This is a genomic window from Paenibacillus sp. NMA1017 (assembly GCF_058895805.1).
This window is the reverse complement of record NZ_JBZXYR010000014.1, coordinates 57,672-115,342: the sequence shown is the minus strand read 5'-3', so window position 1 is coordinate 115,342 and position 57,671 is coordinate 57,672. Positions and strand designations below refer to the sequence as shown.

At 47.2% G+C, this 57,671-nt stretch carries 61 protein-coding genes, 1 tRNA gene, 1 other RNA gene and 2 pseudogenes (2 of these 65 cut by a window edge); 59 read left to right on the top strand and 6 right to left on the bottom strand.

Features of this window, described 5'->3' with window-relative positions:
• From lgt to AC5ELV_RS23745, 22 genes are all read left to right on the top strand, one after another.
• On the top strand, positions 1-1,045 hold the 3' portion of the coding sequence (gene lgt, locus AC5ELV_RS23850; RefSeq protein WP_061830200.1) for a prolipoprotein diacylglyceryl transferase. It extends 11 nt beyond the left edge of the window; the window shows 1,045 of its 1,056 coding nt (coding positions 12-1,056); its start codon lies beyond the left edge, outside the window; its stop codon occupies positions 1,043-1,045.
• Positions 1,042-1,695 (top strand): pyrophosphatase PpaX, encoded by a 654-nt coding sequence (gene ppaX / locus AC5ELV_RS23845; RefSeq protein ID WP_493432167.1) that lies wholly within the window; start codon positions 1,042-1,044, stop codon positions 1,693-1,695. The genes lgt and ppaX overlap by 4 nt, the downstream gene beginning before the upstream one ends.
• The gene (locus AC5ELV_RS23840) at positions 1,692-2,186 is read left to right on the top strand and encodes an acyltransferase (protein ID WP_493432166.1); all 495 of its coding nucleotides are present in this window, start codon (positions 1,692-1,694) and stop codon (positions 2,184-2,186) included. Before ppaX ends, AC5ELV_RS23840 begins: the two co-directional genes overlap by 4 nt.
• 147 nt (positions 2,187-2,333) lie before the next feature.
• A complete protein-coding gene (locus AC5ELV_RS23835) occupies positions 2,334-3,485 on the top strand; it encodes an acyltransferase (RefSeq protein WP_493432165.1) in 1,152 nt (383 codons plus the stop codon).
• Positions 3,486-3,826: 341 nt separating this feature from the next.
• Positions 3,827-5,032, top strand: a complete 1,206-nt coding sequence (locus AC5ELV_RS23830) for an ATP phosphoribosyltransferase regulatory subunit (RefSeq protein ID WP_493432164.1) — start codon at positions 3,827-3,829, stop codon at positions 5,030-5,032.
• A complete protein-coding gene (gene hisG, locus AC5ELV_RS23825) occupies positions 5,029-5,673 on the top strand; it encodes an ATP phosphoribosyltransferase (RefSeq protein WP_493432163.1) in 645 nt (214 codons plus the stop codon). Before AC5ELV_RS23830 ends, hisG begins: the two co-directional genes overlap by 4 nt.
• 64 nt (positions 5,674-5,737) lie before the next feature.
• Positions 5,738-7,051 carry a histidinol dehydrogenase gene (gene hisD, locus AC5ELV_RS23820; RefSeq protein WP_493432162.1) on the top strand — a complete coding sequence of 438 codons (1,314 nt, stop codon included), beginning with the start codon at positions 5,738-5,740 and terminating at the stop codon, positions 7,049-7,051.
• Entirely contained in the window at positions 7,035-7,643 is a 609-nt protein-coding gene (hisB, locus tag AC5ELV_RS23815; protein WP_013308245.1) for an imidazoleglycerol-phosphate dehydratase HisB, read from the top strand. Before hisD ends, hisB begins: the two co-directional genes overlap by 17 nt.
• Before the next feature lie 3 nt (positions 7,644-7,646).
• Positions 7,647-8,276, top strand: coding sequence for an imidazole glycerol phosphate synthase subunit HisH (gene hisH, locus AC5ELV_RS23810; protein WP_493432161.1), 630 nt, complete (start codon positions 7,647-7,649; stop codon positions 8,274-8,276).
• Positions 8,277-8,371: 95 nt separating this feature from the next.
• Positions 8,372-9,103: a 1-(5-phosphoribosyl)-5-[(5-phosphoribosylamino)methylideneamino]imidazole-4-carboxamide isomerase gene (hisA, locus tag AC5ELV_RS23805; protein WP_493432160.1), complete on the top strand. Its 732-nt coding sequence runs from the start codon at positions 8,372-8,374 to the stop codon at positions 9,101-9,103.
• 11 nt (positions 9,104-9,114) lie between these two features.
• The gene (hisF, locus tag AC5ELV_RS23800; RefSeq protein ID WP_493432159.1) at positions 9,115-9,873 is read left to right on the top strand and encodes an imidazole glycerol phosphate synthase subunit HisF; all 759 of its coding nucleotides are present in this window, start codon (positions 9,115-9,117) and stop codon (positions 9,871-9,873) included.
• Positions 9,870-10,610 (top strand): bifunctional phosphoribosyl-AMP cyclohydrolase/phosphoribosyl-ATP diphosphatase HisIE, encoded by a 741-nt coding sequence (gene hisIE / locus AC5ELV_RS23795; RefSeq protein WP_493432158.1) that lies wholly within the window; start codon positions 9,870-9,872, stop codon positions 10,608-10,610. Before hisF ends, hisIE begins: the two co-directional genes overlap by 4 nt.
• Before the next feature lie 35 nt (positions 10,611-10,645).
• Entirely contained in the window at positions 10,646-11,470 is an 825-nt protein-coding gene (gene hisJ / locus AC5ELV_RS23790; RefSeq protein ID WP_493432157.1) for a histidinol-phosphatase HisJ, read from the top strand.
• A 236-nt stretch (positions 11,471-11,706) separates the two neighbouring features.
• On the top strand, positions 11,707-13,476 hold the full coding sequence (locus tag AC5ELV_RS23785; RefSeq protein WP_493432156.1) for a tetratricopeptide repeat protein: 1,770 nt from the start codon (positions 11,707-11,709) through the stop codon (positions 13,474-13,476).
• Between the two features lie 39 nt (positions 13,477-13,515).
• A complete protein-coding gene (gene trxB, locus AC5ELV_RS23780; RefSeq protein ID WP_013308252.1) occupies positions 13,516-14,469 on the top strand; it encodes a thioredoxin-disulfide reductase in 954 nt (317 codons plus the stop codon).
• Between the two features lie 292 nt (positions 14,470-14,761).
• Positions 14,762-15,712, top strand: a complete 951-nt coding sequence (locus AC5ELV_RS23775) for an ROK family glucokinase (RefSeq protein WP_493432155.1) — start codon at positions 14,762-14,764, stop codon at positions 15,710-15,712.
• Between the two features lie 66 nt (positions 15,713-15,778).
• Complete coding sequence (rapZ, locus tag AC5ELV_RS23770; RefSeq protein ID WP_013308254.1) at positions 15,779-16,678, top strand: RNase adapter RapZ; 900 nt, start codon at positions 15,779-15,781, stop codon at positions 16,676-16,678.
• A gap of 12 nt (positions 16,679-16,690) precedes the next feature.
• The gene (locus AC5ELV_RS23765; protein ID WP_023986485.1) at positions 16,691-17,677 is read left to right on the top strand and encodes a gluconeogenesis factor YvcK family protein; all 987 of its coding nucleotides are present in this window, start codon (positions 16,691-16,693) and stop codon (positions 17,675-17,677) included.
• Between the two features lie 5 nt (positions 17,678-17,682).
• Positions 17,683-18,627 (top strand): DNA-binding protein WhiA, encoded by a 945-nt coding sequence (gene whiA, locus AC5ELV_RS23760; RefSeq protein WP_013308256.1) that lies wholly within the window; start codon positions 17,683-17,685, stop codon positions 18,625-18,627.
• Between the two features lie 136 nt (positions 18,628-18,763).
• The gene (locus tag AC5ELV_RS23755) at positions 18,764-19,033 is read left to right on the top strand and encodes an HPr family phosphocarrier protein (RefSeq protein WP_013308257.1); all 270 of its coding nucleotides are present in this window, start codon (positions 18,764-18,766) and stop codon (positions 19,031-19,033) included.
• A 278-nt stretch (positions 19,034-19,311) separates the two neighbouring features.
• Positions 19,312-20,073: an SIMPL domain-containing protein gene (locus tag AC5ELV_RS23750; protein WP_493432154.1), complete on the top strand. Its 762-nt coding sequence runs from the start codon at positions 19,312-19,314 to the stop codon at positions 20,071-20,073.
• Between the two features lie 242 nt (positions 20,074-20,315).
• Positions 20,316-21,422, top strand: coding sequence for a PdaC/SigV domain-containing protein (locus AC5ELV_RS23745; RefSeq protein WP_493432153.1), 1,107 nt, complete (start codon positions 20,316-20,318; stop codon positions 21,420-21,422).
• 124 nt (positions 21,423-21,546) lie between these two features.
• On the opposite strand, the gene clpP is transcribed toward AC5ELV_RS23745, so the two are convergent.
• Positions 21,547-22,143 (bottom strand): ATP-dependent Clp endopeptidase proteolytic subunit ClpP, encoded by a 597-nt coding sequence (gene clpP, locus AC5ELV_RS23740; protein WP_013368815.1) that lies wholly within the window; start codon positions 22,141-22,143, stop codon positions 21,547-21,549.
• Between the two features lie 210 nt (positions 22,144-22,353).
• Positions 22,354-22,428, bottom strand: a tRNA-Arg gene (locus tag AC5ELV_RS23735).
• A 231-nt stretch (positions 22,429-22,659) separates the two neighbouring features.
• On the opposite strand from AC5ELV_RS23735, the gene AC5ELV_RS23730 reads away from it, so the two are divergent.
• From AC5ELV_RS23730 to ssrA, 10 genes are all read left to right on the top strand, one after another.
• Positions 22,660-23,697, top strand: a complete 1,038-nt coding sequence (locus tag AC5ELV_RS23730; RefSeq protein ID WP_341162575.1) for a sugar-binding transcriptional regulator — start codon at positions 22,660-22,662, stop codon at positions 23,695-23,697.
• A gap of 94 nt (positions 23,698-23,791) precedes the next feature.
• On the top strand, positions 23,792-24,802 hold the full coding sequence (gap, locus tag AC5ELV_RS23725) for a type I glyceraldehyde-3-phosphate dehydrogenase (RefSeq protein ID WP_013308262.1): 1,011 nt from the start codon (positions 23,792-23,794) through the stop codon (positions 24,800-24,802).
• Between the two features lie 121 nt (positions 24,803-24,923).
• A complete protein-coding gene (locus tag AC5ELV_RS23720; RefSeq protein WP_307353703.1) occupies positions 24,924-26,105 on the top strand; it encodes a phosphoglycerate kinase in 1,182 nt (393 codons plus the stop codon).
• Positions 26,106-26,164: 59 nt separating this feature from the next.
• Complete coding sequence (gene tpiA, locus AC5ELV_RS23715; RefSeq protein ID WP_013308264.1) at positions 26,165-26,917, top strand: triose-phosphate isomerase; 753 nt, start codon at positions 26,165-26,167, stop codon at positions 26,915-26,917.
• 1 nt (position 26,918) lies between these two features.
• Positions 26,919-28,463: a 2,3-bisphosphoglycerate-independent phosphoglycerate mutase gene (gpmI, locus tag AC5ELV_RS23710; RefSeq protein ID WP_493432152.1), complete on the top strand. Its 1,545-nt coding sequence runs from the start codon at positions 26,919-26,921 to the stop codon at positions 28,461-28,463.
• Between the two features lie 63 nt (positions 28,464-28,526).
• Positions 28,527-29,813, top strand: coding sequence for a phosphopyruvate hydratase (gene eno / locus AC5ELV_RS23705; protein WP_013308266.1), 1,287 nt, complete (start codon positions 28,527-28,529; stop codon positions 29,811-29,813).
• 341 nt (positions 29,814-30,154) lie between these two features.
• Entirely contained in the window at positions 30,155-30,388 is a 234-nt protein-coding gene (gene secG / locus AC5ELV_RS23700) for a preprotein translocase subunit SecG (protein ID WP_013308268.1), read from the top strand.
• Positions 30,389-30,583: 195 nt separating this feature from the next.
• Positions 30,584-33,199, top strand: coding sequence for a ribonuclease R (gene rnr / locus AC5ELV_RS23695; protein ID WP_493432151.1), 2,616 nt, complete (start codon positions 30,584-30,586; stop codon positions 33,197-33,199).
• A gap of 236 nt (positions 33,200-33,435) precedes the next feature.
• Positions 33,436-33,915, top strand: coding sequence for an SsrA-binding protein SmpB (gene smpB / locus AC5ELV_RS23690; protein WP_013308270.1), 480 nt, complete (start codon positions 33,436-33,438; stop codon positions 33,913-33,915).
• A 250-nt stretch (positions 33,916-34,165) separates the two neighbouring features.
• Positions 34,166-34,530: a transfer-messenger RNA gene (gene ssrA / locus AC5ELV_RS23685) on the top strand.
• On the opposite strand, the gene AC5ELV_RS23680 is transcribed toward ssrA, so the two are convergent.
• The 3 genes and pseudogenes from AC5ELV_RS23680 to AC5ELV_RS23670 all read right to left on the bottom strand — a co-directional run.
• The gene (locus AC5ELV_RS23680; protein ID WP_493432150.1) at positions 34,491-36,035 is read right to left on the bottom strand and encodes a recombinase family protein; all 1,545 of its coding nucleotides are present in this window, start codon (positions 36,033-36,035) and stop codon (positions 34,491-34,493) included. The genes ssrA and AC5ELV_RS23680 overlap by 40 nt on opposite strands.
• Positions 36,036-36,115: 80 nt before the next feature.
• Positions 36,116-36,589: an ImmA/IrrE family metallo-endopeptidase gene (locus AC5ELV_RS23675; RefSeq protein ID WP_493432149.1), complete on the bottom strand. Its 474-nt coding sequence runs from the start codon at positions 36,587-36,589 to the stop codon at positions 36,116-36,118.
• 1 nt (position 36,590) lies between these two features.
• Positions 36,591-36,698, bottom strand: a pseudogene (locus AC5ELV_RS23670) (helix-turn-helix domain-containing protein); the annotation flags it as partial.
• A gap of 728 nt (positions 36,699-37,426) precedes the next feature.
• Between AC5ELV_RS23670 and AC5ELV_RS23665 the strand changes: the two are divergent.
• The 12 genes from AC5ELV_RS23665 to AC5ELV_RS23610 all read left to right on the top strand — a co-directional run bounded on the left by AC5ELV_RS23665 (position 37,427) and on the right by AC5ELV_RS23610 (position 45,366).
• The gene (locus AC5ELV_RS23665; RefSeq protein WP_493432148.1) at positions 37,427-37,621 is read left to right on the top strand and encodes a helix-turn-helix domain-containing protein; all 195 of its coding nucleotides are present in this window, start codon (positions 37,427-37,429) and stop codon (positions 37,619-37,621) included.
• Entirely contained in the window at positions 37,621-37,779 is a 159-nt protein-coding gene (locus tag AC5ELV_RS23660) for a hypothetical protein (RefSeq protein ID WP_493432147.1), read from the top strand. The genes AC5ELV_RS23665 and AC5ELV_RS23660 overlap by 1 nt, the downstream gene beginning before the upstream one ends.
• 1 nt (position 37,780) lies before the next feature.
• Complete coding sequence (locus AC5ELV_RS23655) at positions 37,781-37,966, top strand: hypothetical protein (RefSeq protein WP_493432146.1); 186 nt, start codon at positions 37,781-37,783, stop codon at positions 37,964-37,966.
• Between the two features lie 60 nt (positions 37,967-38,026).
• Positions 38,027-38,323, top strand: coding sequence for an AbrB/MazE/SpoVT family DNA-binding domain-containing protein (locus AC5ELV_RS23650; protein ID WP_493432145.1), 297 nt, complete (start codon positions 38,027-38,029; stop codon positions 38,321-38,323).
• A 23-nt stretch (positions 38,324-38,346) separates the two neighbouring features.
• Entirely contained in the window at positions 38,347-38,637 is a 291-nt protein-coding gene (locus AC5ELV_RS23645) for a hypothetical protein (protein ID WP_493432144.1), read from the top strand.
• A complete protein-coding gene (locus AC5ELV_RS23640) occupies positions 38,621-39,694 on the top strand; it encodes a sigma-70 family RNA polymerase sigma factor (protein ID WP_493432143.1) in 1,074 nt (357 codons plus the stop codon). Before AC5ELV_RS23645 ends, AC5ELV_RS23640 begins: the two co-directional genes overlap by 17 nt.
• A gap of 142 nt (positions 39,695-39,836) precedes the next feature.
• Positions 39,837-40,112 (top strand): hypothetical protein, encoded by a 276-nt coding sequence (locus tag AC5ELV_RS23635; RefSeq protein WP_342419225.1) that lies wholly within the window; start codon positions 39,837-39,839, stop codon positions 40,110-40,112.
• Between the two features lie 6 nt (positions 40,113-40,118).
• Positions 40,119-40,757 (top strand): hypothetical protein, encoded by a 639-nt coding sequence (locus tag AC5ELV_RS23630; protein WP_493432142.1) that lies wholly within the window; start codon positions 40,119-40,121, stop codon positions 40,755-40,757.
• Positions 40,754-42,064, top strand: coding sequence for an AAA family ATPase (locus AC5ELV_RS23625; protein WP_493432141.1), 1,311 nt, complete (start codon positions 40,754-40,756; stop codon positions 42,062-42,064). Before AC5ELV_RS23630 ends, AC5ELV_RS23625 begins: the two co-directional genes overlap by 4 nt.
• The gene (locus AC5ELV_RS23620; RefSeq protein WP_493432140.1) at positions 42,064-43,167 is read left to right on the top strand and encodes an ATP-binding protein; all 1,104 of its coding nucleotides are present in this window, start codon (positions 42,064-42,066) and stop codon (positions 43,165-43,167) included. Before AC5ELV_RS23625 ends, AC5ELV_RS23620 begins: the two co-directional genes overlap by 1 nt.
• Positions 43,168-43,194: 27 nt before the next feature.
• Positions 43,195-43,779: a hypothetical protein gene (locus AC5ELV_RS23615; protein ID WP_493432139.1), complete on the top strand. Its 585-nt coding sequence runs from the start codon at positions 43,195-43,197 to the stop codon at positions 43,777-43,779.
• A 9-nt stretch (positions 43,780-43,788) separates the two neighbouring features.
• Positions 43,789-45,366, top strand: a complete 1,578-nt coding sequence (locus AC5ELV_RS23610; protein ID WP_493432138.1) for a DEAD/DEAH box helicase — start codon at positions 43,789-43,791, stop codon at positions 45,364-45,366.
• A gap of 19 nt (positions 45,367-45,385) precedes the next feature.
• Here AC5ELV_RS23610 and AC5ELV_RS23605 read toward each other — a convergent pair whose 3' ends face one another.
• A complete protein-coding gene (locus tag AC5ELV_RS23605; RefSeq protein ID WP_493432137.1) occupies positions 45,386-45,757 on the bottom strand; it encodes a hypothetical protein in 372 nt (123 codons plus the stop codon).
• A 437-nt stretch (positions 45,758-46,194) separates the two neighbouring features.
• On the opposite strand from AC5ELV_RS23605, the pseudogene AC5ELV_RS23600 reads away from it, so the two are divergent.
• From AC5ELV_RS23600 to AC5ELV_RS23530, 15 genes and pseudogenes are all read left to right on the top strand, one after another.
• Positions 46,195-46,371 (top strand): annotated as a pseudogene (locus AC5ELV_RS23600) (hypothetical protein); the annotation flags it as partial.
• Positions 46,314-48,572 (top strand): AAA family ATPase, encoded by a 2,259-nt coding sequence (locus AC5ELV_RS23595; RefSeq protein WP_493432136.1) that lies wholly within the window; start codon positions 46,314-46,316, stop codon positions 48,570-48,572. The pseudogene AC5ELV_RS23600 and the gene AC5ELV_RS23595, both read left to right, overlap by 58 nt.
• Before the next feature lie 270 nt (positions 48,573-48,842).
• On the top strand, positions 48,843-49,244 hold the full coding sequence (locus AC5ELV_RS23590; RefSeq protein ID WP_493432135.1) for a RusA family crossover junction endodeoxyribonuclease: 402 nt from the start codon (positions 48,843-48,845) through the stop codon (positions 49,242-49,244).
• A 3-nt stretch (positions 49,245-49,247) separates the two neighbouring features.
• Positions 49,248-49,472, top strand: a complete 225-nt coding sequence (locus AC5ELV_RS23585) for a hypothetical protein (RefSeq protein WP_493432134.1) — start codon at positions 49,248-49,250, stop codon at positions 49,470-49,472.
• 130 nt (positions 49,473-49,602) lie between these two features.
• Positions 49,603-50,118 (top strand): hypothetical protein, encoded by a 516-nt coding sequence (locus AC5ELV_RS23580; RefSeq protein ID WP_493432133.1) that lies wholly within the window; start codon positions 49,603-49,605, stop codon positions 50,116-50,118.
• Between the two features lie 262 nt (positions 50,119-50,380).
• Positions 50,381-51,046 carry a phage terminase small subunit gene (gene terS, locus AC5ELV_RS23575; protein ID WP_493432170.1) on the top strand — a complete coding sequence of 222 codons (666 nt, stop codon included), beginning with the start codon at positions 50,381-50,383 and terminating at the stop codon, positions 51,044-51,046.
• Positions 51,043-52,320, top strand: a complete 1,278-nt coding sequence (locus AC5ELV_RS23570; protein ID WP_493432132.1) for a PBSX family phage terminase large subunit — start codon at positions 51,043-51,045, stop codon at positions 52,318-52,320. Before terS ends, AC5ELV_RS23570 begins: the two co-directional genes overlap by 4 nt.
• Positions 52,321-52,333: 13 nt before the next feature.
• Positions 52,334-53,803 (top strand): phage portal protein, encoded by a 1,470-nt coding sequence (locus AC5ELV_RS23565; RefSeq protein ID WP_493432131.1) that lies wholly within the window; start codon positions 52,334-52,336, stop codon positions 53,801-53,803.
• Positions 53,748-53,960 carry a hypothetical protein gene (locus AC5ELV_RS23560; RefSeq protein ID WP_493432130.1) on the top strand — a complete coding sequence of 71 codons (213 nt, stop codon included), beginning with the start codon at positions 53,748-53,750 and terminating at the stop codon, positions 53,958-53,960. Before AC5ELV_RS23565 ends, AC5ELV_RS23560 begins: the two co-directional genes overlap by 56 nt.
• Positions 53,957-55,690 carry a minor capsid protein gene (locus AC5ELV_RS23555; RefSeq protein WP_493432129.1) on the top strand — a complete coding sequence of 578 codons (1,734 nt, stop codon included), beginning with the start codon at positions 53,957-53,959 and terminating at the stop codon, positions 55,688-55,690. Before AC5ELV_RS23560 ends, AC5ELV_RS23555 begins: the two co-directional genes overlap by 4 nt.
• Complete coding sequence (locus tag AC5ELV_RS23550; RefSeq protein WP_493432128.1) at positions 55,687-55,845, top strand: hypothetical protein; 159 nt, start codon at positions 55,687-55,689, stop codon at positions 55,843-55,845. The genes AC5ELV_RS23555 and AC5ELV_RS23550 overlap by 4 nt, the downstream gene beginning before the upstream one ends.
• Positions 55,846-55,896: 51 nt before the next feature.
• Positions 55,897-56,166 (top strand): hypothetical protein, encoded by a 270-nt coding sequence (locus AC5ELV_RS23545; protein WP_493432127.1) that lies wholly within the window; start codon positions 55,897-55,899, stop codon positions 56,164-56,166.
• Positions 56,167-56,279: 113 nt separating this feature from the next.
• On the top strand, positions 56,280-56,894 hold the full coding sequence (locus AC5ELV_RS23540; RefSeq protein ID WP_493432126.1) for a phage scaffolding protein: 615 nt from the start codon (positions 56,280-56,282) through the stop codon (positions 56,892-56,894).
• Positions 56,895-56,909: 15 nt separating this feature from the next.
• A complete protein-coding gene (locus AC5ELV_RS23535) occupies positions 56,910-57,227 on the top strand; it encodes a hypothetical protein (RefSeq protein ID WP_493432125.1) in 318 nt (105 codons plus the stop codon).
• Positions 57,228-57,253: 26 nt separating this feature from the next.
• Positions 57,254-57,671, top strand: the start of a protein-coding gene (locus tag AC5ELV_RS23530) for a major capsid protein (protein ID WP_493432124.1). It continues 605 nt past the right edge of the window; only the first 418 of its 1,023 coding nucleotides appear in the window; the start codon lies at positions 57,254-57,256; its stop codon lies beyond the right edge, outside the window.

Here is a 57,671-nt window from a genome sequence, read left to right as displayed (position 1 = left end):
AACATTACTGCTAAATCCGATCGCTTTTTCAATCGGGGCAATCAAGGTCCATTGGTATGGGCTTATTTTGGGGCTGGCGGCGCTTGTGGGTTTATATCTCGCCATTCGTGAAGGAAAAAGATTCGGTATTCCGCAGGACTTTTTTATGGATATGCTGCTTCTGGGTGTTCCATCAGCTATCATTGGAGCGCGTATTTATTATGTAGCCTTCAAATGGGAAGACTACCGAGATAATCTATGGGATGTTTTTAAAATTTGGAATGGTGGGATTGCGATATACGGTGCCTTGATCGGGGCCATTATATGTGCAGTCATTTATTTCCGGTATAAAGGGTATAACTTCTGGCGTATCGCTGATATTTGTGCACCAGGCCTACTGATCGGTCAAGCGATTGGACGCTGGGGTAATTTTGTCAATCAGGAAGCCTACGGTGGACCGACGGAAGAGACATTCTTGCGTAATCAGCTCCATCTCCCGGATTTCATTGTGAATCAGATGAACGTTAACGGGGTGTTCCATCACCCTACATTTTTATATGAATCACTGTGGAGTATTGTAGGTGTGATTTTGCTACTCGTCATTCGTCGTATGAAATTTGTGCGTGCAGGCGAAATGTTTGCGTTTTACTTCATTTGGTACTCAATTGGTCGCTTTTTCATCGAGCGTGTACGGACGGACAGTTTGGCTTTTCAGGGACCAGATTGGCTGGCTTCCTTTGTGAATGCTTTGTGGTCTCCTATGGTGTGGCTAGGGTTTGAACCAGGACATCTGGACCCGAGTTACGGTAATGTACGGATCTCGCAATTGCTGCCTATCTTTATTGTGGTAGCTGCCGTGATTTTCATTTTGGTTCGTCGCCGGAAGGGCACATCTGTTGCTCGGTATAGCGATCCGATTATCTCCAGCAAAGCAGGGATTGATCAGGTACCTGACGTGACGCCAGAACAGGTATCCCGTCCAGGACAGGACGCGGTCCCTCCAACAGCTACGGCGGATAAGCTGCCTAAGGAAGACACGGACGAGGACAAGAAGGAGCATCTATGATAAATACGATTTTGTTTGATTTAGACGGCACCATCATGGATACGAATGAGCTGATTATCAGCACATTTCTACACGTTTTGAATCATCCGAATGCTGATCCGCTGACGCGGGAGCATATTATTCCTCATATGGGTGGAACACTGGACGATCAACTCCGTACTTTTTCGGGACTAACGGATGTATCTGGGTTGGTTAAGGACTACCGTGCTTATAATCAGATTCATCATGATCAAATGGTGAAGCCATTTCCATATGTCATTGAGGTTATTCAGGAGTTGCGTGCGAGAGGAATTAAGCTGGGGGTTGTAACAACCAAAATACGACCATCCACGATACGTGTACTTAATCTGTTCAATCTGACTTCCTCTATGGACTATATTGTGACGGTCGACGATGTAGAGCATCCTAAGCCACACGCTGAGCCAGTCCTTAAGGCCTTGGCAGGCTTGAATGCTGAAGCAAAGCACACATTGATGGTCGGAGACAGTTCCTTTGATATTTTGTCAGCTCAGGCTGCAGGCGTGAAATCGGCTGGTGTAGCCTGGTCGCTCAAGGGTGAGGAAACTCTGCGTGGATATGGGCCAGACTACATGTTGCATGATATGCGGGATTTGCTGAAGCTGGAGCTTCAAGGTGTCAATGTATCGTGAGAAAGGTGAACCGCTATCCTGTAGAAGGTCCCAATGCGTTGTGGCAGATTTATCGGACGGTGAGCCGCTGGAAAGGCATTAAGAACTTTATTTTTATACAGATTGCCCGGTATTGTCCTGTGCTTTCTCTGAAAAACGTCATTTACCGCAGAGTGCTGGGGATGAAGGTGGGGCAACATGCGGCCTTCGGCCTGATGGTGATGGTGGATGTTTTTTTTCCAGAGTATATTACAATAGGGAACAATTCGGTCATTGGGTATAACACGACGATACTAGCTCATGAATACCTCATACATGAATATCGTATCGGTAAAGTGGTGATTGGGGATAATGTGCTGATCGGCGCAAACACAACCATTTTGCCGGGTGTCACCATCGGTGACGGAGCTATCGTAGCGGCCGGAGCGGTCGTGCATAAAGACGTGCCCGCAGGTGCATTTGTGGGTGGCAATCCGTTGCGTGATTTAAGACGCTCTGGTGGGAATGAGTAGTAAATAGCACAATAAGAAAGGCCCCTTATGTATTAAGGGGTCTTTCTTGTGTTGTTTTTCTGTATAATAAGTGGGGTAATGCATGTTGATTATGTTTTAAAAATTGATAAAAGACATATTTGCAAGGCGATATGGGAGCGTGTTGATTTGGTCAAAAAAGAACGTATACCAGAGCTTGATATTTACCGGGGCATATTAATTGCAGCTGTTGTTACCATTCATGCGACTTCAATGGCTTTAATTGATGCGCGTCATTCTCTATTGTTTTATCCTTTTTTATTTTTAAATATGTTTAGTAGCTTTGCAGTGCCAGTATTTATTTTTGTGAGCGGGTTTGTTTTATTTTATAATTATGTCGATAGGCCGCTTCGTGGTAAGAATATGCTTATATTTTTCCGAAAAAGACTGATGTTTATTGTGTTACCTTACGTTTTGTTTTCTCTTGTGTATTATTTGACCTTGGTAACACGCGGGTTGATGCCGCTCAGTGATCTTCCGCTCGTGCTGTTAACGGGGAAGGCGTATACGCATTTGTATTATGTCATCATCATCATCCAATTTTATTTGGTTTTCCCGCTGTTGTTGTGGGGAGTGCAGCGCTTATGTCATTGGATATCGAGCCCACGAAGAGCAGCCTTTGTCATTTTGACAGTAGGGTTAATCCTTCAATGGGGATTTGTATTGCTGAACAAATACGTTTGGCAAGAGGAAAGAGGAAGTCTTGCGATTACGTATATCAGTTATTTTGCCTTGGGCGCAGCTGTAGCGATTGGATATGAAGGGTTTAAAAAGTGGCTTTTTCCGGTGTCAGGTACAGTAATTAGACGCGGACAGCTGATCAGTTGGTGGGGCTTGTGGGTGGCGTGGCTACTCCTGGGTATAGCTTATGTACAAATATGGTTTGTAGCATACCGCAAAGCCATCTATGCAGACTCACTGATCTATGAACTGCTCCATAGTGCATATGCTCTCGTATCCGCGTTAGTGTTGTTTCAATGCTCGGTTTTATTATATCGTCATACTAACGATAGGCTGCGAATGTTAATCAGTTGGTTGGGGGCATGTTCTTTCGGTATTTATTTACTTCACCCGGCGTTACTGCGGGTGTATCGCAAGCTGGATTTGCATGGAACGCCGGTAGAATACATCTTCTCTGTTGCGGGTGGATGGTTGTTGGCGCTGTTTGGCTCATGGCTGATTGTGACGTTGTGTTTTCGATATGTACCATTTGCATGGATCGGTTTGGGCACGTTTCCGAAGTTTCCCTCCCGGAGTAAAGATGAACAGGTGAATAGCTAAATATTTTGATTTGGACTGTTAGCTTAATGCTGGCAGTCTTTTTTTAGAGTATAGAATTTATAAATTCTCAGTGGAGCTGAACAACTCTATATGCACAAGAAAAATTAACGTAAGCGCGGTCTTGCTCCGTGAAAATACGTGGATAGATGTTTTTCATATAGGATTCATGTATTTTGCATTGGATAAAATATAGAGAGGGGCAGCAGCTTGGCGAATCTGTAAAAAAGGGCTGCGTCGTTTGGTTGACGTTCACAAGTAGAGCATGATAATATATCGAATATACTTTAGTTTGTTAGCACTTTACCATGATAAAGATATTGTGAAATCATGAGGTGATAGAGATGTCTAAGCCAAAAGGATTCGAGATCCCTGTAGGGGTTCGAGATTATCTTCCGCGTGCAGTGTCGAAGCTGCGGGCCATTGAACTGAATGTACTCGAATGCATGGAGCGCTGGGGTTACCGCCAGATTATGACGCCTACGATGGAATACTACGATACGGTGGGAGTGGCTAGTTCTACTTCCGATCGGAAGCTGTTTAAATTACTCAATAACCGGGGAACCACGTTGGTGCTGCGATCGGATATGACCGCTCCCATTGCACGGGTGGTATCTTCGTTGCTAAAGGAAGAGGAAGTACCGCTCCGACTTTCCTATCACGCAAATGTATTTCGGGCGATTGAGGAAGAGGCAGGAAGAGAAGCGGAGTTTTTTCAGACGGGTGTGGAACTGGTGGGTGATGATTCGCCTGAGGCTGATGCAGAAGTTGTAGCATTGGCAATTGCATCATTACAGGCAGCAGGGGTGACCTCCTTTAAAATTGCCATGGGGCATGTGGGATTCCTGAACGGTTTGTTTGAGGAAATCATTCCAGGCCGCCAGGCTGAACAACAAGCGCTAAAGGAACTGTTGCTCAGTCGTGATGTAGTAGGCTACCGAACAGCGATTGAAGCTTTGGGCTTGGCTCCTGAACATCGGGATAAGCTGGAAGCTATTCTTCGGTTGCGCGGTGGAAAAGAAATTTGTGACCAGGCTACCCGTCTTAGTGTGGAGCAGCAGACGATTCGATCCATTGCACATTTGTGCGAGGTGTGGGAAGTACTGGAGGCATACGGCGTATCTGAGCATGTGTTAATCGACCTTACCATGATCGGGGATTTCTCATATTATACTGGAATGACTTTTGAGGGCTATGCGGCGGAGATTGGGTTCCCGGTATGCAACGGGGGTCGCTATGACAATCTGCTTCAGCAGTTTGGTCGATCCGTACCTGCAACGGGATTTGCATTGAAGACAAACCGGATCGTCGATGGTGTGGATGGTATCCAAATGGAAACGAAGCTTCCTGTACTTATCCGTTATGACGAACAGGGACGCCAGAAGGCGTTATCCGCAGCGGCAGAGCTACGCGCAACAGGCCTTACTGTGGTGACAGGGCTCACGGGGGGACCGGAAGATCGACGTCGTGAGCAGCAGGGCCGGTATGCAGATGTATACAGCTATACAGCTGAAGGAAGACAGCCAGTACAAAGGAGGGAATTGCCATGACGGAAATATTGAAGGTAGCCATGCCAAAGGGACGGATTTATAAGCAGGCTTCTGAGCTATTTCGCCGGGCAGGGGTTCCCATTCCGCTGGATGTGGACGAAACGCGCAAGCTGGTCATCCCACTGCCCGAGCTGGGCATGGAATTTATCATGGCGAAGCCCGTCGATGTTCCTACGTATGTGGAGTATGGAGCGGCGGACATCGGCATTGTGGGCAAGGATGTTTTGCTGGAAGAAAACAAGGATGTGTATGAACTGCTGGATCTCGGGATTGCTCGTTGCCGGATGTCGGTGATTGCTTTACCGGATTGGCAGCCAGGTATTCGTCAGCGGGTCGCTACAAAATATCCGAACGTGGCTTCCCAGTATTTTCGGGAGCAAGGCCAGCAGGTAGAAGTTATTAAGCTGAATGGCTCCATTGAGCTGGCGCCGCTAATTGGTCTGGCAGACCGCATTGTTGATATGGTGGAAACGGGGCAGACCTTGCAGGAGAACGGATTAGTCGAGCAGATCAGCATACTGGATATTACCAGTCGCCTGATTGCCAATCGGGTCAGCTACCGGATGAAAAATAGCTCGATTCAGGCATTGTGTGATCGATTGCATCAGGTAATTCCGACTGCGGTGGCACCGAGGGACTAAAGAAAAGAGTAAGCCAAGGGTTAAAGGGGCATTCTGCAAGCTGCAAGTAAGGGGGAATGGACAAATGAAGATCGTATCAGCCCGTGATTTCAGTCTCCAACGGGAGGTGGATTACGGCACACCTGAGCAAAATGAGGCTGTGCGCACCATTATTCATTCGGTACGCCAAGAGGGGGATGAGGCTGTCCTGCGGTATACGCAATCGTTTGATGGTGTATCGCTGACAGCAGAGCAACTTCGTGTGACGGAGGAAGAATTGAAGGCGGCGTATGACAAGGTAGAGCCTTCTTTTTTACAGGCGATTCGAGAGGCGGCGGATAATATCCGTGCTTTTCACGTGAAGCAAAAACGCAACTCGTGGATGGACTTACAGCCGGATGGTAGCTTGCTCGGTCAAATTATCCGACCGTTGAAACGTGTAGGCGTGTATGTTCCGGGCGGTAAAGCAGCCTATCCATCCTCAGTGCTGATGAATGTCATTCCTGCTCAGGTAGCTGGTGTACCGGAGATTGTCATGGTGACACCCCCGGCGACAGGCGGCAAAGCAGGGATCGATCCATATACACTGGTAGCTGCGGCAGAGGCTGGTGTAACGGAAATATATAGGGTTGGCGGAGCGCAGGCGATTGCTTCTCTCGCTTACGGAACACATAGCATTGAACCAGTCGATAAAATTTGCGGTCCCGGCAACATTTATGTAGCGCTGGCGAAGCGCGAGGTGTACGGTGCGGTGGATATCGACAGTATAGCGGGACCAAGTGAAATTGTCGTGTTGGCTGACGACACGGCGAATGCCTCTTATGTAGCGGCTGACCTGCTTTCACAGGCGGAACATGACGAGATGGCCTCAGCCATACTGGTTACGCCCTCGCAACGCTTGGCCGAAGAAGTATCAGCTGAAGTACAGCGCCAATTGGCAGAGTTGCCGCGTAGAGATATTGCTGCTGCATCGGTGGAGGCATACGGGGCTATCATTGTCGTCGACACTTTGGAAGAGGGCATCCATATTGTAAACCGACTGGCACCAGAACATTTGGAAATTATGACAGAGCAGCCGATGGAACATGTGGGTCTGATTGAAAACGCGGGAGCTATTTTCCTGGGAGCATACAGCTCGGAGCCAGTAGGTGATTATTTTGCCGGACCTAACCACATTATCCCGACGAATGGAACGGCGCGCTTTTCCTCGCCAGTGGATGTTGATGATTTTATCAAGAAGTCGAGTATGATCTATTACAGCAAGGAAGCGCTATTGCGCAATGGAGCGACGATTATGCAGCTTGCCCGCCATGAAGGACTGGAAGGTCACGCACGGGCGATACAAGTTCGATTGGACAATGAAAAGAAGGCGGTGGATGGCGATGGGGAACGAAAATAACGTAACAGGACGTACAGGCAGCGTCAGCCGAAAGACGAACGAAACGGATATTCAGCTATCTTTTGCAGTAGACGGCACAGGGCAAGCTGAGATTGAAACAGATGTTCCGTTTCTGAATCACATGCTGGATTTGTTCACCAAGCACGGACAATTTGACCTGAATGTACAGGCCAGAGGGGATGTTGATATCGACGATCATCATACCGTAGAGGATATTGGTATTTGTCTGGGGCAAACCTTGCTGGAAGCGTTGGGTGATAAAAAAGGAATTAAGCGCTATGCCAGCGTCTTTGTACCAATGGATGAGGCGCTCGCGCAGGTTGTCATTGATCTGAGTAACCGGCCCCATTTCGAGTATCGTGCGGAGTATCCATCACAGCAGGTAGGGAGCTTTTCGACAGAGCTGGTGCATGAATTTCTGTGGAAATTTGCATTGGAGGCTCGCATGACGCTACACGTCATCGTTCACTACGGGCAAAATACCCACCATATGATTGAGGCGGTGTTCAAAGCGCTGGGACGTGCACTGGATGAAGCGACATCCATTGATCCGCGGGTGACGGGAGTACCTTCAACGAAGGGAGTGCTGTAGTCCATGTCCATTGCCATTGTGGATTACGGCAGAGGCAATCTGCATAGTGTGAGCAAGGCAGTTGAGCGTCTTGGCTATGAGGCTGTAGTAACGGGAGATGCCCAAGTAATTCGCTCCTCCAGCGGTGTGATTTTGCCGGGAGTAGGGGCATTCGGAGACGCTATGGAGCATTTGCGTTCCAACGGATTGGACCGGGTAATTCAGGAGGTTGCCAGCGCTGGACAACCACTGCTCGGTGTTTGTCTAGGAATGCAACTGTTGTTCACTCGTGGTGAAGAATACGGCAGTCACGAAGGGCTTAATATTTTACCAGGCGAGGTCGTTCGGTTTGCTCCCGATCTGGGGGTTAAAGTGCCGCATATGGGCTGGAATCGTCTGCGTATAACTCAGCCAGATCACCCATTGTTTCAGGGCTTGGAGGAAGGACATGTGTATTTTGTGCATTCCTATCATGCGAAGCCGGAGGTCGAAAGTGACCTGCTGGCGGTGACCGACTATGGTGGGCCCGTAACGGCTATCGTGGGCAGAGGCCATGTATATGGCATGCAGTTCCACCCAGAGAAAAGCGGGGAAATGGGGATGCGGCTGCTTCGTCAGTTTTTGGAACTAGCGGAAGCAGAAAAGCGAGCGTAACGATTCGTGAGTATGCAGTTGGTGGTACGCCAACTTTGGTCGTTGATTGATGTAAAGGCATATAGATGTTGAATAGCTCACAAGGGGGTCATACTTTGTTCACGATATACCCGGCGATTGATATTCGCGATGGCAAATGTGTACGACTGGTACAGGGAGATTATAACCAGGAGACGATATACAACGAAAACCCGATGGAGGTTGCCCAAGAATGGGAGCGTTTGGGCGGCTCCTACATTCACTTGGTTGATTTGGACGGTGCAAAAGCAGGCCAACCGGTGAACGATGAACTCATTGGGCGCATCGCTTCTGCGGTGCAAGTGCCTGTACAAGTGGGTGGCGGCTTGCGTACACGTGAACATGTGGAGCGGCTGTTGTCGCTGGGCGTGAGCCGTGTGATCTTGGGTACGGCAGCGATTGAGGATCGTGCTTTTACGGAAGCGGTATTGGGTACCTACGGTGATCGGATCACCATTGGTCTGGATGCACGGAATGGCTATGTGGCCACGCGCGGATGGCTTGAAACCTCAGAGGTTCGAGCGGACGAATTGGCTGCTGAGTTGGCCTCCAAGGGAGCGGAAACGTTCATTTTTACAGACATTTCCCGCGACGGAATGATGCAAGGCCCAAATGTTGAGGCTATCGTAGCGCTTGCGAAAAGCAGTGGACGAACCGTGATCGCTTCCGGCGGTGTCAGCAAGATGGACGATCTAATCACGCTGAGCACCTATGCGAAAGAGGGTGTAGGCGGTGCTATTGTGGGTAAGGCATTGTATACAGGCAGCATTGATTTACAGGTCGCCGTACAAGCTGTAGCAAAGGCATAGGGGGAGTAGGCATGCTGGCTAAACGTATTATTCCCTGCTTGGATGTAAAGGATGGCAGGGTGGTTAAGGGCGTTAATTTTGTGAACTTACGTGATGCAGGCGATCCGGTGGAACTGGCGGCGCTTTATGACCGGGAAGGGGCGGACGAAATCGTATTTCTGGATATTTCTGCTTCAGTTGAAGGGCGTGCTACCATGGAAGAAGTAGTTCGTCAGACAGCCGGGGAAATTGCCATTCCTTTCACCGTAGGTGGCGGGATATCTCATGTTGATGATATGAAACGTATTTTGCGTGCCGGAGCTGATAAAATCGGTGTAAATACGGCGGCTGTCCGTAACCCCCAGCTGATTGCGGAGGGTGCGCGCAGCTTTGGCTCACAATGTATCGTTGTTGCCATTGATGCCAAGTACAACGAGGCGTGGGGCGAGTGGGAAGTGTATACGCACGGAGGCCGCACGCCATCTGGTATCCGCGCCTTGGCTTGGGCCAAGGAAGCTGAACAGATGGGAGCCGGTGAGATTCTGCTGACCAGCATGAATGCGGACGGAACCAAGGACGGCTTTGACCTGCCGCTGACTTCCGCGGTATCGGATACCGTCGGGATTCCAGTTATCGCTTCTGGCGGAGCAGGCAAGCAGGAGCATTTCTATGACGTGTTTACGGCGGGCAAAGCGGATGCTGGATTAGCAGCAACGATTTTTCACTATAAAGAAATAGGAATCCCTGAGCTAAAACGGGATTTGAAGCGCAGAGGAGTGGAGATACGATGAGTAACGAATTAAACCAACAGCTATCTCTGGAGCAGATACTGGATAATGTCCGCTGGAATGAGGCAGGTCTTGTCTCGGCGATTGTGCAGGATGATGCTACCCTTCAGGTGCTTACGCTGGCCTACATGAACCGCGAGTCGCTGAAACTGTCTTTGGAGTCGGGAGAGACCTGGTTTTGGTCTCGTTCCAGACAGGAGCTGTGGCACAAGGGAGCTACTTCGGGGAATACGCAAAAAATCACTTCCATCCAGTTGGATTGTGACGGTGATGCTCTGTTGGTACGTGTCATTCCGAACGGTCCTGCCTGTCATACAGGAGCAACGAGCTGCTTTTTCCGTGATATTTCCGTGCCAGGAACGGCTGTAGCACCTGTTGCAGGAAATGCAGGAGACCACACGTTGGTAAATGAAACCGATGATATTTTCAGTGCTTCAGCAGACCGCTTTGAGGTACTTGCCCAATTGGAGGCAATTATTAAGGAGCGCGAAGAGACACGTCCTGAAGGGGCCTATACGACTTATCTTTTTGATAAAGGTGTAGATAAAATCTTGAAAAAGGTTGGCGAAGAAGCATCCGAGACAATCATTGCCGCCAAAAATAAAGATAATGACGAACTGCGCCTGGAGGTCAGTGATTTGATTTATCACCTGCTGGTGCTGTTGCAGGAGCGCAAGCTACCGCTCGATGACGTGCTGGCTGAGCTGAATCGCCGTCATGAACGTCCTCGTCGTGATTAGTACGATTTGTTGTAGTGTTGAAAGGGGGAGGGCCTATGAAAATTGACTATCATACGCATCACGCCCGCTGCGGGCATGCCATAGGGAGTCTGGAAGAGTATGTACAGCAGGGAATTCGGCTGGGGCTGGATCAGCTCGGCTTGTCCGATCACATGCCACTACTGCATGTAAAACCGGCTGACTATTACCCGGAAATGGCAATGCCTATGGAGGAACTGCCCCGATACGTGGAAGAATGTTTGGAACTGAAGGAACGTTTTAAAGGGCAGATTGATATTCGTGTTGGCTTGGAAGGCGACTACATCGAGGGCTGGGAGCGAGAAATCGAAGACATCATCACCGCGTATCCCTGGGATTATGTGATTGGTTCCGTCCATTTTCTCGGTGAATGGGATGTCACGGACTTCCGTCAGGTACACCATTGGGAAGGCAAAAATGTGCTTGAGGTGTACCGTACATATTATGATGCGGTTTCCAAGGCAGCAGCTAGCGGTTTGTATGACATCATGGGTCATTTGGATGTCATTAAGCGCTTCGGCTATCATCCGAAGCCGGAGGAGATGGAGGAGCTGCGTGAGTTGGAGCGTGCCGCACTCTCAGCTGTTTCCCTCAGCGGTCGGGCGATGGAACTGAATGCATCAGGGCTTTCGAAGCCCTGTGCCGAGATGTTCCCGAGTCGCCGCATGCTGGAAGAGGCTTTTTCGCTAGGCATCCCGCTGACCGTAGGATCGGATGCCCATGATCCGGCGAAGCTGTCCGAGCACTTGGAGAAAGCACGCGCGCTTCTATATGAAGTCGGCTATCGCGAACTTGCCGTATTTCAGCATCGTGAGCGCTCGCTGGTGCCGCTGACGCTTTAATTATTACGTTTATTGGGTCTAAGTACCATATCCAGTGGCTAGCCGAACGCTCCCTTTTATACAAGGAAAAAGCGCTCGGCTATTTAGCGTATTCTTATATACATATCTATAGGTATACAAGAGTGTATCCGTTTTTTGGAATGAGGCAGGATCGACTGTCAAGTCGTTTTGAAGTTGTGGTATACTGAAGGGTATGAACATGCCAGTTACTTTTAAAGGAGGTGCCTTGGTTATTTATGAAAGGGAAACATCTGCGAGTATCGGAACCTAGCCCTAAAATTATTGCTTTGCGTTTCGACGCATCTTTCTTTTTTGAGAAAGCTGTGCGCTCGCTTGATCGCAATCATTATGACAAGGCATTGAAATATTTTCGCAAAGCCGTTGAATATGAACCGGATAATCCGGTGAATCATTGCAATATGGCGGGTATATTATCAGAGATGGGGGATTATGCAGGTTCGAATGAGATCCTTTCCTCTGTTCTGAGTGACGTAGACTCGTCGATGACAGAGTGTTATTTCTATATGGCGAATAATTACGCTAATATGGAGCAGTTTGAAGAAGCGGAGAAAGCATTGGTCACGTACCTGGAGGAGGACGAAGAAGGCCAGTTTCTTGATGAAGCGGAGGAAATGATGGAACTGCTCTATTATGAGCTGGACCGTCCAACGAAGCTGAACCGCATTAAGGCCCGGCAGGGAGTAGTAGAGCATGATCAGGCTCGTGTCCTGCTGGAGGAGGGGAAATTTGCTCAGGCAGCCCAGTTGCTCAAGCAAATTTCAGAAGAACAACCAGATATGTTCGCTGCGCGGAATAATCTGGCGCTGGCGTATTACTACATGGGATTGTTCCAAAATGCTAAGGCTACCATTATTCAAGTGCTGGAGGATGAGCCGGGGAATTTACACGCATTGTGCAACTTGGCGATCTTTTATCAGCACGAGGGCGGCGGCCCGGAATTGGATCGTCTGGTGCAGACTTTGGCGGTCACTATACCGTTTCAGGAGGAGCAGGTATTCAAGTTGGCGACCACCATGGGGATTCTCGGACGCCATGAGGAGGCCTACAGACATTTCCGCAGGTTGCTTCATGGCGATGGAGAGAACAATGCGGACGCTTCTTTGTACCATTACACGGCGGTAGCAGCCAGCAATACGGGAAGATATGCGGAAGCACGGCGGTTGTGGAGTCATTTGCAAAAGCAGGACGCTTCCTCGGAAGTTCCGCGGTTTTTCCTGTCCCGACTGGAGGAACTCCAGCAGGAGGGTACACCGCTGCAAGTGCTCAGCTATCATTATCATCTCCCGTTTGAGGAGCAATTCCGCATGTGGGAGAAGTTTGGTGCTGACCAGGTGCCTGACAGCATGAAGAAGGACCCGCTAATCCGCTCATCCTTCTTCTGGGCCTTGCGTCATGGAGATCGGGCGACCCAGCTTCAGGTCATTCAGGCGTTAAGCTTGATCGGTGATGATGAGGTGCGTCAGGCACTGGAGTCCTTCGTAGAAGACCCGGATCAGGAGGATGAGCTGAAACGCCGTGCCTTGCAAGTATTGCAAGAGCTGGCGGAGCAGGCTGAGCAGAAAATGTACCCGGAAACGGAACCTTCTGATCAGTTGGAGGTTGAGAACGATCCGTATACAATTGAGGGTGATGTATCTGCTTCCCCGGTCGATCCCCAATGGCAGGCAGTGCTGGATAAGGTACTGACCGTCATGAGCAAGCCATCCGATTCGGCCATGCAGCACGATTTGAGATCGCTTTGGCTGGAGTATTTGGATCGGCTTGCCCCGGAAGTTCCGATGGTTCAGCATACTGAGGGATGGGCAGCCGCGCTGGAATATTTGACAGCCAAAATGCATCATCATTCAGTCACCTATCAGGAAGTAGCTGATCGTTATGGTATTTCCGTATCGACCGTAAGCCGCTATGCGCGTCAGATTGACAGCGTGTGTGGTATCAAACAGAAGCTGAAGCAGCCGCTCTCCACGTTTAAAAAGCAGGTCTGAGACCTGCTCCAAACATCACTTAAAGGAGGCAACAAACGTATGTATAAATCCATAATTATTGGTACAGGTCCTGCAGGCTACACAGCCGCTATTTATTTGGCACGCGCTAACATGAATCCGCTGATCATTGAAGGGATGCAGCCCGGTGGGCAGCTTACTACAACGACCGAAATTGAAAATTTCCCGGGTTTTGAGCAAGGTATCCTTGGGCCTGAACTGATGGATAATATGCGCAAGCAGGCTGAACGTTTTGGCGCTGAATTTACTTCCGGTTGGGTAGAGGAAGTGGATTTCAGCAAACGTCCTTTTAAAGTGAAGGTAGAGGGTAAAGGCATCATTGAGGCGGAGTCGGTCATTATTGCTACAGGTGCGTCCGCTAAATACCTTGGCATTCCGGGTGAGCAGGACAATGTAGGTCGCGGAGTCAGCACGTGCGCCACTTGCGATGGCTTCTTTTTTCGCGGGAAAAAGATTGTCGTGGTTGGCGGTGGCGATTCAGCCATGGAGGAAGCGAGCTTCTTGACCCGTTTTGCTTCCAGCGTAACCTTGGTCCATCGTCGCGATGAGTTGCGGGCATCCAAAATTATGCAAGATCGTGCGCGTGAGAACGAAAAAGTACATTGGGCATTAAACCGGACTCCTCTCGAAGTTGTGACGGGAGAAGCAGGCTTAAAGGGCTTGAAGGTACACAATAATGAGACCAATCAGGATGAGCTGATTGAGGTGGATGGCGTGTTCGTAGCTATCGGGCATACGCCGAATACAGGTTTCCTGAACGGACAAATCCATACCGATGAACACGGCTATATTGTAGTGAAGCCAGGCACAACAGAAACGAACATTCCCGGAGTTTTTGCCTGTGGGGACGTACAGGATAACCGTTACCGTCAAGCTATTACGGCTGCGGGAACGGGCTGTATGGCGGCTATGGACTGCGAGAAGTATCTCGAAGGCAGTGCTGTTCACGACTGGAGCGAAACACTGGATCAATAAAAGAGTGACTATAGTACACAAAAAGGCTAACGGGAGAGCGAAGGTAACCTCTATTATGCCGCATCTTTTGTTCAGGAAGAGAAAGCCTGTTGCGTTTGCACAGGCTTTCTCCTTTTTATGGGTGCATGAGGATAAAAGTTCTGCTAATCGTACACTTTTCAACAAGCAAGTGTCCTTGACCGTAACGGGGGCTTCAATTATAGTTGGAACGTAGGATTACTATTATGAAGTAGGAATTGTAAGCATATATTTCATACCAGGTTTTTAAGTAAACATAAAGGTGGCTTGGAACATGTCTGAAAGTATCTATGTGGGTGTCGATTTGGGCGGTACAGCGATTAAAGTCGGCATTTGTAATGAAAACGGACAGCTTTTGCACACATACGAGGGACCAACCGAAACCGATAAAGGTGTAGACGTTGTCATCGGTAATATCGAAAAATATGTGCGACACATTGTTGAGCAATCTCCCTATGAGTGGGATCAACTAAAGGGTGTCGGTGCGGGCGTTGCAGGTTTTACGAATGTTCGCGAAGGTATTATTGTCCTCGCACCCAATATTGGCTTTCGAGACGTACCGATTCGTGCGCTCCTAGAGGAACGAATCGGCAAGCCTGTAAAAATAGACAATGATGCCAATGTTGCCGCGCTTGGCGAAGCTTGGGCCGGAGCAGGCAAAGGCATCGAAAATTGCGTATGCTATACCCTGGGAACAGGCGTTGGGGGCGGCATTATTATTAATGGTAAAATATATCAAGGTTTCTCGGGCATGGCCGGAGAAATTGGACATATCAGCGTCGTACCTGATCTGGAGGCTATTCAGTGTGGATGCGGCAAAATGGGTTGTTTGGAAACCGTATCTTCCGCAACAGGCATTATTCGTATGGCCAAGGACGCTGTGGAACGTGGCGATCGGACCTCTCTGGCGCTGGAAGATCAAATTGCTGCCAAAGAAGTATTTGATGCTGCCAAAGCCGGGGATGAAGTCGCGCTGCGTATCGTGAACCGTGCTGCTTTTTATTTGGGGAAATCTATGGCAGCAGTTGCCGCGGTGCTTAATCCAGAGTTGTTTATTATAGGCGGCGGTGTTTCCAAAGCAGGCGACTTTTTGTTTGAAGAGATGCGTCGCGTGTACGCCAAGCTGGCACCTGAGCCCCTTCAAAAAGGGGTATCGATTGTTCCAGCTGTGCTGGGCAATGATGCAGGTATCGTAGGGGCAGCAGGTTTGTTGCTACGTTCCTGATCCACAGGTTACTGATAATACGGGTACTGGCATAGAGCGAAGAAGCAAAAGGAGAGGGAAGTCCATATGACAGACAACCTAAAAAATGCTGCGCCGTGGGCAACGCTCATTATTATTACGGGGATGTCAGGCGCAGGGAAGACCATTGCGGTTCAGAGCCTGGAAGACTTGGGCTTCTTCTGCGTTGATAATTTGCCCCCTGTACTGATTCCCAAATTTGCCGAGTTGATTGAGCAGTCGAACGGTAAAATAGGCAAGGTGGCACTCGTAATTGATTTACGCGGACGAGAATTTTTCACTGCCTTGTCGGAATCGTTGAATTATATTAAAGATCATTTTACGATTCATTGTGAAATTTTATTCTTAAATGCCAATGACGGCGTTCTCGTACAGCGGTATAAGGAAAGCCGTAGACGTCATCCGCTGGCGCCCGATGGCATGCCTTTGGATGGGATTCGGTTGGAGCGCAAGATGTTGGAAGAACTAAAAAGCTCGGCTACACAGGTTATTGATACAAGTGTGATGAAGCCTGCAACCTTAAAGGCGAGGATCATTTCACGATTTTCTCATCTGGAGAGTAGTATGCTTTCCGTGAACATTACTTCTTTTGGCTTCAAGTATGGTATTCCCATTGATGCCGATCTTATATTCGATGTGCGCTTCCTGCCTAATCCTCACTATGTGGACCAACTACGTCCCCACACGGGACAGGATAGCGATGTATATGATTATGTCATGAAATGGCCCGAGACTCAGGCGTTCTTGACCAAGTTGCTGGATATGTTACACTTTTTGATTCCGCAATATCGCAAAGAAGGTAAAAGCCAGGTCATTATCGGCATTGGCTGTACTGGTGGTAAGCATCGTTCTGTTGCAATATCGGAGTATTTAGGAAAAATGCTGGGTGCCAGCGAAACAGAATCTGTTTCTGTTTCGCATCGGGATGCTGATCGGGACCGGCATTAATGAGGTGAAATCATGAAAGAGACCGGATCACAACGGGAGCGCCCACGTATTGTTGTTATGGGCGGCGGAACCGGCTTGTCCGTCATGCTGCGGGGCTTAAAGCAAAAGCCGCTGGATATTACGGCTATTGTTACAGTCGCTGACGATGGCGGAAGCTCCGGGATTTTGCGCAGTGAGCTGCAGATGCCCCCTCCAGGGGATATCCGCAATGTGCTGACTGCCTTGGCTGACGTGGAACCAGTAATGTCAGATATGCTGAAATACCGTTTCGGTGCGGGATCAGGATTGTCAGGCCATAGCCTGGGTAATCTGATTTTAGCAGCGATGACCGATATATCGGGAGATTTTGTGACGGCGGTGCGTGAGCTTAGCCGTGTATTTGCTGTCCGGGGACGTGTGCTGCCAGCAGCCGAGGAAGGCGTTGTGCTAAGCGCCGAAATGGAGGATGGCACGGTGATTACCGGAGAGTCCAAGATCCCGGAAGCGGGCGGGCGAATCAAACGCGTCTTTCTTGAACCGACTCACGTGGAGCCGTTGCCTGAGGCTGTAGAGGCCATTAATGAAGCCGATGCGATTTTGATTGGCCCCGGCAGTCTATATACCAGCATATTACCGAATTTGCTTGTACCTAAACTCGCTGAAGCTGTAGTAAAATCAGACGCTATCAAAATATTTGTCTGTAACGTTATGACCCAGCCTGGAGAAACCGATGGCTATACGGTAGGAGACCACCTGCAAGCTATTTTTGAACATGTAGGGCATCATCTCTTCGACTATGTCATTGTAAATAACGGAGAAATTCCACCCCAAGTACAGGAAATGTATGCCGAGCAGGGAGCCAAGCCGGTACAAGTAGACATGGGCGAGCTGACCGACCGGGGATATAAAGTGGTGGCAGATACATTAGTTCTGTTCCGCACGTATTTACGGCATGATGCCGACAAATTGAGCCAGCATATTTACCAATTGGTACAAAACTGGATATTAAGAAGGAGGTGAGTCCCTTGTCCTTTGCGGCACAAACGAAAAAAGAGCTTACGATGATTGAAAGCCAGTCCTGCTGTGAGAAAGCGGAACTATCTGCGCTCATACGTATGCTCGGATCCGTACAACTGTCGAATAAAAGGGTGATATTGGACGTGTCCACAGAAAATGCCGCGATTGCAAGGCGGATTTACTCCTTGATCAAGAAGCATTTTCAACTTCATATCGAACTGCTTGTACGGAAAAAAATGCGCTTGAAAAAAAATAATGTGTACATTGTTCGTATTCCCAATGGTGTGCAACAACTGCTAAAGGATCTTTATATCGTCTCAGAAGGTTTCTTGTTCACTGACGGGATTAATCGGGATATCGTTCGGAAAAACTGTTGTAAGAGGGCTTATTTGCGAGGCGCCTTTATGGCAGGTGGCTCTGTCAACAATCCTGAAGGATCGTCTTACCACCTTGAAATTTCTTCGATGTATGAGGAACATTGTCAGGCACTCGTTGATCTTGCGAATGAGTTTCACCTAAATGCTCGCTGTATTGAGCGAAAAAAAGGTTTTATTCTCTACATCAAGGAAGGCGAGAAGATCATTGAGCTGCTTAGCATCATTGGGGCGCATCAAGCCTTGTTCAAATTTGAAGATGTACGCATTATGCGCGATATGCGCAATTCCGTAAATCGCATTGTCAATTGTGAAACGGCTAATTTGAACAAGACAATCGGAGCTGCTGTCCGGCAAATTGAGAATATTAAGTTGCTGGAGAGGGAAGTTGGTTTGGAAACCTTGCCGGATAAACTGCGTGAAGTGGCAGAAATTCGGCTCGCTCATCCCGATTTAAATTTGAAAGAAGTCGGGGAAATGCTCAAAGGGGTCGTGAGTAAATCGGGTGTAAATCATCGACTTCGCAAAATTGATGAGATGGCTGACAAAATCAGGGGCGAAAATGGCCTGATTCCGTAAAAAGAGTGCCCGTGGGGCTTTCAGCCCCGGTTTTTTTAGTTTTTTTTCTAGTGTCTGTCCCGGGTTAATGTTATAATGTGATAAATAAAATGGAGTAAGTAGTGTCCAGATTTATTTGATGAGGGGGTAAGCTGACATGTCAAAACATCCGGTAGTCGTACGCTTGAAAACAGGACTGCACGCCAGACCTGCTGCGTTGTTCGTACAGGAAGCGAATAAATATTCATCTGAGATTTTTGTGGAAAAAGATGACAAAAAGGTTAATGCCAAGAGCATCATGGGTATTATGAGTCTTGCCATCAGTACAGGTACTGAAATCAATATTAGTGCTGAAGGTGCGGACGCCGAACAGGCTGTAAACGCTTTAGTAAGTCTGGTTAGTAAGGTAGAGCTGGAAAATCAATAAACAAAGATTTACTTTGTAATATGGTGTATGCTCTTAGCGAAAAGCCCCTTTGGGGCTTTTTTTGTATCCAGAAAAAAGTCTTCGAACACTCCTACGTTAACTGTCCTTATGTGTGATGTGTGATTTGTTGAATATAGAGACTGTATGAAGTTCAAACTATAATCACTAAAATCCCCGTGGTTATGCTCTGTTTCGTAAATTTGTACGCTTGGCTGCAACCTTTTTCCGTCTTTTCCGTCTGGAAGGTACAAACATTTACAAGAAAGAGGTTGAATTCAATGAGACTTTGGACAAAAACAGTAGCCACGGCAGTTCTCGCAGGAGCATTAATGGCAGGGGGAGTAGCAGGAGGATTATGGACAGGGGCAGATCGTGCTTATGCTGCGTCAACAGCTTCGACGGTAAACGGTGTAATTAATGTGACTGGAAGCGGGGAAGTATTGGCGAAGCCCGATATTGCTTATCTCTCTATCGGTGTACAATCGGAAGGCAATACGGCAGCCGCTGCTCAAAAAGCCAATGCTACAAAATTGAACAAGGTTACACAACTGCTGAAAGAAAAGTGGAGCATCAGCGGAGATGACATTCAGACCAGCCAATTTTATGTACAGCCTAACTACACCTATAACGAAAAAGAAGGGCAGAAGCTCAAAGGCTATACTGCCAACCATACACTTTCCGTCAAATACCGCGATTTGGATAAAATAGGTCAGTTGTTGGATGAGGCGACCAAGTCAGGAGCCAATAACGTAGATAATGTACGTTTTTCCGTGGAAGATCCTTCGACTTATGAAGAAGAAGCCATTACTAAGGCATTGGGAAGTGCACAATCTAAAGCCAGTGCTGTAGCTAAAGCAGCCAAACGGGGGTTAGGTGCTCTTGTGAGTGTGACGGTAGATGGCGGAGAAGCACAAGTCTTTACACAACGTGAAAATGCCATGTCAAAATCGCTCTTGGATGTAGCAGGTGGCGGGACAGAGATACAATCGGGGCAAGTAACAGTGAATGTGCAGGTATCGGCTCAATACGAAATGAACTAATACAGATCATCAAACGAAGCCACAAGCGGCCTGCATCATGCGCAGGCTGGCTTGCTGGCTCTTTTTTATATACCGAAACCTTTTTGTAATGAGTCTGTCATAGCTAAGGGTTATTAGGTGTACAGATTGAAATCGGAGAGTGTACAGATTGTAAACTACATACAATGGGGTATAGATATAATAAGAAAAGTGATTATTTACACATAGACAATACAGAAATAATAACAGGAGGAATACTTAATATGAGTAAGCATACGAAAAAATGGGGTTCAGCACTGCTGGCGGCAGGGATTTTCGCAGGAGTCACAGCTGTTCCCGTTTCCTATATCCAGGCAGCATCAACCCAACAGCAGCAAGTGACAACACAGCAACCAGGAATCACCATCCAATGGAATGGTAAAACATTGCCTGCTAAAGGTGTTCAAGTGAACGGGAGTACTATGATTCCGGTGGCCGCACTGCGTGACAGCCTGGGGATTCCAGTAAGCTATGATGCGAAAACAGCGACATATACCGTAGGTAGCGGTTACAATAAACTTTACATTATGGCTTCTTCCTCAGATGCCTACGTCAACGTCAATGGAATCAATACACGTAGCATGGATGCCAAACAGATCGCTGGGAAGCTATACATTCCTATGAGTCTGCTGAAAGACTATCTAGGCATAGATGCTCAATGGAATGCAGCTCAGAAAACAGTAACGCTGAGTAAAAGCCAGCTAAATCCGATCACAATTGTGCCTCAAACACTTCCCGCTTCGAGTAATGCGAAGGTGTCCTACAAGATTAAGTATCCGCAAATCAGCGGCAGCCAGCTGAATCCTGAGGCTCAACAGGCTATTAACAACGTGCTTAAAAAGCATGCAGAGGGTATATTGGCAGCAGGCAAAAAGATAATGGCTGAGGGAGAGGCTACGACAGAAAGACCGTATGAGTTCGGAAATGATTTTGCGATTGCCTATAACAAAGATGGTATTCTGAGTGTAATTATGCAGGATTACTCGTATACGGGTGGCGCACATGGCATGACGGCACGTAAAGGATATACGTTCTCGCTCGCTGATGGTAAACTGCTGCAGTTGTCTGACGTATTGAAGGCGAATCCAAATTACAAAAAGTTCCTCAATGCTGATTTGAAGAAAAAAATCGATGCGCTTCAGGCTGGGGAAGGATTCGGCAAATTTAAAGAGCTGGCGGCCGATCAGAATTTTTATGTGACGAACAGTGGAGTAACAATCGTGTTTGATTTGTATGATTATGCGCCATACGCGTATGGAATTCCGGAGTTTACCTACTCGTTCGGTCAACTGCTGCCTCAAGGCGGAAAGCCTTTTGTGGGACAGATTTAATAGTAGAAATGAATAAGCTCGATTGTCTATACCCCAAAAAAACAAAGCAAAAAAGCTGCCTACCGGATACGAACATCCGGGGCAGCTTTTTCATTTACCAGCTATCAAGAGGTGAATTTCTTTCTTATACACCTTCTGGAGAGGAGCTAGTTAGCACTTTATCAATAATACCGTATTCCTTGGCATCATCAGCGGACATGAAGTAGTCACGATCTGTATCTTTTTCAATGCGTTCCAGTGGTTGGCCTGTGCGATCTGCGAGAATGCGGTTCAATTTATCACGCATTTTCAGAATGCGGCGTGCACGGATTTCAATATCCGTTGCCTGGCCTTGTGCACCACCCAGTGGTTGATGAATCATAATTTCACTGTTTGGCAAAGCGAAACGTTTACCTTTGGCGCCTGCATTCAGCAAGAACGCGCCCATGGAAGCTGCCATACCTACGCAAATCGTAGATACGTCAGGTTTAATGTATTGCATCGTATCGAAAATGGCCATACCAGCTGTAATGGAACCGCCAGGACTGTTAATATACAAGTGAATATCTTTTTCAGGATCTTCGGCAGCCAAAAACAGCATTTGAGCAATAATAGAGTTGGCTACAACGTCATTGACGTCCGAGCCTAACAAAATAATGCGATCCTTCAACAGTCTGGAATAAATGTCATAGGCGCGTTCGCCGCGGTTACTTTGTTCTACTACCATAGGAACATAGCTCACGTCAAAAAACCTCCCTTAAATATCGTTAGTGGATTTGGTGGACATGCCGATTACACGTCCCTTATTTATAAACTGTTACCGTATTAACCACATGATAAACAATTTCAAACAAAAAGTCAAAGAAAGTCAAACTAATGATTAAAAAAAAGAGCCCTCAGCGCTCTTATTGGTTAAAACATTATATAGAAGCATTTATGCGTTCATTTAAAATGGCGCGCCCGCGAGGAATCGAACCTCGATCTCAGGCTCCGGAGGCCTACGTCATATCCGTTGGACCACGGGCGCACAATTGGAAACAAAGATGATTATATGATATACGGCATTGAATTGCAAGCTTTTATTACGTGCGCATATTCACATATAAAGTTGAGAAATATAGGTTCAGATAGACTTGCATGTGGAGCAAATATTGGTTAAGATATACGTGGGACTTAAAAAGTTATCCCGGGACGTTTTAAGACCAGTTAAAGATAGAGCATTAGAGACAGAACTTAGAAGTGTGCGGGAGTGGAAAGCATGCGAAAGATATTAGAAATACAGAAGCAGCTTCTGCCCGACCTCATGGATGTTTTGAAAAAAAGGTACACGATCCTGCATCAGATTATGCTGTCCGATGTTGTTGGACGCAGAACACTGGCAGCTTCACTGAACATGACCGAGCGCGTATTGCGCGCCGAAACCGATCTTCTTAAAGCTCAGGGGCTAATTGAGATTGAGAGTGTAGGCATGAAGGTGAGCAAAGCAGGACTGGATCTGCTGGAACAGCTGGAGCCGATTGCGAACAACTTGTTCGGCCTGTCCCAATTGGAGGACCAGATTCGTCAAGCCTATGGTTTGAGGAAGGTGGTTGTCGTTCCAGGGGATTCGGATGCTTCTCCGTTAACAAAGCAGGAGCTAGGGCGCGCTGGAGCAAAAGCGTTGCTGAGTGTTATGGATGACGAGGATGTGGTCGCTGTAACAGGTGGCACGACGATTGCCGACGTGGCGGAACAACTGGCACTACCTTCTAATGGCCCACTTAAGGGTGGGTGGTTTGTACCGGCACGCGGGGGTTTGGGAGAAAGCATGGAAATGCAGGCCAACACAATTGCTTCCACAATGGCTCGCAAGGTAGGCGCTCAATACCGTCTGCTCCATGTACCGGATTTGCTCAGCAATCATGCTTACAACTCCTTGCTTGAAGATACGAACATTCAGGATATATTGAACCTGATTCGCGAGAGTCGTATCATCATTCACGGGATAGGCAACGCCATAGCAATGGCACATAGACGTAAACTTGATCCCGAAACCTTTGCCCAGATCAGCAGTGAAGGGGCCGTTGCCGAATCGTTTGGTTATTACTTTAACGAAGATGGCGTCGTTGTTCACAGAATGCTGACGCTTGGACTCCGATTGGAGGACATTAGGCGTACCGATACCGTTCTAGGTGTAGCTGGAGGCAAGAGCAAGGCAGCCGCTATTCATGCGGTACTGCGTTTCGGGCAAGAGGATATTCTAGTCACTGACGAAGGCGCTGCTGTTGAGATTGTAAGTCGTTATTTAAATGATTAATATAGGATTTATGAATAGTGTTGTCTTGACGGGCTTTCGGGTCTGTCTTGAATATATAAAACTAAACTAAACGAACTTTGGGAGGAACTCACTCATGACAGTTAAAGTTGGTATTAACGGTTTCGGACGTATTGGACGCCTTGCTTTCCGCCGGATTCAAAACGTGGAAGGTATTGAAGTAGTAGCAATCAATGACTTGACAGATTCCAAAATGTTGGCACATTTGTTGAAATATGATACAACACAAGGTACTTTCCAAGGAGAAGTAGAAGTACATGACGGCTTCTTCAAAGTAAACGGTAAAGAAGTTAAAGTTTTGGCTAACCGCAACCCTGAAGAACTGCCTTGGGGAGACCTGGGTGTAGACATCGTTCTGGAATGCACAGGTTTCTTCACAACTAAAGAAGCTGCTGAGAAACATTTGAAAGGCGGCGCTAAAAAAGTTGTTATCTCCGCTCCAGCTACTGGCGACATGAAAACTGTCGTTTATAACGTAAACCATGAAATTCTGGACGGTACTGAAACTGTAATCTCCGGTGCTTCTTGCACAACAAACTGCCTGGCTCCTATGGCTAAAACACTGCAAGACAAATTCGGTATCATCGAAGGTTTGATGACTACAATTCACGCTTACACTGGCGACCAAAACACTTTGGATGCTCCACATGCTAAAGGTGACTTCCGTCGTGCTCGCGCAGCAGCAGAAAACATCATTCCTAACACAACTGGTGCTGCAAAAGCCATCGGTCTGGTAATTCCTGAACTGAAAGGTAAACTGGATGGCGCGGCTCAACGTGTTCCAGTAGCAACTGGTTCCCTGACTGAGCTGGTAACAGTTCTGGAGAAAAACGTAACTGCTGAAGAAATCAACGCAGCGATGAAAGAAGCTTCCGATCCTGATACTTTTGGATACACTGAAGATCAAATCGTTTCTTCCGACATCAAAGGTATCACTTTCGGTTCTTTGTTTGATGCAACTCAAACTAAAGTTCTGACTGTTGGCGACAAACAACTGGTGAAAACTGTAGCTTGGTATGACAACGAAATGTCCTACACTGCACAATTGATCCGCACGTTGGAATACTTCGCAAAACTGGCTAAATAAGAACAGTCTTATTGAGCAATAACATAGAGCGGAAACAGGTTATTGTTTCCGCTCTTTATATATCAAAATGTGCCTTAAATTCCTGTTTCGTAAAATTATAAGGGTGCGGAGGAATATGGAGATGAACAAAAAGAGCGTACGTGATATAGAACTGAATGGAAAACGGGTGTTTGTTCGTGTAGATTTTAACGTTCCGGTTGAAGACGGTAAAATTACGGATGACAAGCGTATTCGTGAAACCTTGCCAACCATTAACTACCTGATTGAAAAAGGTGCAAAAGTTATTTTGGCGAGTCACTTTGGACGTCCAAAAGGTCAGGTTGTTGAATCCATGCGTCTGACTCCTGTTGGCGTACGTTTGTCTGAACTGCTGAAAAAGCCAGTAGTTAAAGTGGACGAAGCGGTAGGCGAAGCTGTTAAAGCGAAAGTGGCTGAACTGCAAAACGGCGACGTGCTGTTGCTTGAAAATGTACGTTTCTATGCAGGAGAAGAAAAGAATGATCCTGAGTTGGCGAAGCAATTTGCTGAATTGGCTGACGTTTTCGTGAATGACGCATTCGGCGCAGCACACCGTGCTCATGCTTCCACAGAAGGTATCGCTCATATTCTTCCGGCTGTTTCCGGCTTGCTGATGGAAAGAGAATTGTCTGTTATTGGTAAAGCTCTGTCGAATCCAGACCGTCCTTTTACAGCCATTATCGGCGGTTCCAAAGTAAAAGACAAAATCGACGTGATCGACAACCTGCTGAACATTGCAGATAACGTAATCATTGGTGGCGGTTTGACTTATACATTCTTCAAAGCTCAAGGTCATGAAGTGGGTCAATCTTTGCTGGATGAATCCAAACTGGACGTAGCTCTTGGTTTTATCGAAAAAGCGAAGAAACTCGGCAAAAACTTCTATCTTCCGGTTGATATTGTTGTATCTGACGATTTCAGCGCTACGGCGAACACAGACATTGTTGATATCGACGGTATTCCTGCAGCTTGGGAAGGCGTGGACATCGGACCGAAAACACGTAAAATCTATGCAGATGTGATCAAAAACTCCAAACTGGTTGTATGGAACGGACCAATGGGCGTATTTGAAATCGAGCCTTTCGCTGGTGGTACTCGTGAAGTAGCGGAAGCTTGCGCAACAACTGAAGCATACACCATCATTGGTGGCGGTGATTCTGCGGCTGCGGCTGAAAAATTCCACTTGGCTGACAAAATGGATCATATCTCCACGGGCGGCGGCGCATCACTGGAATTTATGGAAGGCAAAGCACTTCCGGGTGTTGTTGCACTGAACGATAAATAATCAAACGCACTATGCGTCAATAAAGCTTTAGGGCACCTAATAGTTAGGAGTTGAAACCATTGAGAACACCGATTATCGCGGGTAACTGGAAGATGTTTAAAACCGTACCAGAAGCTAAAACTTTCATCGAAGAGATCAAAGGCAAAGCAGAAGTTGCAGGAGTGGAAAGCGTGATTTGCGCACCATTTACGAATCTTCCTGCTCTGGTTGAAGCAGTAAAAGGCACGTCTATTAAAATTGGCGCGCAAAACCTGCACTTTGCAGAAGATGGTGCATTTACAGGTGAAATTAGCGGTGGAATGCTGAAAGATCTGGGCGTAGACTACGTTGTGATCGGACACTCCGAGCGTCGTGAATATTTTAATGAAACAGACGAAACGGTGAACAAAAAGGTTCATGCGGCATTCCGTCATGGCCTGACTCCAATCGTATGTGTAGGCGAAAAGCTGGAAGATCGTGAAGCTGGACAAACCAAAGAGGTTGTAAAAGTGCAAACTGTAGCAGCTTTTGCTGGTTTGGCTAAGGATCAGGCTGCACAAGTAGTTGTTGCTTATGAGCCAATCTGGGCCATCGGAACAGGCAAATCCTCCACTTCGCAGGATGCGAATGAAGTGATTTCCTATATCCGTAGTCTGATTAAAGAGCTGTATGATGAAAATACAGCAAATGCTGTACGTATTCAGTACGGTGGCAGTGTAAAACCTGAAAATGTTACTGAGTACCTGGGTCAAAGCGATATCGACGGCGCGCTCGTGGGCGGTGCCAGTCTTCAACCGGCGTCGTACATCGCGCTTGTTGAGGGGGCGAAGTAAGATGACAGCACCAAAACCGGTAGCTTTAATCATTATGGACGGGTTCGGACTGCGTGACACCGTGGAAGGCAATGCGGTTGCACAGGCCAACAAACCGAATTACGACCGGTATTTACAACAATATCCTCATACAACGCTGACGGCTTCTGGCGAAGCAGTAGGTTTGCCGGAAGGACAAATGGGTAACTCTGAAGTGGGTCACTTGAACATCGGCGCAGGCCGAATCGTATATCAAGACTTGACTCGTATTTCGAAGTCCATTCGTGAAGGTGAGTTCTACGACAATGAAACACTGGTTAAAGCAGTGCAACATGCCAAGAAGAACAACACGAAACTTCACCTGTACGGACTTCTGTCCGACGGCGGCGTGCATAGCCATATCAGCCATCTGTTCGCTATGCTGGACTTAGCGAAAAAAGAAGGTTTAACCGAAGTGTACATTCATGCTTTCATGGATGGACGCGATGTTATGCCTGACAGCGGCGTAGGCTTCATGCAGCAGCTGATCGCTAAAATCCAAGAAGTGGGCATAGGTAAAATTGCGACTGTACAAGGACGCTATTATGCTATGGACCGCGACAAACGTTGGGAACGTGTAGAGAAATCTTACCGTGCAATCGTATACGGAGAAGGCCCTCAATACACAGATCCAATGGAAGCATTGAAAGAATCGTATGAAAAATCAGTGTTCGACGAATTTGTGGAGCCGACTGTTATTGTGAAGGCTGACGGAAGTCCTGTAGGGCTGGTCGAAAGCAATGACTCTGTCATCTTCCTCAATTTCCGCCCTGACCGTGCGATTCAACTGTCTCAGGTATTTACAAACGCGGACTTCCGTGGTTTTGACCGTGGCCCGAAATGGCCTACAGGTTTGCACTTTGTTTGCTTGACGCTGTTCAGCGAAACGGTTGAAGGCTTTGTAGCTTACGAACCGAAAAACCTGGATAACACGTTTGGTGAAGTGTTGGTTCAAAACAACAAAAAGCAATTGCGTATTGCTGAGACTGAAAAATATCCGCACGTTACTTTCTTTTTCAGTGGCGGACGTGATGTGGAGCTTCCTGGCGAAACTCGTATTTTGATCAACTCGCCTAAAGTGGCTACATATGACTTGCAGCCGGAAATGAGTGCGTATGAAGTAGCGGATGCTGCTGTCAAGGAAATCGAAGCCGACAAGCATGATGCGATTATCCTGAACTTTGCCAATCCGGATATGGTTGGACACTCCGGTATGCTGGAGCCAACGATTAAGGCGGTAGAGACGACGGATGAATGTGTTGGACGTGTTGTAGATGCGGTTAAAGCCAAAGGCGGCGTGGTTATTATCATTGCTGACCATGGTAACGCGGATATGGAGATTGATGAGCAGGGACGTCCGTTCACAGCTCACACAACGAATCCGGTTCCGTTCATTTTGACTGACGAAAATATCGTTTTGCGTGAGCATGGAATACTGGCTGACGTAGCTCCAACGCTTCTGGATTTGATGCAACTTCCGCAACCTGCGGAAATGACAGGAAAATCTATGATTGCATCCCGCAAGTAAGCTTGATTTAATAAGTATAGGCATGACCAATAAATCATGATTCACAAAGGAGATTAAGTACAAATGACTATTATTTCTGACGTGTACGCTCGCGAAGTCCTCGACTCCCGTGGTAACCCTACGGTTGAAGTTGAAGTATATCTGGAATCCGGTGCTATCGGTAGTGCAATCGTTCCTTCCGGTGCCTCCACTGGCGCTCACGAAGCTGTAGAGCTTCGTGATAACGACAAATCCCGTTACCTGGGTAAAGGCGTTCTGCAAGCTGTTAAAAACGTGAATGAAATTATTGCTCCTGAAGTAATCGGCTTGGATGCTGTGAACCAAGTAGAAATCGACACACTGATGATCAAATTGGATGGTACACATAACAAAGGTAAATTGGGTGCAAACGCAATTCTGGCTGTATCCATGGCTGTAGCTCGCGCTGCTGCTGAAGCTCTGGGCTTGCCACTGTACACTTACCTGGGCGGATTCAATGCTAAACAATTGCCAGTACCAATGATGAACATCGTTAACGGTGGCGCTCATGCCGATAATAACGTTGACGTACAAGAGTTCATGGTTCTGCCTGTAGGCGCTCCTACATTCAAAGAAGCTCTGCGTGTTGGCGCAGAAATCTTCCACAACCTGAAATCCGTACTGAACTCCAAAGGTTTGAACACAGCTGTTGGTGATGAAGGTGGTTTTGCTCCTAACTTCAAATCTAACGAAGAAGCTCTGTCCACTATTATCGAAGCGATCGAAAAAGCTGGTTACAAACCAGGCGTTGACGTATTCCTCGGTATGGACGTTGCTTCCACTGAGTTCTTCAAAGATGGAAAATACACTTTGGAAGGCGAAGGCAAATCCTTCACTTCTGCTGAGTTCGTTGACCTGCTTGCTTCTTGGGTTGATAAATACCCAATCATCACTATTGAAGATGGTTGCTCCGAAGATGACTGGGAAGGTTGGAAATTGCTCACTGAAAAATTGGGCAACAAAATCCAATTGGTTGGTGACGACCTGTTCGTAACAAACACAGAGCGTCTGGCTAAAGGTATCGATGAAAACATCGGTAACTCCATCCTGATCAAAGTAAACCAAATCGGTACGTTGACTGAAACATTCGATGCTATCGAATTGGCTAAACGCGCAGGATACACAGCTGTTATCTCTCACCGTTCCGGTGAATCCGAAGACAGCACAATCGCTGATATCGCGGTTGCAACAAATGCAGGCCAAATTAAAACAGGTGCTCCTTCCCGTACTGACCGTATTGCGAAGTACAACCAATTGCTCCGCATTGAGGATCAACTGGGTGAACTGGCTCAATACCACGGCCTGAAATCTTTCTACAACCTGAAAAAATAATATTGCGGAAAAATGCTGATGGCGTCTCTTGACTCATGGTTTATGATCATGAAGTCTAAACGCTCAAAGCTTTTACGTATGAATAAAACAGACCTACTCGCTACCGCGAGCAGGTCTGTTTTTTGTTAATATGGTTGTGTAGGAGAATTTATAACTTTGCAAAGGCTTAATGGCTGAGTGACCTGCTATAGCTGTTGTTATCTACTGGAAGCTGTGGTAGAATAAAAATAGTGTTTTGCGTTAATTTCCGGCTATTTATAACATGATATGTACATGTTTTCATAAAAGACGCTGTGTTGTTTTGCAAAACAGATGTATAAGCTCAGGAGGTGGGATTTTTCATGGAAATCTTTTTGAAAGTGCTGCTCGTTGTGTTCTCGATTGCTGTTATTGCGGTTGTTTTACTGCAAAAGGGGAAAAGCGCAGGTTTGTCCGGTGCCATCTCTGGCGGTGCTGAGCATCTGTTCGGCAAGACAAAAGCTCGCGGTATGGATTTGATTTTACAACGCGCAACTGCTGTTTTGGGTGCGGGTTTCATGATCGTTTCTGTTTTAGTTGCATTTTTTGCAAAATAAGATAAATATGTACCTTAAGCCTTCGTTTCGCGGGAAACGGGGGCTTTTTTTAGATTTTGGACAGGCAGGGATGCCGTCGATTAAATTCGTGTATACTAGGGTATGAGTATATTAAGAGCCTTGTATTAGGAACAAGGGACAAGGACATGCGGATTTATTACTGAAAATTAAAGGTCACCCGAGGTGGACAATATTATGATAACAGAGCAACAACTACTCGATTTTATGCGCGAGACCGCATACAAACCCATGACTTACCAGGAGCTGGAGCAGCACTTTGATATTAAGGATGCGGAAGATTTCCGTGAATTTCTTAAGCTTTTGAATGCCTTGGAGGAAGAGGGAAAAGTTCTGCTGACCCGCACAAACCGTTATGGTGTGCCGGAACGAATGGATTTGCAACGTGGGCGTTTGCAGGCTCATGCCAAGGGATTCGCTTTTCTGATTCCAGAGGACCGGGAGCACCCGGATGTATATATTCATGCCAACGACTTAAAGAGTGCGATGAATGGAGATACGGTACTGGTAAGAGTGTCCTCGAAGGGACCTGCAGGCGGCCGATTGGAAGGCGAAGTTGTGCGTATTGTGAAGCGCGCAGTTCTTCAAGTAGTAGGTGTGTTTCAGAGCCACGAAGCATACGGTTTTGTTTTGCCGGATGATAAGCGTATTAACCGGGATATTTTCATTCCAAAAACAAGCTTCAATGGAGCTGTAAACGGTCAAAAGGTCGTTGTGCGTATTGTGAGCTACCCGGAAGGACGAGCAGCGGCGGAAGGTGAAGTGTTGGAGGTTTTGGGTCATAAAGATGATCCGGGCGTCGACATTTTGTCAGTTATTCGCAAGCATCAGCTTCCAGAAGCTTTTCCAGATGAAGTGACAGAGGAAGCGGAGAAGGCTCCCGACGCGATTACGGAAGAAGAGATTGTACGTCAGGGACGGCGCGATTTGCGTGATAAGATCATTGTTACCATTGATGGCGAGGACGCCAAAGACCTGGATGATGCTGTAAATGTAGAGCGCTTGCCGAACGGAAACTACCGTCTGGGCGTTCATATTGCCGACGTAGGGTATTATGTGCGTGAGAACTCCAAGCTGGATCAGGAGGCATATAACCGCGGTTGTAGCGTGTATTTGGTTGACCGTGTCATTCCTATGCTTCCACATCGACTTTCGAACGGAATATGTTCTTTGAATCCACAGGTGGATCGACTGACTTTATCCTGTGAGATGGAATTCAATGAGCATATGAAGGTTGTAAAGCATGATATTTTCACCAGTGTGATTAAAACGAAGGAACGGATGACGTACACTAACGTTCGCAAAATCCTCGAAGAGGAAGATGCTGAACTGATGGATCGGTACAAGGATCTCGTTGATGTATTCGGCACGATGAAGGAATTGGCATTGAAGCTGCGAGCTAATCGAATGCGCCGAGGTGCGGTTGATTTTGATTTTGATGAAGCTAAAGTGATTGTGGATAATGAAGGCAAAGCTGTAGATATTGTGAAGAGAGATCGTACGATAGCTGAACAAATCATTGAAGAGTTCATGCTGGCGGCCAATGAAACGGTAGCTGAACATTTCCATTGGCTCAAAGTACCTTTCTTGTACCGGATTCATGAGGACCCAGATCCAGAGAAGCTGCAAAACTTTATGGCTTTCGCAGCTAATTTTGGGCATCAGATCAAAGGTAGAGGGAATTCCATTCATCCGCGTGCACTGCAAACGTTGCTGGAAGACATTCAGGGTACGAAGGAGCAAACCGTGCTTAGCACGATGATGCTGCGTTCGATGAAGCAGGCAAAGTATGATGCGGAGTCGACAGGACATTTTGGATTGGCAGCGGAGTATTACTCTCATTTTACATCGCCGATTCGTCGTTACCCTGACTTGGTGATTCACCGTGTCATTCGTGAGGTATTGGAGAATGGCGGAGCTTTAACAGCCGAGCGCCAGGAATATTTGACAGCACGTATGCCTGATATTGCGCAGCAATCTTCCGAGCGTGAACGCGTGGCTGTGGATGCAGAACGTGATACAGAGCAGATGAAAAAGGCTGAATACATGCTGGACAAGGTTGGCGAGGAATTCGAGGGAATCATCAGCAGTGTAACCAGCTTTGGGATGTTCATTGAGCTGGATAATACCGTGGAGGGCCTGACGCGTCTGAGTGCGCTTACGGACGACTATTATCACTTTGACGAGCAGCATATGGCGTTGATTGGCGAACGCACCTCCAAGGTGTTCCGCATTGGGGATGAGGTAAAGGTTCGCGTCGCGCGTGTGAATATGGAAGATTACACAATTGACTTTGAACTCGTCGATATGAAGCAACGGCAACGCCGTGAACGGACGGGCGGTACAGGACAGGGCGGAGACTTTGCGCGTGGCGAGAGCCGTGGTAAAGGCAAAGGCCGTGAAGGGCGTGACCGCAAGGGCGGCAAGGACAAGACTGGCAAAGAGCGTAAAGGCAGTCGTGATGTTACCGGGAAGCCAAAAGAAGCTGGCGCTGGTAACGGAGGGATTAGCACCGCAGGCCGTTCAGGGCGCGGCGGTGGGAACGGGGCAGGAGCTGGTTCAGCTAGCAGCTTCGGCTTTGGCAGTGGCAAGGGCGGGTATAACTCGCCAGCATCCGGGGCAAGCAAGAGACGGAAGAAGACGTCTGCCAGCGGTATTTTCATCGGCGGAGCAGCTACACCAGGAAGTGATGCCAGACCAAACGGTGAAGGCGCAGCACGACGCAAACGGAAGAATAAGGGCGGAAGTGGCGGCAATAGCACCGCGGGCTTTGTGCGGAAAAAGAAGAAGTAGGTAGCTAGAGCTTACTTACTTTGAAGGCTGGAGCTTTCATTGCAGTGAATGAAGCTGATTTGAAGCATAGGTTATACGGGCGGTTTCTGTCTGCTGTATTGGATGGGAGCCGCTTGACTTTTCTTGCTTTTACCATCTAAAATTTGTTACAATATATTTCTAGGTGGCTCTTTGTAGCCGGATTTTGATGCCTGGATTTCAAGAGTGAATTACGTTATTCATAAGGAGTGGTATTCATGGGTAAGAAGGCAGACGGGAAAGTGCTCGCCCAGAACAAAAAAGCTTCCCATGACTATTTTATTGAGGACACTTACGAGGCGGGCATGGTGCTAACGGGAACAGAAATTAAGTCTCTACGGAATGGTCGCTCCAATATAAGTGATGCATTTGCTACGATCCGTAATGGCGAAATTCATATTCACAATATGCATATCAGTCCCTTTGAGCAAGGCAATCGTAATAATCCTACCGATCCGACGCGTACACGTAAGCTGCTGTTGCATAAAGAACAGATTCGCAAGCTTATCGGATTGTCTAAACAGGAAGGTTACACGATTGTACCGCTCAAGATTTATGTTCGTAATGGTTATGCCAAGCTTTTGCTCGGACTGGGTAGAGGTAAAAAGCAGTATGATAAACGTGATGCTGCCGCTAAACGCGATGCACAGCGTGATATCCAACGCGCTTTGCGTGAGAAGCAGAAAATTGCGAGATAAGTAGCTGTATTATTGGGTATGGTACAAATTACGTGGAGAAGTTACTTGTTCCTGTAATGGTGCTATTTTATAAGGCTTAAATAGCTTCATTTCGTTTCGTAATGACCTGTAATATGGTATACTAACGAAGTAGTCAGTTTTAAAGCTTTTAACTTTGTTCGAGTGTTGAATCCTAGGATTCAGCTTTTGATATTATGCATGCTTATGCTCCGGTATTTCCGGATTTATCCGTGGGGCCCTTTTATAATAAGGGGGCGTTTATGGATTCGACGGGGATAGTTCGAGCATGGGTAGCGGGTAGTGGGGACGCGTCCGCTTCATCAACGCTAAAGCCTATTAAACGGCAAACAACAAAACAACTACGCTTTCGCAGCCTAAGAAACTGTGTGCGTGCTTCTACCCAGCATCGTCCATGTGACTGGGATAGGGGCTAACAAATAGTGGAATACGCTGTCTCATCTCCGCCTGCGGTGAGCTGAAGAAGATAATCAGGCTGACCCGAAGGGAATCCGGTGACAGGGAGTTTCTAGGGTGACATCAAAACTGTCACTACACCCGTAGAAGCTTATGTGTCGTTATCTTCGGACAGGGGTTCGACTCCCCTCGCCTCCATTGCTAAAAACCCTGTACGTGATATCAGCATCAAAACGGTTAATATCCTTTGATGGTTGGATAACTACACGGTCAACGTATTCCTGAAGGACTTGCTTCTTTTCGTCTTCATCGCCGGAAAGAAGTAAGTCCTTTTTACTTTCCAGAATTTTTAGGATTAAAGATTCATCCAATACAGATGTTTGTTTCATAATCTCAGCTTTTTGCAATTCATACTCAAGAGCCTCTTTCCGTTGTTCAGCCTGTTTAATGCTGTCGATAACGCTTTTTACACCTGCCCCTAAAGCTTCCATCCAGTTCGATATTTTCATATCCAATTCTTTTAATTCTTGCTTTATAGGCTCAATGTCATTTTCAGTTTGGTGTCTTTCTTTCTGGTACAGTTTCTGAACGCTTTGAACAATTTCGGCCATCCCATCAACGGAAAAACATTCTCCTAATAGATTTTTGATAGCAAGATGCTCAATGTCGTCTTTGCGAACATTTGTATTTCCACATTTCCCTTGGCACTTGTAATAGCTAAGAACTGTCTTTTCGCTGCTCTTAGGATTTGTATATGAATTTCCAGCATATAAAGCCCCGCAGTTTCCACAATAAATTTTACCTGTCAGTAAGTAGTTCACCTTAGCTTTCATCCTTCCTGGTTTACGTTTCCGCGCATTCTTCTTCTGGTTTACACGGTCCCATTGATCGGGTTGAATAATTGCCTGCACTGTTCCTGGGTTAATAACTTGTTGATCCAACGGTTTCTTATTATTCGTGTTACGTTTTCCTTCGTCATCCTTTGGTGCTGATGCGTCAAACACATAGTCACCTTTATATTTACGGTTTGAGGCCCAAGTGGCAAAGCTACTCTTTGTAAACTTACGTCCAGCTAGTGTCCTGAACCCCTGACCGTTAAGTATCTCAGCTATTTGTTCATTGGGTACATCCTTTTCGATGCAGTCAAAATAAATCTGTACGGCTCGATAACGGGCGGGATCAATAACAAGTTTACGGGTTTCTGGATCAATCTTTAACCCGTAAGGCGGCAGCCCGCCGTTATGAATGCCTTGCTCAGCATTTTCTCGCATACCTTTACGTACTTCACGTGCTAGATTCAAAGAGTAATATTCGGCCATACCCTCCAACACGGATTCAAGTACAACAGACTCAGGTGAGTTGTCCAGATGCTCAAGAACTGATTCCACTCGTACCCCATTTCGCTTTAATATTCTCTTATAGTGGGCACTGTCATATCGGTTGCGGGCAAAACGGTCCAGCTTATGTACAATAACCACATCAAAAAGATGTTTGGACGAATCCTGAATCATTCGTTGAAAGTTTGGGCGTTTATCCGTAGTGGCTGACTTTTCTTCGTCGGGGTACGAGTTTACTAATACATAACCTTTCTGTCGGCAGTATTCTTCAATTGCTCGCATTTGGGCAATTATAGATTCTTCACGTTGGTTGTCCGAGCTGTATCGTGGGTAGGCAACGGCTCGGATTAGCTTGCTAGATGTGGCCATTATTTAGCTTCACTCCAAACATATGTTCTGTATAAAGGTATATGTAAACAACCTTGCTGCCGAAAATGGCAAAGTTGATTTTAAGATTCTGGGAACAACTCAATAACACCGAGCGGATCAAACACAACAATATGCCGATCATCAGCCTTTACAGACAGGCCGTACTTTTCTGTAAAGCGGTCAATGGCTGCCTGTAAGAACTCTTCTGTGACTCCTAGATATTCGGAAAGATCATAACGGCCGGAGATGCGTGCATAATGGGCTTGTACAATTCTGTTCAGAGGTATCATGCACTGGTAGGCCCACTGTCGGGCACGCAGCTCCTGCTTGCGGTTACGTATGTCTTTCTGGTCAAGAATGTTGCCTGTACTGGTGTAGTGATGGCCGATCTCTTCAGCAAGAGTGCAGGCTTTCCCAACAGTAGTCGAGGTATACTTATTTACCCATACAATCCCATCTGAGTATAAACCTTTATTTCTAGGAAGCATTGGCATTTCGTAAACTTCTATGCTGTGTTTGTGGGCTTCTTCAAGAAGATTCTCGTATGTTGCCATGTCATCTGCCCTTTCGTTTTGACCTCACGAATTCTTTGAATCGTTCTATCTCATCCAGTTCTTCTTCTGTCCAGTCCTCTCCGTCGTGGTGAGCGGCTACGGTTTTAATTTCTGAGGAAAGTATGGCTTTTCCGGTATTTGGTTTAAGTATTGACTTATCATATCCCGCAGCTTCTAGTAAATCCTCACGACGAACTAAAATTTCGTAGGGGTTATATGCGGCCAGTTTCTCTATAAACTCGACGCCTGGTTGAGCCGTGCGAATGCCCATTAGATATTCGTCAAGTACATCAGAATCTACCCCGCTTGCTTTTGCAACTTCTTCAACTGGTTTCGATCCTACTACTATTCGTATGAAGCTCTCAAATTTAGAAAGCTCGAATCCATAGAGGACTCGCTCGACTGATACATTGAAGTAGTCAGCTACTTTTTGCATCTTATCTATAGAAGGTGAATTTTTGTCCCAGTTATATATGGCCCCATTTCCAAAACCTAATTCTTTTTCAAGCTTTGGTATGGACGTGTTGGCTTCCTTACATAAAACCCTAATATTTTCGACGATGCTCATATCAATTCTCCCTTATACAAAAATATAAAACTAAAATATTCGGGAAAACTGTTGACTACCCTAAAATATTCGGGTATATTAATCTCAACAGCTTAATTAACAGCAAAAAAGGCAATAAAAAACCAGAGGTCAAGTGACCCCAATTTAAAAAAATCGTTCCCCAACGACTTTATTTGGTTATGCCTTCTTTCTGATATTAGAATATTTTCTGTCTAGTGTCAAGAATTAAGCTGTTAATTTTACAGATTTCTACAAAGGAAGGTGAAAATATGCCGCACTACACAGAATTCGGAGCTGAGGCAAGAAAGATCATGTTTCAGCGCAATATCAAAATGAAGGATGTAGCTGAAGAGCTTGGTGTTTCAGTTACGTATGTGTCTGAAATCTTAAAAGGGACGCGTGAGGGTAAAAAGCAAAAGCCATTAATTGCTAAGCTTCTCGGTATGGAAAGCGAGGTGTGCTAATGAAAGCCCAAATTAATGCAACAGTCAGAACTGTTCCGCATCCTGAGCCGCAACGACTAATTGATCTATGGTCTCAAATTGTTTTAAAGGAGTTGCTTCAGCGCGAACAAGAAGGTGCTCTTAACAATGAAGAAAGTAATGTGAAAGGAGGTGAATAACTTGCCCCTACAAACATCTCGGCACTATGCCAGCGTGTGCGCCTTTTACTTGGATTGTGAAGCAAAAGCACGCCGTAATAAACGTTTCGGATCTATCAAGCATTACCGTAAGCAATACAAAAAGTACCGTAGCCTTCTGTACAAAGCGGTATACGAAAAGAACCCAACAGGGGTAGGAGCCTGTTAGGTTCAGCAACAAAAAAATATGATTGGCCTCATTATAACATGGGGCCGGAAGGATGGACAAATGAAAAATACAGGAATAGTTCGTAACCTTGATTCACTTGGTCGTATCGTCATCCCTATGGAGCTGCGTAAGACGCTGAAAATGGACGAGCACCAGCCTATTGAAATCTTTGTAAATGATTCTCAAATCATTCTCCAAAAGTATGCCCCTGGATGTTCACTTTGCGGCTTTGCAGATAGAAAGCTTGTCAAACTCTATCCGGACAAACTGGTTTGCACTGGATGTGTGGATATTATTGTGAGTAATCGGGACAAGTTCCATGACTCTGCCTTACCTGCAGAAGATTACGGACTTTAATTTCGGGATGGGAGGTAAGAAGGTTGAGAACTCTTACTGATTTGTTCGTTAGCGTTGCTAAGGCGGATTCAGCACGTATGGTTGCTGTTAACGCTGGCCTTATGAAGGCTGCCATTGCCAATAAGAAACGTCCGGGGTTTATCCAGGTTGCTCTAACTGATGTCGATGTTCAGGGTTTCATGCTAGGAGGTACGACAGTCGGTCTTATGGTCCTGATTGATCGGGAAGAATACGCAAAAATTGTAGCAGACCTATTGGAAGATAAGGAGCTGCCACAGTCGGAAAACAGGACAGCAGATGACGTCCAACTATAACCCCCACCTGGGGGATCGGGATGCAATCATTCAGGAGAATATGGGGCTTGTTTACTCTATCGCCAATAAGTTCATAGGTAGCTTGAATCAGAATTTTGGCCTTGATGATTTGGTTTCTGAGGGTGCGATTGGGCTGCTTAAAGCTTTTAAATCTTATGATCCCACTAAGGTAGAGGGAGGAATAAAATTTTCTACGTATGCTTACCGCCTGATTAAATGGAGTATTATGCAATTCATTCGCAATAAAGGAAGCTGCGTTAAAGTTCCTCCTTCTATTCTAAATACGATTAGCGCATTGAACAAATTGAACCTTGTTGATATTCCCCTAGAACTAATAGCTGAGCAGACGGGCTGCACGATAGAACACGCCAATAGGGTAACTCAACATGTAAATAGCTTCGGTGTGACTTCCTTGGATCAGCCAATAGGTGATAGTGATGAATCGACTTCACGAATTGATATGTTGGCAAGCGAAGCCGACTTTACCACTGTAAATGTGGAAGAGTTCATTAATTCTTTTGATCGTCGTGAACAGATTTTAATTCGCCGGCGCATGGACGGCGCGACACTTCAAACTATTGCAAATGAGATTGGTATATCGAAACCATATGCTTCTCAGCTCATGACTCGGATCGGTGAGCGTTTAAAAAAATACATGGAAAAGGGTGAGGGTGTGGCTGTATCAAGAAATGATGTTCGTCTATCGATTTTGGATGGAGTTGAGTGGTTTAGCAATATAGCTACCAGCAGTCCTTCTATTGGAATTAATAGCGCTGGTTTTTCAATAAACGGTCCTGCAGCAAAGGTGATGGGTCTTTCTGCTGGAGATTATGTGCAGGTCGGTTTCAATGATAAAAAGGCCCTTCTCATTTTTAAGAAAGCAAAGTCGGGTATTCTGCTCTCCAAGACCGTTGGAAAAAGCGGCAGCATTAGTGTAAATCGTAAGCGCTTGGGTTTTTGGCTAGAAAGTAAAGACATTGTTCACAAGCGATACGAACCGCAAGTATTTGAAGGTGAAGGAATCTATTACATTCAACTTGAACGGGCTAAGAAATGAGAGACCCCTATTTTGACGATATTCCGTGGGACATTATTACGGATGATTCTGGGGACGTGGTCGGTATAGTGTATACCTTGCTGCCTGAGCCTGACCCTAAAAGGGTTAAGCCAATTTATTTTCAGGGAGAGTGAACGGATAAATGAAGCTAGACAAAGAGTTAAACATTACCGGATATGCGCGTAACCAAGCAAGATCATCAAGCAACAATATAGCTGATCTCTTGAGCAAAATTGACCTGTCATCTGGCATGGTCCGAGATGGTCTGCTTGATGATCAATTATATATGGATTTTGTCATGAGGGCCAAAAAGGAAATTAAAGATAGCGTGTCTATGATCTATAGCTATCTACATTTGCAGGATGTTGAAGGTCATTATGACCAGGTTTTCACTCAGCCCAAATCAAAAGGAGATTGATTATATATGGCATGGTTCAGAGTTAATGTCGAAATCGGACGTTCAAAAGGCGAGTTAGAAATGGATCAGGTAGGCAACGAAAGTATAAAGTCCATTATTGAGGGTTTCTTTAGTGTTTTCGGTGCTAAGAAGTTCCCTGCTCCTATGAAAATCGAGGACAAGCCTGTAAAGGTGACAGTTAATCCTGCTCCTGAATTGAGTGATCTAGTGCTGCGGACAAAGGCCAAAGAGCCCGAAGGAATAAGCCGCAAAGTAAACTTGCTTAATTCTGAGCGGACACTATCGACTAGCTTAGGGGACAAGCTAGCTGAAGCATACAAATCTTTTGATCCAGATACTCTGCAAGCTATTTCTAATGCAACTGAATCCAATGAGGTAGAGCAGGCAAGTGTTACGCCAGATTGGTACAAAACAGGAATTAAGTATAAGGACGGTGTTCCACTTTATCGTTGCCGCTACTATTGCCAAAATCCTGAGTGCCGGAATAAAGGTAAGCATTATATCAAAGAAGATGAAACCGAAGTGAGCTGCCACAACTGCGGCGAACAACTGGAAGTCCGTCCAGCGGGTACGAACTATCCTTTGGAGCGAGACGAATGGGGAAACTTCTTTATTGCAGATGGACGAAAGGGTGAGCGCGTATGATCAAAATAAATAAGCTGGAAATCGAAAATGTCAAACGGGTCAAGGCTGTAAAAATTGAGCCAACCACATCGGGTCTGACCATTTTGGGTGGCAAGAACAAGCAGGGCAAAACGAGTGTGTTAGACTCCATTGCCTGGGCATTGGGTGGAAATAAATATCGTCCATCTCAAGCAGCCCGCGACGGTTCAGTGGTGCCGCCTTATCTCCACCTTACTCTTTCAAACGGCTTAGTCGTTGAGCGAAAGGGAAAGAACAGCGACCTGAAGGTCATCGATCCGAACGGCCAGAAAGGTGGCCAGCAGCTCCTAGATAGTTTCGTGGAAGAACTGGCTATTGATCTGCCCAAGTTTATGAATTCATCCAATAAAGAAAAGGCGAATATCCTCCTACGGATCATCGGCGTGGGGCAACAGCTTCATGAATTTGAGGTCAAGGAGCAAGAAATTTATAACCGCCGCCATGCTATTGGTCAGATTGCTGACCAAAAGGCCAAGTTTGCTAAAGAACAGGCATATTTCCCCGATGCTCCTAAAGAGCCCGTTTCTGCGTCGGAGTTAATTCGACAACAGCAGGAAATTCTGGCGCGGAACGGCGAGAATCAACTCAAGCGTCAACGTGTAACACAGATTCAGACGGAGTTCGAGCAACAAGGACGTGAGGTAGTAAGACTAACGGCAATACTTAATGCCGCTCAGGAAAAATATACCCAATTACAAACTGATCTGGGTATTGCTCAAAAAGATGCCCTTGACCTCAAGGACGAATCAACTGAGGCCTTAGAGGCTAACATCCGACAAATCGACGAGATCAACAGAAGGGTTAGAACCAATCTGGACAAAGATAAGGCCGAAACGGACGCTAGTGATTACCGTGTGCAATATGACCAGTTGACTACCGAGATTAACGGGATTCGTCATCAAAAAACGGAGCTGCTGACTAATGCAAATCTGCCGCTGCCTGGCTTGTCTGTAGCAGATGGTGAGCTGATTTACGAAGGTCAGCAATGGGACAACATGAGCGGAGCGGATCAGCTTAAGGTTTCCACGGCCATCGTTCGCAAGCTGAAACCAGAATGCGGCTTTATTCTGTTGGACAAGCTCGAACAAATGGATCTGGAGAGCCTGAACGAGTTCGGCCAATGGCTTGAACAGGAAGGACTACAGGCCATCGCAACCCGTGTAAGCACTGGGGAAGAATGCTCCATCATTATTGAGGACGGATACGTTGCGGGGCAGGAAGGTATTCAATTACAGCAGCCACCGGGCGAGATCGATCCGGGCCCCACATGGAAAGCAGGTGAATTTTAATGCAAGTGATCAGCGGTAAAGTTCTGAAAGCCAAGAAGGTTGTCATTTACGGGCCGGAGGGGATCGGAAAATCCTCTTTGGCTGCACATTTCCCGCGTCGTGTATTTATCGACACTGAGGGTAGCACGACCGAAATGGATGTGGAACGTTTGGAGAAGCCTTCAAGCTGGGAAATGCTCAAGCAGCAAGTGCAATGGGTTAAGCAACAAGGAAGCCGGTTCGGTTCCTTAATCATCGACACCATTGATTGGGCAGAAATGCTTTGTGTAAATAGCGTAAGTGCAGCCCACGGCAAAAACGGGGTTGAGGATTTTGGTTTTGGCAAAGGGTATGTTTACGTTGCAGAAGAGATAGGACGCTTCCTGAACTTTCTTCAAGACGTGGTTGATTCTGGTATCCACGTTGTGTTGATCGCTCATTCTCAGATCGTCAAATTTGAGCAGCCAGACGAAATGGGAGCTTATGACCGCTATCAACTCAAGCTTGGACAAAAGACAGGTTCAAGAACAGCGCCACTCGTTAAGGAATGGGCTGACATGGTTCTGTTCATCAATTATAAAACCTTCAGCGTTGCAACTGATAAGGATGGTAAGAAGAATAAGGCTCAAGGCGGGGTACGCACCGTATACGCCAATCATCACCCGGCATGGGACGCCAAAAACCGTCAGGGGCTACCAGATGAATTTCCATTGGACTATTCCTATATTGCTCATATCTTCAACGAGACTGTCCAACCTGTTGCTAATCCAGCGCCGGCTCCGGTTCACACTGCTACGCCTACGGTACAGAAAGCGCCGCCAATGGTAGAGGCAAGCCCTCCGCCGCAACCTCAACCGGAGCAACCACAACAGCCAACAAACAGCACGCCGGGGCCTGATCAACAATTGAATCCTAATATTCCTCGCTCTCTGCGTGATCTTATGGTTCAACATCAGGTAACGGAAAATGAAATTCAGTTGGTAGTTTTCCAAAGAAATTATTACCCCGTAGATACTCCAATCACCAATTATGATCCTGGCTTTGTTGAGGGTGTACTGGTAGGGGCATGGCCGCAAGTGTACCAAATGATTCAAGATATACGCAATAAAATTCCATTTTCATAATTTCATAACATATAGGAGGAATTATACATGAGTCAAAATACGGAAAGAGAACTGGGTTGGGACGACGAGATTCAAAAGGATGGGGGAGATGGCTTTGTTCTGCTCCCTCCTGGCGATTACAATTTCACGGTATCCAATTTTGAGCGCGGACGTTTCGGCGGTAGCGATAAAATGCCAGCTTGCAATCAAGCGAAGATGGAGATTACAGTTCACTCTCCAGAACATGGTGATGTGGTGTTAACCCATAACTTGTTATTGCACAGCAAAACAGAGGGCTTTCTTTCGAATTTCTTTGCTGGTGTCGGTCTCAAGAAGAAAGGGGAACCTCTTAAAATGAACTGGCCTGCAACGCTAGGACGTCGGGGGCGTCTGAAACTTGAGACTCGCAATTATACCTACAAAGGCGAGGCGCGTTCTAGCAACGAGATTAAGACTTTCTATGCTCAAGACGAAGTTTTGCCACAGGGGGGCTACCAACAGCAACCACAGCAGACGTATCAGCAACAACCACAATATAACCAAACTTCTCAATATAATCAGCAGGCGCAACATCAAGCCCCATTCCCAACTGGTCAACAGCAGGGTGGAGGCTTCACGCCGGGCCAGTTTTAGGGGGTAACTATGGAACTTAGACCCTATCAACAGGAGGCCCGACAGTCTATTCAGGCTCAGTGGGAACAGGACATTCAGCGGACGCTGCTTGTCCTGCCTACAGGCTGCGGGAAGACAATTGTATTTTCAAAAGTGATTGAAGACCGGGTAAGAAAGGGCGAGCGTGTGCTCGTCCTGGCTCACCGGGGTGAACTGCTTGACCAGGCATCCGATAAGTTGGAGAAATCAACCGGACTGAAAACAGCTACCGAAAAAGCGGATCAAACATCTATTGGTAGCTGGTTTCGGGTTGTCGTGGGCAGCGTCCAGACCATGATGCGTGAAAAGCGGCTGAAGCAGTTCAATAAGGATTTTTTTGACACCATTATCATTGACGAGGCGCATCATTGCTTATCGGACAGCTATCAGCGGGTACTTGATTATTTTGATCAGGCTAATGTATTGGGTGTTACGGCCACGCCAGACCGCGGCGATATGCGTAATTTAGGAAGCTACTTTCAAAGCTTGGCCTATGAATACACGTTGCCCAAAGCGATCAAAGAGGGATATCTAAGCCCGATTAAGGCCATGACAATCCCGTTACAGATCAACCTGTCAGCCGTTGGACAACAAGCCGGTGACTTTAAATCTGGCGACTTGGGCACAGCACTAGATCCGTACTTGGATTCAATAGCCGCCGAAATGTGGCGTGTCGCACAAGACCGAAAGATTGTCGTGTTCCTTCCGCTGGTCAAGACCAGTCAGAAAATTACTTCTATATTAAATGCAGTCGGCTTCCGAGCTGCGGAAGTCAACGGGGAATCACAGGATAGATCGCAGATATTAGAGGACTTTGATAGCGGTAAATATAACGTGCTGTGCAACTCCATGCTTCTCACGGAGGGATGGGATTGCCCCAGCGTAGATTGTGTTGTTGTTCTGCGGCCGACAAAGGTCCGTAGTTTATATAGTCAGATGGTTGGGCGCGGTACCCGACTATTCCCAGGTAAAACTGAATTATTGCTATTGGACTTCCTCTGGCATACAGAAAGACATGAGCTCTGCCATCCCGCACATTTAATTGCGGAAAATGAAGAGGTTGCTCAGGCTATGACTAAGCAGATTGAAGAAGCTGGTATTGCGCTGGATCTGGAAGACGTCGAAAAGAAGGCTGCTGAAGATGTTATTGCACAGCGTGAAGAGGCCTTGGCCAAGCAGCTCGAAGAAATGAAGAAGCGGAAACGAAAGCTAGTTGATCCGCTTCAGTTTGAAATGAGCATTCAGGCAGAGGATCTGTCCAGTTATGTTCCTTCATTCGGCTGGGAGATGTCTCCACCGAGTGACGCACAGGTGAAGACGTTGGAGAAGTTGGGCATTATGCCAGATGAAATCGATAATGCTGGCAAGGCAACGAAGCTGCTGGAACGTCTGGATAAACGGCGCGCGGAAGGATTGACGACACCGAAACAGATTCGCCTGCTTGAACGGTATGGCTTTGAACATGTTGGTACTTGGTCGTTCGATAACGCGAAAAAATTAATTGACCGAATCGCTGGCAACGGATGGCGAGTACCGAATGGAATTGATCCTATCAAATATCTTTCTTAACGAGATTTTTCCGTGCATCTTAGAAAAAACGATGTGTTTCTAACCAATTTTTATATGCCAAACTATTTATTGGTGGGAACAGTACATCGCGTCTAGCGTGTGATAGATCTTCACTCAGGCTTAGGTCAAATTTCTCACATAATGATTCTCGCAAATCGTCTACTGTTCTATGACTTAGCAGACCATGAATATTTACCTTCAATGATAATCCATACGGCTCTTTTATGGTCCACGTTTGATTCGGACTTGTTGTAACTTTAAGTTTTTCAAAATCAAACCTTTGAAAAATATACCTGGAAATTTCAAGTTTCATTTCCTCGGGACACATGATAGCAAAGAGCCTGTTATTTTTCTCTTTTTTGTAAATAGATATACTCTCAAACTTATTCAAAATATCACCTTCCTGATCAATTGATTAAAAATAAGCTACATGTATTAAAAAGCCACTCATATGAGTGGCAGGTCATTTGGGCCCTGGTGGCCGATATTGTCAAACCGTGCTAACCAACATACACCAACTCTCCACAAGCCACCAGGGATAGGGTAGTAATCAAAATGCTCATAAGCATCATTCCTTTCTTACGAAGGAGCGTCATTACAACAGCTATGCCAGAACTTATTAGCCCTGAAAGTAGCATGTTAAGAGACGGATTTACTTCAAGCAATTTTGTAAAGCATTCGGAGAGTGAAGGATTCGAACCTACTCCTGATGCAATCATTTTGACAGGATAATTTTACCTTGCATAGTAGCTTTGACGCAAGAAGAAGTGAGTATATGGGATAGGAGGGAAGTTGGTTTGAGCGTGTCGCTTACATTATTCAGGTAGCGAGTGGAGCGTAGTAGATTGGATTATATCTAATATGTCAGCTTATACAACGTACCTTGAGTCTTTCTTTGGCAGCGGGGCAGTGCTTTTTAACAAAGTAAAAGGAGACAATAGAAGCTTATGGAGCATAAACTGGATCTTACTGCTTTGCTGGGCCATGTTGATCCAGCGTATCTGAGTTACCAGGAATGGGTCAATGTCGGCATGGCATTGAAATATGAGGGTTATACGGCCAGTGATTGGGATGATTGGAGCAAGCGGGACAGCGGCCGTTACCGTCCCGGTGAGTGCTTCAAGAAGTGGACTTCCTTTGAAGGATCTGGCACACCCATCACCGGCGCAACGATTACCCAAATGGCGAAGGATAATGGCTGGATGCCACGTTCTGCGTTTTCGGATCGAGATGACCACGAGCTAGGATGGGATGACGAAATTTCTGGCGGTGATTATGTTGTCGTTGATAAGAATTGGATAGAGGGCAAGGAGATCCACCAGCCTTCCGCTTGGAATCCTGTACAGCAATTGACCACTTATCTGGAAACGTTGTTCGAGGCATCGGAAAATGTCGGGTATGTAACGGACACTTGGCAAAACGATGATGGCAAATACCTTCCCACAAAGGGCGCATGGGACCGTACAGCCGGTGAACTTATTCAGCTACTCAACCAAAGCGGGGGAGATATCGGCTCTGTGCTAGGTGACTATAATCCGGCAGCTGGGGCATGGATACGATTCAACCCGCTAGACGGCAAGGGTGTCAAAAACGATAATGTGACCGAGTTCCGATATGCGTTGGTCGAGTCTGACACAATGGATATTGAGAAGCAAAACGCCATCATGCGGGAACTGGAGCTGCCGATTGCTGTTATGGTCTACAGCGGCGGCAAGAGTATCCACGCAATTGTGCGGGTCGAAGCGGCCAATTACGACGAGTACCGTAAGCGGGTGGACTACCTCTATACTGTCTGTAAAAAGAACGGATTGAACATCGACAATCAGAACCGTAACCCTTCCAGGCTATCGCGCATGCCGGGAGTAGAGCGAAAAGATAAGAAGCAATTCATTGTTGATACGAATATTGGGAAAGCGAGCTGGGCCGAATGGCATGAGTGGATAGAAGGAGTCAATGACGATCTTCCAGACCCTGAAAGCCTGACGGACTTTTGGGACAACATGCCGGTGCTGTCTCCACCTTTAATACATGGCGTATTGCGGCAAGGTCATAAGATGCTGCTGGCGGGACCATCAAAGGCAGGTAAGTCGTACAGTCTTATTGAGCTTTCCGTTGCAATCGCCGAGGGCAAAAAGTGGTTAGCGTGGCAATGTACACAGGGGAAGGTGCTGTATGTGAACCTGGAGCTTGATCGGCCGAGTTGCCTGCACCGCTTCCGTGATGTTTATACAGCGCAAGGATTGGAGCCACGGCACATCAGCAATATCGACATATGGAACCTGCGGGGGAAGTCAGTACCGATGGACAAGCTGGCCCCCAAGTTGATTCGTCGCGCAGCCAAGAAGAATTATATTGCTGTTATTATCGATCCGATTTATAAGGTCCTGACAGGCGACGAGAACAGCGCCGATCAGATGGCCCACTTTACGAACCAGTTCGACAAGATTGCAACGGAGCTGGGGGCGGGCGTCATTTACTGCCACCACCATTCCAAGGGTTCGCAGGGTGGCAAGAAGTCTATGGACCGCGCTTCTGGTTCCGGGGTATTTGCCCGAGATCCTGACGCGTTGATTGACTTGGTGGAGCTGGAGGTTACGGAAGCGCTGCTGAAGCAAGAAGAGAATAAGGCGATTTGTGCCATGTATCAGCAGCTCTTTGAACAGCACAACCCGGCATACCTGCAGGAGCATGTATCACAGGATGATCTGCTCAGTGCCAAAGCTATAGAAGACCACGCCAAGCGTGCCATGCCGCACGTCATGACGAATATCATGCCAACCATAGAGCAGGTCCTCAAGGCTGTAAAAGTTCGATCAGCATGGCGCGTGGAAGGTACACTGCGGGAGTATGCCAAATTCGACCCGGTTAACATGTGGTTCCAGTATCCGGTGCACCGTATCGACGAAACAGGCAGCCTACAGGACATTGATCCAGATAGTGAATCTTCAAAACCACCTTGGCAAAAGGCATCTGGTAAGCGGAAGGACAAGGCCAAGGAACAGCGTAGGAGCAAGGCAGAAGAATTTGAGGAAGTCGTAAATAACTGTAACTTTGGTGAACCACCGACCGTTATGGATATTCTGGCATGGTATAGCTCAACTGGGAAAGAGGTTGCTGAACGTACTGTGAGGGACTGGATAAAGAAATATGGGTATGAAATTGACCGTTCTATTGGGTTCCGTATCGTCAAAAAAGAAGAAGAGTAATTGCGGCGGCAATCATGTTTTATGGTGGTTGCAAAAACTTGCGGCAATCATCATTTTATGGTCGCCGCAAGTTGCGAAACATGATTGCCGCAATTCCGCAAAAAGTTGCGGGGATTTTGATACGTGATGATTGCCGCAAGTTACGGCGGCGACCACTATATATAAATATATAAGGAATAAGGGAGGGGGTATAAAAATCCCCCTCCCCCTTCCCCTAAATTTATGGGGAAACCCGCCGCAAAACAAAAGTTAGAAAATGGAAGTGATAATATGACGACTGAATTCTTCATGCCGATGAAACCGCCGACCGCTACACATCAGGAGAAGCAGGTTAGCTGCAAGAATGATAAGCCCGTCTTCTACGAACCAGCCAACCTTAAAGCGGCGCGGGCGAAACTAACGGCTCACCTGGGTAAACATGTGCCAGAGAAAAAGTATAGCAGCGCACTTCGTGTGGTCGTGAAATGGCTGTTTCCGATCTCTGAGGGCAGCAAGCATTATGATGGCGAGTGGAAGATAACAACGCCAGATACGCACAACATGAATAAGCTGCCGTTCGACATTATGACGGAATTGGGTTTCTGGACTGATGATGCCATTGTGGCCAGTGAAATCATAGAAAAGTTTTGGGCGAAGGTGCCAGGTATATATATCCGTATCGAGGAGTTATAGCCTATGGATTACGGGGCGTTTTACCGGGATGTTGTTGAATGGATTGGTCAAGTCAATGAGGCTGCCATGAAGTTCGGTATGAGTAATGCTGATTTCTGGAGCTGGGTGGCCGATTCTTCTGGATCGATCTGCAAGAAGTACCAGGATAACCGGCTGGCGATCAAGCAAATGATTATGTTGGTGGAATGGCTTGAGGAAGTTTATGAGAGGCAGAAAAAAACAGGATGATTTGTCCAGAGTGTTGCAATGAGATGGACGAGATTCAATCCGATGTGTATCAGTGTCAGTGTTGTGGCTTTCTGGCCGAACAGATGAGCTGGGATATAGATCAGGACGGAATAGAGAGGGTGAAAGAATCATGAATAAACAGGAGATTGCACGTATTGCTGCTGAGACTGCACTAGAATTTTATAAAAAGGAGCAGGAACGGCAAAATAAATTTAAAAGAGATCGACGGCTGAGAAACACAAAGATGCTACTTCGCAATTATCGCAAATTTAAAATACATTGTGGTTCTAATGTGCAAGAGCTTGAAGAGTTAAAGGACCCTGACTCTTTCGAGTATCTGGACACTGATGATCTGGCTATTGAAGCAATTATAAAAAATAAAGAGCGTACAGCAGCTATGGTGAGGTACATTGACCGGATGCTTGAAATCTATCAGATCCTGTCCGAGAAATCGAAGAAGCCAGAAGATATACGACGGTTCAAAATACTGTTTGATTTATATGTTTCAGAGCAGGAAAAAACAGTGGAAGACCTTAGTGACTGTCACAAAATCAATAAAAGATCGATTTACCGGGATATCAATAAAGCCTGTGAAGCCTTTTCCAGCTTGCTTTTTGGGGTGGATGGCATTCGATTGATCAGTTAAACATCGTGTCACTAATTGACCATTTACGGTGTCATTCTGAAAATGCTAATATGATAGTGTGCAAAAATTATAAATCGAGCTAATCATAAGGAGTCCTTCATGATGAAGGGCTCTTTTTGTGCCTAAAGACCAATAAACAGAACATTTGCTCTTTTTTTTCTTGAGTTTTTATTATTCATACAAAACCAACACAACGCCGGGGGTGGTGATCCATGTAGTGGCTGAGCAACGTTTACTAGCCAAAGCCGACTATCAAAGCGGCATGAAATACAAAGAGATTGCTGAGAAATACGACGTTTCCCTGAATACCGTCAAGAGCTGGAAGCAGCGCTACGGCTGGGAGCGAAAAAAGGGTGCACACAAACAGAAAAGGGTGCACACAAATAAAGGCGGTGCACCCCCGGGCAATCAGAATGCTAAGGGTAACCGAGGCGGACCCGGCGGTCCGTCGGGCAATGACAAGGCCGTCACTCATGGCTTATTCCAGAAGTATCTGCCTGCTGAAACGCTGGCAATCATGGAGCAGCTGCAAGAGAGATCACCGCTGGATATGCTATGGGACAACATCATGATCCAGTATACGGCCATTATCCGGGCCCAGCAGATCATGTATGTAAAGGACCAGAAGGATATGACGAAAACGCTGGTCGAAGAGAAAGACGGCAATGTCTTTGGTCAGAAGTGGGAAGTGCAGCAGGCCTGGGATAAGCAAGCGACCTTCTTACAGGCCCAGAGCCGGGCTATGTCCGAACTGCGGAGCTCCATACGTCAGTATGAGGAAATGTGCCGCCAGGGCAAAGCTGATCAGGAACAGCAGCTACGGCTCCAGAAGCTGAAGGGTGAAGTGGCTCTGCTGAATAAGAAAGTGGACAGTGACGAGGATAAGCCAATCGAGATCCTGATCAAGCGTAAGGGTGACAGCTCATGATTGAGAAAGAAGTTAACCCGCACTTTGAGGACTTTCTTTTCGATTGGCAGCACAAGTATTACTTCCTGGTTGGCGGGTACGGGTCCAGCAAGAGCTATCATGTGGCCTTGAAGCTGATCCTGAAGCTGTTGAAGGAGAAACGCACGGCCCTGGTAGTCCGCGAGGTGTACGACACGATACGGGATTCATGTTTTGCTTTGTTCGAGGATATATGTACGGAGATGGGGCTGGATGACAGAATTAAATTCATCACCTCGCCCATGCAAATCCGATTCCCGAATGGCAGCAAGATCATATTCAAGGGAATGGATAAGCCGGCTAAGCTCAAGTCTATTCACAACGTCAGTATCATCTGGATTGAGGAATGTAGCGAAGTGAAGTATGAGGGCTTCAAGGAACTGATAGGCCGTCTCCGTCACCCAACACTCAAGCTGCATATGATCTTGTCCACCAATCCGGTCAGTACGGCCAACTGGTGCTATAAGTTCTTTTTTCGGGACCGGAAGAAGAACATACTTGCCCTGGATGACGAGCAGCTATACAAGGATCGGGTTGTGGTGGTCAATGACACGATGTATCATCATTCCACTGCCGACGATAATCTGTTCTTGCCGCCGTCATACATTGAGCAGTTGGAAGAACTGAAGCAGCATGATCCTGACTTGTACCGTGTGGCTCGTAAGGGGCGCTTTGGAGTCAACGGTAAGATTGTCCTACCGCAGTTCGAAGAGTGGCCGCATGACGCTGTCATGGAAGCCGTAAAACGTATCCGTAACCCAATAGACCGGGCAGGGATGGACTTCGGATTTGAAGAATCCTATAACGCTCTGCTCAGGCTCACCATAGATCATGATGCCAAGATACTCTATATCCATTGGGAGTATTACCGTAACCAAATGACAGATGACCGGACCGCTGAGGACATTACCGAGTTCAAAGAGGCGGGTGAGCTGATACGGGCTGATAGCGCTGAGCCAAAGACTATTCAGTTCTTCAAGCAGATGGGTTTCCGTATGAGGGCCGCCAAGAAGTTTGCAGGCTCACGATTGCAATACACCAAGAAGGTGAAGCGGTTCAAGAAGATCATATGCTCCAGCAATTGCCCGAATACGGTAGGTGAGCTGAAGGAGCTGACATATGCAGTAGACAAAGCCGGTGAGATTATTGAGGACCAGTTTAACATTGACCCTCATACCTTCTCGGCTATTTGGTATGCCCTGGATGATTACGAGGTCGCAGACCTGAAAGGCGCTGGGGTATCATTCCGACGATGAGAGGAGGGAAATTATGAGTACACTGCAGGAGATTCTGGACAATCTGGACGCTAATGCGCCGCTGACGTTGCCGGAGATTATCCGCATGGAAGTCAGTGCCTGGATAGCGTCGGATGAACGTAAACGGATGCTCGAAGGGAAACGGTACTACCGCGTTAAGAATGACATCCTGGATCGCCGCCGGCAGACGATTGGTGATGATGGGCGACTGATGGATGAGCATAATCTGGCCGATAACCGGATTCCGCACGGGTTTGTTCGCAAACTGGTTGATCAAAAGACCGGTTATTTGCTGGCCCGGCCATTCGTGGCCAAGACGGAGGATAAGGCATACCAAGATGAGCTGGATAACTACTTCGGTAAGGCATTCAAACGCACCCTGAAAAATATCGGCAAAGACGCTATCAATTGCGGAAAAGGCTGGATGCAGGTCTACTATAATGAGGCAGGAGAGCTGTCATTTATGAGGCTCCCGTCAGAGGAGTGCCTGCCGATCTGGCAAGACTCAGCTCATACGGAGCTGGCGGCGTTCATTCGTGTCTATGACGTGGAAGTCTATGTCGCTAAGACGAAACGGATTATTCGCCGCATCCAGTGGTGGGACCAAGACGGCATGAAACTCTTCGAAGAAGACGGGCAACTGAAGCTAATCGAAGAGACGTCACACTTTTCTTATGTGGATGGTACAGAGGTCAAGCCTATGAACTGGGAGCGGCTGCCGTTCATCTGCTTCAAGTACAACGACGAGGAGCAGCCGCTGCTGGATCTGATTAAGCAGCAGGTGGATGACTACGACAAACAGAAGTCAGGCAATGCCAATAACTTGGAGGATCTGCCTAACAGTATCTACGTGGTTAATAATTTCAACGGTACGGGTGCCGGAGAATTCCGCAAGAATATCGCACTGTATCGTGTGGCGTTCGTGGACAACGAAGGCGGGGTCGAGACGATCAGCCTGACCATCGATACTGAAGCCTACAAGAATCACATGGATGAGCTCCGTAAGAATATCTACGAATTCGGCCGGGGCGTCGATACGCAGCGGCAGGAGATGGGCAACGCCTCCGGTATTGCGCTGAAATTCCTGTATGCGGATCTCGACATGGATATGAACGACATGGAGTCCGAATTCCAGGCTGCCTTGGAGCAGCTTCTCTGGTTCGTCGATACCCATATCGAAAATACAGGCGGCGATGACTATTCTGAGAAGGATGTCGAATTCATCTTCAACCGTGATATCGTCATTAACGAAACTGAGGCCGTCACCAATGCTAAAAATAGCGTAGGGGTCATCAGTAACCGGACCATCGTGGCTAACCATCCGTGGACGACAAATACAGATGACGAGCTCAAGCAAATCGAGGAAGAGAAGGAGAGCGCCGCAGCGGATCTTGCTGCATACGGCGGTATAGGAGGAGGTGCACCTGATGCTGGAACAGAAGACGATCCGACTGGTGAACGAACTGATTCAGGGAATGACTAGGTTCTGTATAGACTCCTATTCGACGGCTCAACCTGTGTGCTCCGATGATGTCCGGGCGCTGGCTGAGCTCGTTTCTTCGGTTAATGTACCTGCTGAGCCTCCTATTGGGTCCACAGAGGCAATAGGGTTTAGTGTCCCAGGCGGTGACGCTGAGTGAAGTCGGAGGAATACTGGTCCAAACGGATGGAAGTTCTGAATGAAGCCCAGTTGAAGAAGGGCGAGGACTACATCAAGGCACAGAGCGCCGAATATGACAAAACGCTAGCCAGGATCAATAGGGAAACAGAGTCTTGGTATGCACGCATGGCCAAGAATAACGAAATCAGCATGGCTGAAGCACGCAAGCTGCTGAAGGCAAATGAGCTGAAGGAATTCCGCTGGTCGGTAGAGGACTATATCAAAGCCGGCAGGGAGAATGCCATCGATCAGCGCTGGATGAAGGAACTGGAGAATGCCAGTGCCAAGGTCCATATCACACGGCTGGAGGAACTGCAGCTGAAGATCAGGCAAGAGGTCGAGGTGCTGACGGCTCGCCAGGTACGAGGGGCTACTGGAGTGCTTGGCGATATTTACGAGGATGGTTATTACAAGGGCATTTATGAGGTGCAGCGTGGAGCAGGAAAGGGCATTCCCTTTGCTAAATTGGATGGTAAGCAGATCGATAAGGTGCTTGCTAAGCCCTGGGCTCCAGATGGCCGTAATTTCTCAGCCCGAATATGGGGAGACAGGGACAAGCTGATGGCAGAGTTGCAAACCTCGCTAACGCAAAACCTGATTCGTGGGGAGCCGTCAGATAAGGTCATATCCGCTTTTGCAGAGCGGATGGGCGTAAGTAAACGTAATGCGAAACGGTTGATACTGACGGAGGCTGCCTATTTCAGTGGCCAATCCCGGATGGACGGGTACAAGGCACAAGGGGTAAAGAGCTATAGGTTCGTGGCCACGCTGGACAGCCAGACGTCCAATCCCTGCCGTGAGATGGACGGGGAGGTCATACCGATCAGTGAGGCCCAGCCAGGTGCTAACTATCCTCCGCTGCATGCCTATTGCCGATCTACGACGATCCCTGTGTTTGATGACGAGGCAGAGGATTCGGAGGAGCAGCCTCATGAGCGTGCAGCACGCGGTACAGATGGCAAGACTTATAGAGTGCCTGCGGACATCTCCTATAAAGAGTGGGCAGCCAAGCATGTACCGAAGGATGACGTTCCTGAGCCTCAAGCGGCAAGGGAGCTTAAATTCAGTGAAATCGAGATTCCGGGAACGCCAGGCACTCCTATTCCGCCGAGACGAACCGATCAGCAGCCCGTGACGGTGCCTGAACCTGTAGAGCCGCCGGCAGTCAGAACGACGACTCCGCCAGAACCTGATTTTGAAGAAATCGACGTCCCTGGATCACCGCAGCAGGGAGTGCCGATTCCTCCGAAGCTTTCCGAACCAGAAGAGGCGGCTGTGTCCCGGTATATCGGCAGCGAGTCGTATGTGCTGAATGAAAAACTGCGAGAAGGTAAACCACTGAGCAGTGATGAAATGCAGTGGGTTCAGCATTTAGACAGTGCGCTGAATAAAGTTCCGCGATTCACGGGCGATCTTACACGCTCGATATACTTAGCTTCGATTGCGGATGTTGAGGAATTCATGCAGGACATCACCCCTGGAGCCGTGATACAATATCCTCAATATGTATCAACGACAGCAGGCGCGATGTATAATGCTAAAGGCCAAATCCATTACTACATTCTGAATGCCTCTATGGGTGCCGATCTCAGATCCTATAATCCGGGTGAGCTTGAGGTGCTTTACGGCAGAGACTTCCCGTTCGAAGTCGTCAGTATTGAGGTGATCGATGGCGTGTACCATATTTTGCTTCGGGAGCTGAGGAAATGAGCAAGGACAAATACACGGACCCTCGCTGGAATGACCTGGGTCGACCCAAAGTAATTGGACATCGAGAAGTTTCAGAGAAAGAGCAAAAGGAAAACAACGAACAACTACGAGAACACCTGAAGAAAATCGGTGTTCTGAACAATAAAAAGGATTGAAGCACTCACGCTGAGGCGAGGGTGCTTTTTTATATTCCAGGAGGTGGGCTTGTGCCACAACGGTATATGAAAAAGGTATACGTCGACGTAATTGAGTTCACGAATACAGCTGAGAATCACAAGGCGATCATCGATTTTGCGGGGTTGCCGATTAGCGTAGAGTACACCAGCGACGGCGTACAACTGCGAGTCATCCGAGGTGCTTACAGTGTTCTGGTCGCCAAACAGGACGAGTGCATAGTCAAAGAGAGTGACGGAACACTGCGGATTTGTACCCGTGAGGTACTAGAAGCCGAATACGACTTGGCTGAAACCGAATAATTGGGCCTTAGCTGAGACTGCTAGGGCCTTCGTCGTTTCCCACGACGCGAATAACGGGACATCACCGGACGCGACCGGGATACCAAGCGAAGATGAAAATGGAGGGATCAACCATGAACAAAGATCAATTTATTGGGTTGGGTCTGACTGATGAGTTGGCGACGAAAGCGGCGGCTGCTTCTACGGAGGAGCTGAAGGGGTTCATTCCGAAAGCACGATTCGACGAAGTGAACGACGCCAAGAAGCAAGCTGAACAGGACCGAGACAAAGTATCCGGCCAACTTGAGGACCTGAAGAAATCTGCCGGCGATAATCAGGCGCTGAAGGATCAAATTACGAAGCTGCAAGGTGATAACAAGACGGCTAAGGAGCAGTATGAGGCGAAGGTAAAAGACCTGCAGCTGACAACGGCTATTAAGCTGGCACTGACTGGCCAAGCTCATGACTTGGACATCGTTTCTGGGCTTCTGGACAAAACGAAGATTGAGCTGGATGACAGTGGAACCGTAAAAAGTGGACTGGATGACCAGGTAAAAGCCCTGCGTGAGAACAGAGGATTTTTGTTTATTCCGGAAGACGGCAATAAGCCTAAATTCAAGGGTGCCAAACCGCCAGAGGGTGGAGACCCGAACGGAGGCGGTGGAGAAGCAAGTGCTGGAGCCGGTTTTGCAAAATCGGCAAATGAGAGCGGTAAAGCCCCCGCAGCCGCGCCAAATCCTTGGGGCTAAGAAAGGAGAATTAGTATGTATGTGAAAAGAGAAACTGTATCGCAGCCGAATTTCTTGGCAAGCCAGAAATATACTGCGTTTACGTACCAGGTTGACAACACTGGTGTGACGCCGGATGCCAAAGGTCGCAAAATCGTACCTGCAGGTACGGTCTACCCTGCAAATGACGGAACGGCCTTCGGCTTGCTGCTGAATGATGTGGACGTGACGACGGGACCGCAGCCAGGCTCTGTACTTGTGGAAGCATGGGTCCTGGAGGCGCGCTTGCCTGTACCACCAGCAGCGGAAGCCAAGACGGCCATGAAGGGCATCAAATTTAAAAAGGTCGTGTAATCGACCGAGAGGGAGGATATTCAAATATGTCTACAGTATTGGAATTGTTCGCACAGAAGGAGATCCTGAACTATCTTAAGAACAGGCAGTACCCGGCACTCCTGGGGGAGACGCTGTTCCCGGAGATTAAAAGGCAGTCGTTGGAATTCGACGCTATTGTCGGCGCTAACCGTATTCCCGTGATCGCCTCAATACACGGATTTGATACTGAATCAGAGATCGGGAGCCGTGAAGCAGGCAAGATGATGCTGGAGTTGGCGCTGATCAAGCGTAAGCTGAGAATGGGAGAGAAGGAAATCATCGCCCTGGAATCCCCGCGTAATGAAGCAGAAAGGCAATACCTTATGAGTCAAGTATTCAACGATATAGACATTCTGGTCGCTGGTGTTCGCGCTCGTGCCGAAGCCATGCGTATGGAAGTGTTGGCAAACGGTACTGTGACGC

Coding starts and splice junctions, on each gene's coding strand:
- ppaX (WP_493432167.1), top strand. CDS start 1,042: ATGATAAATACGATTTTGTTTGATTTAGACGGCACCATCATGGATACG.
- AC5ELV_RS23830 (WP_493432164.1), top strand. CDS start 3,827: ATGTCTAAGCCAAAAGGATTCGAGATCCCTGTAGGGGTTCGAGATTAT.
- hisG (WP_493432163.1), top strand. CDS start 5,029: ATGACGGAAATATTGAAGGTAGCCATGCCAAAGGGACGGATTTATAAG.
- hisD (WP_493432162.1), top strand. CDS start 5,738: ATGAAGATCGTATCAGCCCGTGATTTCAGTCTCCAACGGGAGGTGGAT.
- hisB (WP_013308245.1), top strand. CDS start 7,035: ATGGGGAACGAAAATAACGTAACAGGACGTACAGGCAGCGTCAGCCGA.
- hisH (WP_493432161.1), top strand. CDS start 7,647: ATGTCCATTGCCATTGTGGATTACGGCAGAGGCAATCTGCATAGTGTG.
- hisF (WP_493432159.1), top strand. CDS start 9,115: ATGCTGGCTAAACGTATTATTCCCTGCTTGGATGTAAAGGATGGCAGG.
- hisIE (WP_493432158.1), top strand. CDS start 9,870: ATGAGTAACGAATTAAACCAACAGCTATCTCTGGAGCAGATACTGGAT.
- hisJ (WP_493432157.1), top strand. CDS start 10,646: ATGAAAATTGACTATCATACGCATCACGCCCGCTGCGGGCATGCCATA.
- AC5ELV_RS23785 (WP_493432156.1), top strand. CDS start 11,707: ATGAAAGGGAAACATCTGCGAGTATCGGAACCTAGCCCTAAAATTATT.
- trxB (WP_013308252.1), top strand. CDS start 13,516: ATGTATAAATCCATAATTATTGGTACAGGTCCTGCAGGCTACACAGCC.
- AC5ELV_RS23775 (WP_493432155.1), top strand. CDS start 14,762: ATGTCTGAAAGTATCTATGTGGGTGTCGATTTGGGCGGTACAGCGATT.
- rapZ (WP_013308254.1), top strand. CDS start 15,779: ATGACAGACAACCTAAAAAATGCTGCGCCGTGGGCAACGCTCATTATT.
- AC5ELV_RS23765 (WP_023986485.1), top strand. CDS start 16,691: ATGAAAGAGACCGGATCACAACGGGAGCGCCCACGTATTGTTGTTATG.
- AC5ELV_RS23755 (WP_013308257.1), top strand. CDS start 18,764: ATGTCAAAACATCCGGTAGTCGTACGCTTGAAAACAGGACTGCACGCC.
- AC5ELV_RS23750 (WP_493432154.1), top strand. CDS start 19,312: ATGAGACTTTGGACAAAAACAGTAGCCACGGCAGTTCTCGCAGGAGCA.
- AC5ELV_RS23745 (WP_493432153.1), top strand. CDS start 20,316: ATGAGTAAGCATACGAAAAAATGGGGTTCAGCACTGCTGGCGGCAGGG.
- AC5ELV_RS23730 (WP_341162575.1), top strand. CDS start 22,660: ATGCGAAAGATATTAGAAATACAGAAGCAGCTTCTGCCCGACCTCATG.
- gap (WP_013308262.1), top strand. CDS start 23,792: ATGACAGTTAAAGTTGGTATTAACGGTTTCGGACGTATTGGACGCCTT.
- AC5ELV_RS23720 (WP_307353703.1), top strand. CDS start 24,924: ATGAACAAAAAGAGCGTACGTGATATAGAACTGAATGGAAAACGGGTG.
- gpmI (WP_493432152.1), top strand. CDS start 26,919: ATGACAGCACCAAAACCGGTAGCTTTAATCATTATGGACGGGTTCGGA.
- eno (WP_013308266.1), top strand. CDS start 28,527: ATGACTATTATTTCTGACGTGTACGCTCGCGAAGTCCTCGACTCCCGT.
- secG (WP_013308268.1), top strand. CDS start 30,155: ATGGAAATCTTTTTGAAAGTGCTGCTCGTTGTGTTCTCGATTGCTGTT.
- rnr (WP_493432151.1), top strand. CDS start 30,584: ATGATAACAGAGCAACAACTACTCGATTTTATGCGCGAGACCGCATAC.
- smpB (WP_013308270.1), top strand. CDS start 33,436: ATGGGTAAGAAGGCAGACGGGAAAGTGCTCGCCCAGAACAAAAAAGCT.
- AC5ELV_RS23680 (WP_493432150.1), bottom strand. CDS start 36,035: ATGGCCACATCTAGCAAGCTAATCCGAGCCGTTGCCTACCCACGATAC.
- AC5ELV_RS23675 (WP_493432149.1), bottom strand. CDS start 36,589: ATGGCAACATACGAGAATCTTCTTGAAGAAGCCCACAAACACAGCATA.
- AC5ELV_RS23665 (WP_493432148.1), top strand. CDS start 37,427: ATGCCGCACTACACAGAATTCGGAGCTGAGGCAAGAAAGATCATGTTT.
- AC5ELV_RS23660 (WP_493432147.1), top strand. CDS start 37,621: ATGAAAGCCCAAATTAATGCAACAGTCAGAACTGTTCCGCATCCTGAG.
- AC5ELV_RS23650 (WP_493432145.1), top strand. CDS start 38,027: ATGAAAAATACAGGAATAGTTCGTAACCTTGATTCACTTGGTCGTATC.
- AC5ELV_RS23640 (WP_493432143.1), top strand. CDS start 38,621: ATGACGTCCAACTATAACCCCCACCTGGGGGATCGGGATGCAATCATT.
- AC5ELV_RS23635 (WP_342419225.1), top strand. CDS start 39,837: ATGAAGCTAGACAAAGAGTTAAACATTACCGGATATGCGCGTAACCAA.
- AC5ELV_RS23630 (WP_493432142.1), top strand. CDS start 40,119: ATGGCATGGTTCAGAGTTAATGTCGAAATCGGACGTTCAAAAGGCGAG.
- AC5ELV_RS23625 (WP_493432141.1), top strand. CDS start 40,754: ATGATCAAAATAAATAAGCTGGAAATCGAAAATGTCAAACGGGTCAAG.
- AC5ELV_RS23620 (WP_493432140.1), top strand. CDS start 42,064: ATGCAAGTGATCAGCGGTAAAGTTCTGAAAGCCAAGAAGGTTGTCATT.
- AC5ELV_RS23615 (WP_493432139.1), top strand. CDS start 43,195: ATGAGTCAAAATACGGAAAGAGAACTGGGTTGGGACGACGAGATTCAA.
- AC5ELV_RS23610 (WP_493432138.1), top strand. CDS start 43,789: ATGGAACTTAGACCCTATCAACAGGAGGCCCGACAGTCTATTCAGGCT.
- AC5ELV_RS23595 (WP_493432136.1), top strand. CDS start 46,314: ATGGAGCATAAACTGGATCTTACTGCTTTGCTGGGCCATGTTGATCCA.
- AC5ELV_RS23590 (WP_493432135.1), top strand. CDS start 48,843: ATGACGACTGAATTCTTCATGCCGATGAAACCGCCGACCGCTACACAT.
- AC5ELV_RS23585 (WP_493432134.1), top strand. CDS start 49,248: ATGGATTACGGGGCGTTTTACCGGGATGTTGTTGAATGGATTGGTCAA.
- AC5ELV_RS23580 (WP_493432133.1), top strand. CDS start 49,603: ATGAATAAACAGGAGATTGCACGTATTGCTGCTGAGACTGCACTAGAA.
- terS (WP_493432170.1), top strand. CDS start 50,381: ATGAAATACAAAGAGATTGCTGAGAAATACGACGTTTCCCTGAATACC.
- AC5ELV_RS23570 (WP_493432132.1), top strand. CDS start 51,043: ATGATTGAGAAAGAAGTTAACCCGCACTTTGAGGACTTTCTTTTCGAT.
- AC5ELV_RS23565 (WP_493432131.1), top strand. CDS start 52,334: ATGAGTACACTGCAGGAGATTCTGGACAATCTGGACGCTAATGCGCCG.
- AC5ELV_RS23560 (WP_493432130.1), top strand. CDS start 53,748: ATGCTGGAACAGAAGACGATCCGACTGGTGAACGAACTGATTCAGGGA.
- AC5ELV_RS23550 (WP_493432128.1), top strand. CDS start 55,687: ATGAGCAAGGACAAATACACGGACCCTCGCTGGAATGACCTGGGTCGA.
- AC5ELV_RS23540 (WP_493432126.1), top strand. CDS start 56,280: ATGAACAAAGATCAATTTATTGGGTTGGGTCTGACTGATGAGTTGGCG.
- AC5ELV_RS23535 (WP_493432125.1), top strand. CDS start 56,910: ATGTATGTGAAAAGAGAAACTGTATCGCAGCCGAATTTCTTGGCAAGC.